This window comes from Cupriavidus sp. SK-4 (assembly GCF_000611125.1).
GTDB classification, from domain to species: Bacteria; Pseudomonadota; Gammaproteobacteria; order Burkholderiales; family Burkholderiaceae; genus Cupriavidus; species Cupriavidus necator.
In genome coordinates this window covers 1-44663 of the sequence record NZ_JFJW01000065.1, presented here as the reverse complement: position 1 = coordinate 44663, position 44663 = coordinate 1, and the positions used below count along the sequence as shown (strand labels likewise).

Genomic DNA, 44663 nt, shown 5'->3' with positions numbered 1-44663 from the left:
GGCAGGGCGGCGGCGTCCGCGCTATGCTAGGTGCATGCTCCGCTATTGCCGCTCGCCCCTGTGTCTGGTCGTCGAAACCCGCTGGCTGATACCGCGCGGGTTTGACGGCTTCACGCCCGGTCCGCTGATCCTGCTGCGCCCCGGCGCCAGCCAGGCGCTGATCGAGCATGAGAAGGTGCATGTGCGCCAGTTCTGGCGCAGCTGGGGCCTGATGGGCGTGCTCTACCTGGCCAGCCGGCGCTGGCGCCTGCGCTATGAAGTGGAGGCCTACCGCGAACAGCTGCGGCACAGCCCGCGGGGCGCGGCGCATGGCCTGGCGCGCGTGCTGGCGTGCAAGTACCGGCTCAGGATTTCAGAAGCCGAGGCGTACCGGCTGCTGACGCAAGACCTGCACGGCGATGCCGAATGAAAACGGCCCGCACCAGTCACTGGCGCGGGCCGTTTCTCTTGTCTGGCGGAAGCGGTGAGATTCGAACTCACGGATGGGTCACCCCATCGGCAGTTTTCAAGACTGCTGCCTTAAACCACTCGGCCACGCTTCCTGGAAGTGCGGGCATTGTAGCGCGAAAGGGCATGGGCCCCGCGCGCTGCCGCCTGCAGACCTGACGGTCAGGCCGCGCATTATACAAGGCCCGCGTGGATCGATGGTGGTCTTGTGCTGCGGCACGCAGGCGCGCGTAAACTTCCTGCCACATCCACTGCCGCGGATGTCGGCGTCTGTCTGACATTACGGAACCTTCACATGCCGGCATCGCTCATATTGTCGTGCCGGATGGCGCGGTGTGTGCCGCATCCCCGGCTTTCGCCTGGCAACAGAGGAGAACTCAAAATGCGAATCCATAGCAAGAAATGGCTGATCGTTCCGGTGGCCGCAGCGGCTGTGCTGGCCGGTTGTGCCGCGCCGTATGACAGCGGCTACAACACCGGCTACAACGCCCCGCCTCCGGGGTACCAGACTCCCAACACCTCGCAGGCTCCGGCTGGCGCGGTGTACTACGGCCGTGTGGAATCGATTGAACCGATCACCAGCACGCAAGGCAGCTCGGGCCTGCTCGGCACCGTGATCGGCGGTGCGGCCGGCGGCCTGCTGGGCCACCAGATCGGCGGCGGGCGCGGGCAGACCGCGGCGACCATCGGCGGTGCCGTGGTCGGCGCCGTGGCCGGCAACCAGATCGAGAAGCGCGCGGGCAGCAACACCCAGACCGCGTACCGCGTCAACGTGCGCCTGGATGATGGCCGCATCGCCACGGTGACGCAGTCGAGCCTGGGCAACCTGCAGGTGGGCATGCGCGCACGCGTGGCCAACGACATGGCAACGCCGTACTGATATGCCAGCCTGACGTTTGCCAGCATGTAAAAGGCCACGCATCGCGTGGCCTTTTTTTGTGCCGGTGCAAGGCGGCGCTCAGTCCTTCAGGAACATCTCCTGCAGGTCGTTGAGGAAGCGCCGGCCCAGCTCGGTGGGGCGGATGGTGGTCAGGTCCGCTTCCAGCAGCCCTTTCTTTTCTGCCTCGGCCAGCTGCTTGCTGATGGTGTGCAGCGGCAGCCCGGTGTAGTCGTGGAAGCTCGATGCCGGCACGCCATCGGTCAGGCGCAGGGCGTTGAGCATGAACTCGAACGGCAGTTCGTCGGCGCCGACATCGCGCGCTTCCTGCACGGCATTGCCGGCCAGCGCCCGCTCCATGTAGGTGGCCGGATGCTTGTGCCGCATCTGGCGCAGTATCCGATGCGGGAACGACAGCTTGCCGTGCGCGCCGGCGCCGATGCCGAGGTAGTCGCCGAAGCGCCAGTAGTTCAGGTTGTGGCGCGCCTCGCGATGCGGCTTTGCATAGGCCGAGGTTTCGTAGTGCCGGTAGCCGGCCTCGGCCGTTCGCGCTTCGATCCAGTCCTGCATCTCGTACGCGCTGTCGTCGTCCGGCAGCGCGGGCGGGAATTTGGCGAAGAGGGTGTTGGGCTCCAGCGTCAGGTGGTACAGCGACAGGTGCGTGGTGCCGTACGACAGCGCGGCTTCCACATCCTGCCGGCATTCCTCCAGCGTCTGGCCGGGCAGGGCGTACATCAGGTCCAGGTTGATGTTGTCGAAGCTGGCCTGGGCGATGTCGATCGCCTTGCGCGCCTCGGCACCGCCGTGGATGCGGCCGAGCGCCTGCAGGTGCCGGTCGTTGAAGCTCTGGATGCCGATCGACAGCCGGTTGATGCCGCTGGCGCGGTAGCTGGCGAACTTGTCGGCCTCGAAGGTGCCGGGGTTGGCCTCCATCGTGATCTCGGCGTCGGCATCCAGCGGCAGCAGCGCGCGGATATCCGACAGCAGCCGGTCCATGCCTGCCGCCGACAGCAGGCTGGGCGTGCCGCCGCCGATAAAGACCGTATGCACCGGCCGGCCCCACACCAGCGGCAGCGACTGCTCCAGGTCCGCGCGCAGCGCGTCCAGGTAGATATCTTCCGGGATCTCGTGGTAGTCGGCGCCGGGTGCGGCGTGCGAGTTGAAATCGCAATACGGGCACTTGCGCACGCACCACGGGATATGCACGTACAGCGACAGCGGCGGCGAGCCGGGCAGGCTGATCTGCCCGGGCTTGAGCCAGAGCTGCTTGCTGTCCACGGGCATGGACGCGGAGACCGGTACGATCGGGATCATCGGGTGGCGCTTTGCGCGGCATCGGCCTGCAGCCGTGCCACCAGCGCGCGCAGCGCCTGGGCCCGGTGGCTGACCGTGTTCTTCTCTTCGGGCGACAGCTCGGCGGCGGTCTTGCCCAGGCGCGGCAGCAGGAAGTGCGGGTCGTAGCCAAAGCCGCCCGCGCCGCGCGGCGCGTCGACGACCTCGCCGTGCCAGAGGCCTTCGGCAATGATCGGGCAGGGGTCTTCGGCGTGGCGCACGAATACCAGCACGCAGTAGTAGTGCGCGTGGCGGTTCAGCTTGCCGGCCAGTTGCGAGACCAGGTGCGCATTGTTGGCGGCATCCGACTTGGCCTGCCCGGCCATCTGCGCATAGCGCGCGGAATAGACGCCGGGCGCGCCGTCCAGCGCCTGCACGCAGATGCCGGAATCGTCCGCCAGCGCGGGCAGCCCGGCCAGCCGGCTGGCATGGCGGGCCTTGGCCAGCGCGTTCTCGACAAAGGTGGCAAAGGGCTCTTCGGCCTCGGGAATGCCCAGTTCGCCCTGGGGCACCACGTCAAAGCCAAGCGGAGCCAGCAGCGCGCCGAATTCGCGCAGCTTGCCGGCGTTGTTGGAAGCCAGTACCAGGCGTTGCATCGCGGGTCCCGCTGCTCAGGCCAGGCCGAGCGCTTCGCGCTGGTGCTGCACCAGGCGGGCGATGCCGGCTTCGGCCAGGCGCGTCATGGCGTCCAGGTCGGCGCGGCTGAACGGCGCGCCTTCGGCGGTGCCCTGCACCTCGACAAAGCCGCCGCTGCCGGTCATGACCACGTTCATGTCGGTGTCGCAGCTGCTGTCCTCGGCGTAGTCCAGGTCCAGCACCGGTACGCCGTCGACCATGCCGACCGAGACCGCGGCAACATGGTCGCGGATCGGGCTGGCGGCGATCAGGCCATCGCGCAGCATGGTAGAAACCGCGTCATGGGCGGCGACGAAGGCGCCGGTGATGGCCGCGGTGCGGGTGCCGCCGTCGGCCTGCAGCACGTCGCAGTCCAGGTGGATGGTGTATTCGCCCAGCGCCGCCAGGTCGAACACCGAGCGCATGGCGCGTCCGATCAGGCGCTGGATTTCCTGGGTGCGGCCGGTCTGCTTGCCGCGCGCGGCCTCGCGGTCAGAGCGGGTATGCGTGGCGCGCGGCAGCATGCCGTATTCGGCCGTGACCCAGCCTTCGCCGCTGCCCTTCTTGTGCGGCGGCACCTTGGCCAGCACGCTGGCGGTGCAAAGCACCTTGGTGTCGCCAAAGGCACACAGGACGGAGCCTTCGGCGTGGCGGGTGTAGTGGCGGGTAAGGCTGATGGAACGCAGCGCATCGGCTGCGCGGCCGCTGGGTCGCATGGGATGGTTTGTCCGAATCGGGGAGAGACCGCGATTCTAACGCCGCCAGCCCTGGAGCGCTGCACAGTTGCCCCGGCGCGCCGCCGGGGCAAGGCATTACCGCATCAGGTTGCTGGTCTTGTCGATGGCGGCGCGGATCTCGGCGATCGAGCGCTCGATCTCCTCTTCGGACAGCAGGTCGCTTTCCGAGCCGGTGCGCTCCAGGATCGAGGTGGTGAAGGCGTTCAGCGGCAGGGTGTCGGTCATGACCGAATCCTGCCCCGCCGCATTGCTGTCCAGTTCCCACATCATGGCGATGCCGGTGGTGTTGTCGGCACCTTCGCCGGCGTTCTGCAGCGCCTGCTCAATCAGCGCCGGCACCGCCTGCACCACCGACAGGCGCGACAGCTTGTCCACCAGCGCGGGCTCTTCCAGCGCGCCCCACAGGCCGTCGGAGCAGAGCAGGGCCACGTCGCCCGGCTCCAGCCGCACCGGGCCGCCCAGGTCGATCAGCGGCAGGTTGGGCGAGCCCAGGCAGTTGTAGAGCTTGTTGCGCTCCGGGTGGTTGGCCACGTGCATCGGCAGCACGCGCTCCTGCTGCAGCAGGTTCTCGATCTTGGAGTGGTCGCGCGTGCGCGTCAGCAGCCGGCCCTTGCGCAGCAGGTAATAGCGCGAGTCGCCGGCGTGGGCCCAGTAGATCTGGCCCTGCTGCACCAGGCAGCAGACCACCGTGGTGCGAGGCACGTCCGCCATCTGGTTGGCTTCGGCATAGCGGTGGATCTCGCGGTGGGCCAGCATGATGGTGTCCTGCAGGAACTCGGCCGGGTTGCGCACCGTGGGCCGCGCCTGCACCTGGAACTGGCGCGCCAGCGTCTGCAGCGCCTGCTGCGCGGCGACTTCGCCGTGCGCATGGCCGCCCAGGCCGTCGGCCAGCACCATCAGCAGCGCGTCGCGCGTGAAGCAATAGCCCATGCGGTCCTGGTTGACGCGGCGGCCGCCTTTCCTGCTTTCCTGGTAGACAGAGAATCGCATGTTGGCTTTCAGGGAATTCAGTGGACTGGCCGCAAGCGGGGCGCCAGATTTGTGATTCAGTCGACGCTCGCGCCGGGGACGGGTTCGTCACGCCGGCGCAGCAGGGTCAGGAAGCGCGATGTCGCCGCGGGCCGCTCCGCCGGTGCCATGGCCGGGGCTTGCGTCTGCGGCGCCAGCGTCTGCTCGCCCAGGGCGTTGGTTTGCTCGCGCAACTCCTTCTGCAACCGGAACACGCTCTGCGGGCGCTCGGCCGGCGTCAGCCGCAGGCACCATTCGACCAGGTCCACCAGCCCGTTGGTGTAGCTGCTGCGCAGCCGCGCCAGGGCTTCGCCCATGCGGTCTTCCTTTTCGCGCTGGTTGGCTTCCTGCGGCGGCATGCCGGCCATGCAGGCATAGAGCGTGGCGCCCAGGCTGTAGACATCGGTCCACGGGCCCAGGTCGGAATGCTTGCCATAGAGCTCGGGCGCGGCAAAGCCGGGGGTGTACATCGGCTGGAAGCGGGCCGCTTCCATGGTCAGGGTCTGCCGCGCGGCGCCGAAATCCAGCAGGATCGGGGATTCGTCCTCGCGCAGGTAGATGTTGCCGGGCTTGATGTCCAGGTGCAGCAGCTTGTGGATATGGACCTCGCGCAGGCCGCTCATCAGGTCGTGGAAGACCTTGCGCATGAAATGCTCGCGCAGCACCTTGGGGCCGCCTTGCTGCCGCGCGGCCAGCACGTGCTCCTGCAGCGTCTTGCCCAGCTCGTAGTTCATCACCATGTAGACGGTGGAATTCTCGCGGAAGAAATTCACCACGCGCACCACGCTGGGATGGGAGATGCGGGCCAGCGAGCGGCCCTCTTCAAAGAAGTACTTCAGGCCCAGCCGGAACGCCGCGGCGTTTTCCTCGGGCACCACGGGGATGAGTTCGCCCGGGTTGCGCCGCGCCAGCGAAGCTGGCAGGTATTCCTTGATGGCAACCGGTGCGCCGGTATCGTCGGTGGCCAGGTAGACGAAACTGAACCCCCCGCTGGCCAACTTCTTTACAATACGATAGTTGGACAACAGCGTGCCGACGGGCAGCGGTGCACTCTTCGGTTGTGTCGTGCCCTTTGGCTCTGTCATGGGAATAGGGACCTGATTTGCCTCCGGATTGTCCCGGCTAATCGGTCACTTGTAAAGAACACAAATAAGGGCATTGTTGCCCTCCTTTCAACGTATTGAGAGCGTCCCCGGGACCCCGTGCGGGGCGCTCGAGGCGGGCTCCGCGGGTCGCCAGCAGCCCGGGGCCGCCGCCATTCACGAGAACATCCAATGATCCACAGCATGACAGGCTATGGCCTGGCGACGCGCCAGGCGCCATTGACCAACGCGCAAGGCGAGCCCAGCGGGCGCTCCGCGTCCGTTTCGGTGGAATTCCGCACTGTCAATTCGCGTTTCCTCGACCTGTTGTTCCGGGCCCCGGAAGAGTGCCGCGCCTTCGAGCCGGCCCTGCGCGAGATGCTGATGGCCGAGCTGTCGCGCGGCAAGCTGGAATGCCGCATCAACCTGCAGCGCACCGACGCCGGCGGCGCCACCCTGGCCCTCAACGAAGGGCTGCTGGCGCAGATCCGCGCGCTGGAAACCACCGTCGCCGCCACCTTCGCCAGCGCCGGCACCCTGCGCATGGGCGAGATCCTGCGCTGGCCGGGCGTGCTGGTCGAGCCGGAACTGTCGCAGGAGGCACTGCGCGAGGCGGTGCTGGGCGCCGCGCGCGAGGCGCTGGACCAGTTGCTGGAAGCCCGCCGCCGCGAAGGCGACGCGCTCAAGGCGACGCTGGTGGAGCGCATCGACGCCATGCTGGCGATCGTCGAGCGCCTGACGCCGACCATTCCGCAGCTGATCGCCCATCACCAGGACAAGCTGACCGAGCGCCTGCAGGAAGCCTTCAACCTGGCCGCGCCCACCGGCATGCCGTCGATGAGCCGCGACGAGATCGCCGAGCGCATCCGCCAGGAAGCCACCGTCTACGGCATCCGCATCGACATCGCCGAAGAGCTGTCGCGGCTGCAGGCGCACCTGAACGAGACCCGGCATATCCTGAAGAAGGGCGGCCAGGCCGGCAAGCGCCTGGACTTCATGATGCAGGAGCTCAACCGCGAGGCCAACACGCTTGGCTCCAAGGCCGCCGCCAAGGAACTGGCCGATGCCTCGATGGAGCTCAAGCTGCTGATCGAGCAGATGCGCGAGCAGGTCCAGAATCTCGAATAAAGACAGCCCCAGGAATCACCAAAGAATCATCATGAGCCCAACGCCTCAATCCGTGCCTCACACTGCCATCGATACCGTCTACCCCGGCAACCTCTTCATGGTGGTGGCGCCGTCCGGAGCCGGCAAGTCGACGCTGGTCAACAAGCTGCTGTCGCAGGACCCGGCCATCCGCCTGTCGATCTCGCACACCACGCGCGCACCGCGCCCGGGCGAGCAGGACGGGCGCGAGTACCACTTCGTCACGGTCGACGCGTTCCGCACTGCGCGCGACCGCGGCGACTTCCTGGAATGGGCCGAGGTCCACGGCAACTACTACGCGACCTCGCGCGTGTGGATCGAGCAGCAGATGGCGCAGGGCAACGACGTGCTGCTGGAAATCGACTGGCAGGGCGCGCAGCAGGTGCACCAGCGCTTTTCCAACGCGGTCGAGATCTTCATCCTGCCGCCGTCGCTGACGGCGCTGGAAGAGCGCCTGAAAAAACGCGGCCAGGATGAGCCCAATGTGATCGTGCGCCGGCTGCTGGCGGCGGGCAGTGAAATGGCCCACGCCTCGGAGTCGGACTACGTCATCATCAACGAGGTCTTCGATGATGCCTTGGAGCAGCTGCGCAACGTGATCAGCGCCACGCGGCTGCGGTTTTCCTCGCAGAAAGCGCGGCATACGGAGCTGTTTATCGAGCTGGGCATCCACTGAGCCGATGCCTGCCGATGACAGCCGCGCGGGGCGCCGCCGGCGATTTCCGCCGCGTGCTGTAAAATAGCAACCCAACGTAAGGTTTTGTCCCAAGGTGGATTTGATATGGCGCGTATTACCGTCGAAGATTGTCTGAAACACATTCCGAATCGTTTCGAGCTCGCGCTGGCGGCCACGTATCGTGCCCGTCAGCTGGTGCAGGGCCACACGCCCAAAGTCGAAGCAAAGGACAAGCCGACTGTGGTGGCACTGCGCGAGATCGCGTCGGGCCAGGTCGGCATCGAGATGCTGAAGAAGGTCCCGACCTGATTGGTCAGGCGGCCCATGGCTTATCCTCGCATCGTGCCAGCACGTATCCAGCCGGATTCCAAGGGCCGCCGTCATGCCTTCGCCGCATTCGCCCTCCAAGCCTCCCTCCCAGCCGTCGCCGACTGCCGTGGCGCCGGCGCTTGGCGATGCGGCCCCGCCTACGGCGCGTAAGCGCACCATTCCGGGCCAGCCCTCCGTGAACGCGCGCACCGGCGCTCCCAATCTTCCCGATCCGCTCGGCGGCGATGTCGTCGGCGAACGTGCCGTCGCGCCCGCGCTGGCGCCAGGCAAGGCCAGGGGCGCGGCGCTGCAGGACGAGCTGGCAGCGATGCAGGATGTGGCGCCGGCGGCTGACAGCCTGTTTATCGACGCAGTGCTGGCGCAGTCATACCGGCACTTCTTCGGTCCGACCTCGCAGCCGGCGGTGCCGCCGCGCCAGCAGGTCATCTCCATCACCCGGCTGATGGAGAAACTCGCGTACCTGAAGGTGCCCGACCTGGCGCGCGTGCGCGAGGCCTTCCAGTTCTCCGACGAAGCCCACCTGGGCCAGTACCGCCAGAGCGGTGAGCCCTACATCACCCATCCGGTGGCGGTGGCCGAGCTGTGCGCGGACTGGAAGCTGGATGTGCAGTCCATCATGGCGGCGCTGCTGCACGACGTGATGGAAGACCAGGGCATCACCAAGAGCGAGCTGGCCGAGAAATTCGGCCCCAAGGTCGCCGAACTGGTCGATGGCCTGACCAAATTGGACAAGCTCGAATTCCAGAGCCGCGAGCAGGCGCAGGCGGAGAGCTTCCGCAAGATGCTGCTGGCGATGGCGCGCGACGTGCGCGTGATCCTGGTGAAGCTGGCCGACCGTACGCACAACATGCGCACGCTCGACTTCGTGCCGCCGGAGAAGCGCCGCCGCATCGCGCTGGAGACCATGGAGATCTATGCGCCGATCGCGCACCGTCTCGGTCTCAACACGATCTACCGCGAGCTGCAGGAGTTGTCCTTCAAGGTCGGCTCGCCGTTCCGCTACGCCACGCTGGAGAAAGCCGTCAAGGCCGCGCGCGGCAACCGCCGCGAGGTGGTCAAGCGTATCCTGGAAGCCGCGCAGAAAGGGCTGGCCGACGCCGGCATCGTGGCCGAACTGTCCGGGCGCGAGAAAACGCTCTACAGCATCTACCGCAAGATGCACGACAAGCAGCTGTCGTTCTCGCAGGTGCTGGATGTATATGGTTTCCGCGTGGTGGTGGAAACGCAGATGCACTGCTACATGGCGATGGGCGCGCTGCACGGGCTGTACAAGCCCATGCCGGGCAAGTTCAAGGACTACATCGCCATCCCCAAGATCAACGGCTACCAGTCGCTGCACACCACGCTGGTGGGCCCGTTCGGCACGCCGGTGGAGTTCCAGATCCGCACGCGCGACATGCACCAGATCGCCGAGGCCGGCGTGGCCGCGCACTGGATGTACAAGCACCAGGCCGATCACGCCAACGATATCCAGCAGCAGGCGCACCAGTGGCTGCAGTCGCTGCTGGACATCCAGAGCCAGACCGGCGATTCGCAGGAATTCCTCGAGCACGTCAAGATCGACCTGTTCCCGGATGCGGTCTACGTGTTCACGCCCAAGGGCCATATCCGCGCGCTGCCGCGCGGCGCCACCGCGCTGGACTTTGCCTACGCGGTGCACAGCGACCTGGGCAACCAGTGCGTGGCGGTCAAGATCAACAACGAGCTGCTGCCGCTGCGCACCGAGCTCAAGAGCGGCGATATCGTCGAGGTGGTGACGGCACCGTACTCCAAGCCCAATCCGGCGTGGCTGTCGTTCGTGCGCACCGGCAAGGCGCGCGCGGCGATCCGCCACTACCTGAAGACCACCAAGCTCGACGAAGCCATCCAGCTCGGCGAGCGCCTGCTGGAACAGTCGGCGCGCCAGCTCGGCTTCGAGCTCAAGGCGGTGCCGCAGTCGGTGTGGGACCGCATGGTCCAGTGGACCGGCAACAAGCAGCGCGAAGACATCTTTGCCGACCTGGCACTGGGTCGGCGCGTGCCGGCGGTGGTGGCCAAGCGCATGGAGATCCTGCTGCAGGAGCTGTCCGGCGATGTCGACAGCGCGCTGCTGGCGGCGGTGCAGACCTTTGCCGGCGAAGAAGCGCCCGCGGTGCCGATCACCGGCGACGAAGGCATGTCGATGATCTTCTCGGCGTGCTGCCGTCCGATCCCGGGCGATTCGATCGTCGGCTACCTGGGCAAGGGCGAAGGGCTGCAGATCCACGTGCAGGACTGCAAGATCGCCAAGCGCCTGCACAGCAAGGATCCTGAGCACTGGATCGACGTGATGTGGGCCAAGAAGACCACACGCGCCTTCGACGTGTCGATCAAGGTGATGGTGCGCAACGTCAAGGGCATCGTCGCGCGCGTGGCGGCCGACCTGACCGCCGCCGATGCCAACGTGGCCCACGTGGCGATGGAGCAGCAGGACGCCGGCCACCAGGAAGCCACCTATATGCAGTTCATCATCCAGGTGCAGAACCGCCTGCACCTGGCCAACGTGATGCGCGGGCTGCGCCGCAACCCCGACGTGATCCGCATCTTCCGCGACCGCAACGACGGCTGAGCGCCGCTCGGCGGCGCGTGATTACTCGGCGCCGCGCGGCGACGCGTGATTACTCGGCGCCGCGCGGCGACGGGTAGCGGACTTCCAGGATATCGATCTGCTCGACCCCGGCCGGCGTGCGCAACGCCACGGTGTCGCCCTCGCGCGCCTTGATCAGCGCCTTGGCGATCGGCGAGATCCAGCTCACGTGGTTGCTGTCCAGGTCGACTTCATCCATGCCGACGATGGTGATGGTGGTTTCTTCGCCGGCGCGATTGGCGTAGGTGACGGTGGCGCCGAAGAAGATCTGGTCGTTGTCGCCCTGCAGGGACGCGTCGACCACTTCCGCCTTGTCCAGGCGGCGCGTCAGGAAGCGGATGCGGCGGTCGATCTCGCGCAGGCGCTTCTTGCCATAGAGATAGTCGCCATTCTCCGAGCGGTCGCCATTGGAGGCCGCCCACGACACGATCTGCACCACATCGGGCCGGTCGACGTCGATCAGCTGCATCAGCTCATTGCGCAGGCGGTTGTAGCCTTCGGCGGTGATGTAGTTCTTGGTGCCGGGAGGTAGCGGCGTTGCGCCTTCGGGGAGATCGTCGTCCTCGTCGCCGGACGACTCTTTGACAAATGCCTTGTTCATGTTCCGGATCACTTCTTGGGTCTGTCATTATAGGAAAACGCCACAGGCGAACCTCGCCGGCGGGCATCTGCTGCGCCCCTTCCAGAGAAAGATCACAAAAAAGTTGCGAAGGGGCTTCCCAAAAATAAAAACTGGGTTATAATCTTTTTCTCGCGTGCGGCTGTAGCTCAGTTGGATAGAGTACTTGGCTACGAACCAAGGGGTCGTGGGTTCGAATCCTGCCAGCCGCGCCACCTATGCAGAAAGAAAAGGGCTTCCGGAAACGGAAGCCCTTTTTCGTTTCCGTCCTCTCGCCGTCGTGCCGTTCGGCCTGCGCGCTGCGGCCACCGTTCCCGCTTTCCACCTGCACCCACGCATCGCCTGCGATTGCTGCGTCACGCCTTGCGGTCGCCCGTGCGGCCTCCTAGGCTCGAATCAGGCACAACCTCGACCCTGGGAGCTGAGCGCATGGAAAACGCAGAGTGGCGCGTTGAAGAGTACCGCGGCATGGATGTCTATGTCCTGGTATCGCCGCAAGGGCAGGACAGCATCGGCCGTTGGGGCTATGAAGTCCGCGTGTCGCAGGAGGGCGCCGACCCGGCCGACGCGGGCGATACCGAGTTGCTTGCCAGCGGCCCGCAGCAGTTCGCCACGCGCCATGCGGCGGAGGTGGCTGCCTTCGGCGCGGGCTATGCCCTGGTGGACCGACTGCTGGGGCCCGCCGAATAAGGGCTGCGCGTCATTGTGATTGGCGCAACGGCTTATATCATGCTGTGATCTATTGCTATTGACGCGGATCATTCTTGATCCGGCCCGGTACTCCTACGCTGGAAATGAAGCGAGCGAAGTCTCGCTCGCCATTGCAGCAGAAAGGAGTGCCCCCGCCATGCCGGAATATGCAGGCTACAAGATCGTCTATGAAGTGATTGCGCTGCCCAGGTCCAAGTGGGCCATCCTGATCGAGATCATGCGTCGCGCCGACGGCGAGATTCTCGCGGGGCGGCACAATCCGTTTCCCAACCAGCCGTTCGACACCAAGCTCGAAGCGCTCGACCACGTCAACCGCTACGTCGAAGGCGTGCTTGCAACGCATGAACCGGGGGCGGTAAAGCCAGGCGCATTGCATGACGGCGCGGATGCACGAATGAACGATTTCATGTGCACGGCAAAATAGCGCTTGCCATGCGCGGATGAATCGCCCATAATCCGTCTCCTTCAGACGCGGGGTGGAGCAGTTGGCAGCTCGTCGGGCTCATAACCCGAAGGTCGCAGGTTCAAGTCCTGCCCCCGCAACCAACGCCTTATATCAGTATCCAGCGGCATTCGTCGCAGTCCTTCAAGGCGTTGTTCTCAAGGCCGTCCGGCCTGACTCACTCACTGCTCCGATGTAATTCCGCGCAACCCAAAGGCATGCCTTGCAGCGTTCGTGCGCTTGCACCACTAGGTGCGCACCAGTTCCGCCGCACGCCTGAAGGTATCGCGCACCAGCGGCTGGTCTTCACGCTCCGCGGCGTCGGCATGCTCACGCAGCCGCGTGGCCAGCACCGTCAGTGTTCCTTGCGCCTGCGGCCCGCCCGCGGCCTGGCACTTGGTTACCGCTTCGCGCATCACCGCATCGAGCTCGCCGCTGACATCGGCACCATCGAAGGCGCTCACCGAGAGAGCCGAGATGCGTTCCAGGTAGAGATTGACCAGCGCTTCATCGTGTAGCGGTTCGGACATGTCGGCTCCTTGTCAGTGACGGGGATTCAAGACCCATTGTAGTGAAGCCGCCGCCTGCACAGGATCAAACAGTAATGATTCTTGTTCGGGTCCCTGCCGCGATTCCCATACAATGTGCACCTGCCCGATTTATCCCGACATTATTGCCATCATGATGCTGCAGATTCCCGACGTACTGTCCAAGGGCCAGGTGGCGCAAGTCCGGCAGGTCATCGACGCGGCGGCGTGGGCCGACGGCAATGAGACCTCGGGTTACCAGTCGGCGCTGGCCAAGCGCAACCTGCAGTTGCCGGAGGGCTCGCCGGCGGCGCGCCAGGTGGGCGACCTGATCCAGGACGCGCTTGGCAACAATGCGCTGTTCTTCTCGGCGGCGCTGCCGCTGAAGGTCTATCCGCCGCTGTTCAACCGCTATGAGGGCGGGCATACCTTTGCCAACCACGTCGACAACGCGATCCGCTACCTGCGCGGCACCAGCTTCCGCATCCGCAGCGACCTGTCGGCGACGCTGTTCCTGACCGAGCCGGAGGAATACGACGGCGGCGAACTGGTGATCGAGGACACCTACGGCCAGCAGCGCGTGAAGCTGCCGGCTGGGCATATGGTGCTGTACCCGGCCACCAGCATCCACCACGTGACGCCGGTCACGCGCGGGGCGCGGGTGTCATCGTTCTTCTGGATCCAGAGCATGGTGCGCGACGATGGCCAGCGCGCGCTGCTGTTCGAGCTGGACGCACGTATCCGCCAGGTGGCGCAGGGGCTCGGCCAGGCGCATGAATCGGCGATCGGCCTGACCGGGGTCTATCACAACCTGCTGCGCCGCTGGGCGGACGCCTGAACGCCGGCGGCGCCCGCTGCGGGGCGCTGCATCACGTCAGCCAGCAAGCAGGCGCGGCTATTCGTCGCGCCGTCGCTGCATCTGCAACAGTTCGATCGGAGAAGGCTGGATGCGCCGCCGCGCCGGGCGCAGCGCGCGGTTGGGCCACAGCACGTAGTTGGTGTGCGGATCCAGCGGCTTGCCGAAGTACGAGACCCAGACCTGTACGCCGTGCTCGGTTTCGGCAACGATGGCCGCGACGGCGCGCGCCGCGGCGGAAGGGGACTTGAGCAGTTCCGCCAGGGCTTCGACGCCCTGCACGACATGGTGCTTCACCCCGGCAAACCATGCGTACTGACGCATGGCGGACAACAAACGCTTGGTCATGAACGCGACTCTGGTTGTGTGGAAAGTGCGAATGAGACCCGCACGCTTCCGATTTGTTCACGTCGGTTTGCGAAATACCAGCATGACTGCGGCGCCATGTCGCTGTGATCGCATGCGCGGCATGTGTCACCTGGTATCGCTCCTGTGCGGCCCGCATCACGTGGCGTGCGGCGGCTCAGGTACCAGTGCAGAGAGTACCATTGCCAGCCGGTCCAGGGCAGGATCGATATCCAGCAGGTCGATGGCGCCGAAGCCCAGCAGCAGCCCCGCGCAGGTGGCAGGGGGCGTGGCATAGCAGGGATCGAGCGTGGCAAGTGCCAGGTCGGCCAGACGTGCCATCGAGACCAGTGTCTCGGACGCCACCGGCACGCGCAGCCGCGCCGCCAGGTGGAAGCCCGCCATCGCCGGCAGTGGCTCCAGCCACGGCGACAGGTCGCCGTGCAGCCGCGCCAACAGGCGGGCGCGGCGCTGGGCGTGGCGCGCGTGCGAGCGCCGGATATGGCGCAGCAGGTGCCCCTCGGACAGGAAGCGCGCCAGCGCCTGCTGGATCAGCGTCGGCGTGTACCAGTCCATCAGGTGCTTGACCTTGCGCGCGGCCGGCATCAGCCAGGGCGGCACCACCAGGTAGCCGCCGCGCAGGTTGGCCATCAACGTCTTCGAGAACGTGCCGAGGTAGACCACGCGGCCATGCCGGTCCAGCGTCTGCAGAGCATCCAGCGCCTGGCCGCCGTAGCGGAATTCGCTGTCGTAGTCGTCTTCCAGGATCACCGCGTGGCGGCGTGCCGCCCAGTCCAGCAGCGCCTGGCGCCGCGCCAGGCTCATCGGCACGCCCAGCGGCGACTGGTGCGAGGGGGTGACATAGACCAGCGTGGCATCGTTCGGCAGCGCCTCCACCACCAGCCCTTCGCCATCGACCGGCACTGGCACCACGCGTGCGCCCAGCCCCTGGAACAACGAACGCGCCATCGGGTAGCCGGGATCCTCCATCGCCACCACGGCGCCGGGCCCGAGCACCAGCCGGGCCAGCAGGTCGATGCCCTGTTGCGCGCCGCCCGTGACCAGGATGTCAGTCGGCATGCTCTGCACGCCGCGCGTGAATGCAATATGGCGGGCAATGGCCTGGCGCAGCGCCATCTCACCTGCCGGATCGGCGGCGCCGGGCGGGCGCTGGCGCTCGGCGGCCAGCGCCGCGCGCACGCAGCGCGACCAGGCTTCATGTGGAAAGCGCGTGGTATCGGCCTGCCCCGGCTGGAACGCATAGCGCGCGCCGCCGCCGGAGTCCAGGAAGGGCGTCGGCACCGCCATCCAGCGCTGCACGGCGGGAGGCAGCACCGGCGCCGCCGCCATGCGCACGGCCGGGCGGGCCAGCCCCTCGGCCACATAGGTGCCGTCGCCGACGCGCGCGTGCAGCCAGCCTTCGGCCACCAGCCGTTCATACGCGGTGGTCACCGTCTTGCGCGCCACGCCCAGCTGGGTGCCAAGCAGGCGCGTAGGCGGCATGCGTGCGCCGGCCTCGATCCGGCCGCCCTGGATCGCGTCGCGGATCTGGTGGACGATCTGCGCGGTCAGGTCGCTGGCTTGGTCCAGGGCGAGATGCAGTTCCATGATGGTACGCGTCGGTCGGAATTGGCCTACTGATTCTGACGGAAATTGGCGGTGTACGGGGCCAATCGATGGGTCTATCTTTCATTCCAACGGGCGCGACAACAATGCCCGCCGAATCCAACCTGTCAAAATCGGAGATCGATCATGGAAGAACGGATGAACTGGCAAGACGTGGCCCCTGACGCGTACAAGGCAATGATTGGCCTGGAGGTCTACCTGGCGCGCTGCTCGCTGGAGACCACGCTCAAGGAACTGGTGAAGATCCGCGCCTCGCAGATCAACGGCTGCGCGTTCTGCCTGGACATGCACATCACCGATGCGCGCAAGCATGGCGAAAGCGAGCGCCGCCTGAACCTGCTGCCGGCCTGGCGTGAAGTGAGCTGGTTCACCCCGCGCGAGCGCGCCGCGCTGGCGTGGACCGAGGCGCTGACGCTGCTGCCGCAAAGCCAGGCGCCTGACGCGGACTACCAGGACTTGTGCGAGCAATTTTCGGAAAAGGAAATGGCCGACCTGACGCTGCTGATCTCGGCCATCAATGCATGGAACCGCTTTGGCGTCGGTTTCCGTCGCCAGCCGCCGGCGCTCTGAGCCGCGGCGCACATCCGCCCGACCCAAGCCTGACCCGCGCCGTGGCCTGCCGATTGACAAGCCGCGGCGCAGTGCATTAGCTTCTGTTGCAGATGCTGCACAAATGGCAACCGCCGGCGGCGCCGGCATTGGGGGCATGGTGGCGACACGTCAGGAGGGCGGGCAAGCCGGGGCCGAGGGTACGGTCGAGGCCCGGCGCGAGCGTGGCAGGACCGCACGCCAGAAGGTGCCGCGCGGTGCGCATGAAGCCATTGGCAGCGTCGACCGCGACCCCGTCGAACTGCTGGAAATCAGCAGCCAGGGCCGGGTTGAGCGGCTGGTGTCGCTGCGCTACGGCCGCATGGTCCAGTCGCCGTTCGCCTTCTACCGCGGCAGCGCCATCATCCAGGCCCACGACCTGGCCGGCACCGCGGATTCCGGGCTGCATATGCAGATCTGCGGCGACTGCCACCTGGCCAACTTCGGCGGCTTTGCCACGCCCGAGCGCGCGCTGCTGTTCGACCTCAACGATTTCGACGAAACCAGCCCCGGTCCGTGGGAATGGGACCTCAAGCGCCTGTGCGCAAGCTTCGTGGTGGCGGCACGCCACCTGCGGCACAAGGCCGGCGTGGCCGAAGACGTGGTGCGCGAAGCGGTGGGCAGCTACCAGCGCCGCATGCTCGCCTATGGCGAAATGGGCATGCTCGACACCTGGTACGACCGCATTACCTTCGAGCGGCTGATCGAAGAAGAAACCTTGCCCGAAGTCCAGAAACGCATCCGGCGCGGCATGGAGCGCGCCGCCGACCGCACCCACGAGTCGCTGCTGCCCAAGCTGGCCGAGCGCATCGGCGACCGCTGGTCGATACTCGATGCGCCGCCGGCCATCTTCCACGTGCGCGGCGAGCAGACGCTGTTCGGGCCGGGCGACGACTGGCTGGCCGCCAGCGACGCGGACCTGGCGCTGGACCAGGCCTACCACGACTACCTGTCCACGCTGGCCCCCGACCGGCGCCGGCTGCTCGGCCATTTCACGCGCCATGACGTGGCCTTCAAGGTGGTCGGGGTGGGCAGCGTGGGCACGCGCTGCCTGGTGCAGCTGATGGTGGACCAGCATGACAAGCCGCTGTTCCTGCAGGCCAAGGAGGCCACCAGGTCGGTGGTGGCGCGTTACTTCAAGAGCGCGCCGACCGCGCACGAGGGCCGCCGCGTGGTCGAGGGCCAGCGCCTGATGCAGGCCGCGAGCGACCTGTTCCTGGGCTGGACCAAGGGGCCTTTCGGGCGGCACTTCTATCTGCGGCAACTGCGCGACATGAAGCTGTCGGCACAGATCGAGCTGATGGATGCCGAACTGTTCGGCCGCTATGCCTCGCTGTGTGGCTGGGTGCTGGCGCGCGTGCCACGCCAAGGCCAGCGGCCTGGCCGCCGAGGTCAGCGGTTACCTGGGCCGCAGCGACCGCATGGCCGACGTGATGGTAGGCTATGCCAATGGCTATGCCGACCAGGTCGAGCGCGATTACGATCAGTTTGTCGCCGCGTGCCGTTCGGGGCGCCTCGAGGCGCGCACCGATGCCGACATGGCTGCTGATTTCCGCGTGTAGCCCACGCGTCTTTGCCTGGCCAGGAGTCTGCCCCATGACAGAAGACACCCTGCTGCAACTGATGACGGAAGTCGAGAAGGAAGACCCCATCGACTACGCCGACCTGCCGTTCGACGACGCCGCGCTGCGCCGGCTGGCGTGCCGGCTGATCGCCGAGCGCTCCAGCGAGATGGAGGCGTCCGGCCTGCCGGTGGAAGCGCTGCTGGCAACGATGTGGGCCTCGACCGCCAAGCTGGTGCTGGAAAACCTGGTGCTCAACGCGCGCCTGCTGAGGCTGCAGGGCCTGCCCGACGACGCCCAGGCGCTGATCGAGCGCATCGCGCGGCAGTCGCGCGGCGGGGCCTGAACGCGCCAGCCTGACTTCCCGGCCCGCACCGCGGGCCATGTGCCGCAATCGTCTCAAGCTGCGGCAGCTCTGCCGTTTCGCTAAAATACGCGTTTTCACCCAGCCGGTCCGCGCTGTGACTGACACGCGGCGGAGGCGGCTGACCAGGAGGATTTCGGTGATCAAGTGGATTATCGTCGCGGGCTACCTCGGTGCCGTCCTGTATGTGCACTTCCGCGGCAAGGTGCGCCTGCGCATCTGGCGCCAGCTGCTGGACCATTCGGCCCTGGTGGCCCCGATCAACTGCTTCATGTATGCGTTCTCGGGCGTGCCCCGCACGCCGTACATCCCGGTCGACAACTTCCCCGACCTGGAAAAGCTGCGTGCCGCCTGGCCCGAGATCCGCGACGAAGGGCTGGCCCTGGCCGCGATGCGCAAGATCAAGGCCGCGGACAAGAACGACGACGCCGGCTTCAATTCCTTCTTCAAGTACGGCTGGAAGCGCTTCTACCTGAAGTGGTACGAGGCCCAGCACCCGTCGGCCGAGCAGCTCTGCCCCAAGACCGTGGCGCTGCTGCGCGAGCTGCCCACGGTGAAGGCGGCGATGTTTGCCGAGCTGCCGCCGGGCGGCAAGCTCAACCCACACCGCGACCCGTTTGCCGGCTCGCTGCGCTACCACCTGGGCCTGGCCACGCCTAACGACGACCGCTGCTTTATCGAGGTCGACGGCGAGCGCCACAGCTGGCGCGACGGTGAGGGCGTGGTCTTCGACGAAACCTATCTGCACTGGGCCGAGAACCGCAGCGATGCCAACCGGCTGATCCTGTTCTGCGATATCGAGCGTCCGATGCGCTACGGCTGGGCTGCGAAGTTCAACCACTGGATGGGCCGCAAGGTCATGACCGCGGCCAGCTCGCCCAATGACGAGCACGACCAGACCGGCATGATCAACCGGCTGTTCCGCTTTGTCTGGCTGGGCGGCCAGTATCGCCGCCGCTTCAAGGCCTGGAACCGCCAGCTTTACTACGTCACCAAGTTCGGCCTGATCGTGCTGGGCGTGGGGCTGATCGTCTTCCTGTAAGAAGCAAAAACCGACGGTTTGCTCCCTCTCCCGCTTGCGGGAGAGGGAGCACCCACTTGGGAGCTTCCTTTGCCCACGGAGATCCTGGTGCGCGTCCGTACCGCAGCACTGTGGCTGGCCGCCGCCCTTGGCGCCGCCGCATGCACCACGACACCTGCAGAACGTGCCGCCGGCAGCGCCGCTGCCGTCGGCATGCCGAACCCCGCCTCCGTCAACTGCACGCAGCGCGGCGGCAAGCTGGAGATCGTGTCGACACCGGCCGGCCAGTCCGGCATCTGCTCCCTCCCGTCAGGCAAGCAATGCGAGGAGTGGGCGCTGATGCGCGGCCAATGCACGCCGGGCTGAGCCGCTAGGCTTCAATCGCGGCGGCGTTCGTTGGCCAGCGTGGTGTAGTAGTCGCGCTTGGCCTGATACATACGGCTGTCGGCCAGCTTGACGATCTCGTTCAGCCGGTCGCCTTGCAGGCAGGTGGCGTGGCCGATGGAAAGGCTCAGGCGTGCGCCCGGGTAGAACTGGTTGTTCAGCTCCACCACCTTGCCGATTTGCTCGACCACCGTGGCGGCCCCGCGCTCGTCGCGCCCGGGCAGCAGGATCATGAACTCGTCGCCGCCGATGCGCGCCACGCAGGCCTGCTCGCCCACCGCCTTCTTCAATACCTCGCCGGTGCGGCGCAGCAGCCCGTCGCCGTCGGCATGGCCGAACTGGTCGTTGACCACCTTGAGGCCGTTCAGGTCCACCGCCACCACGCTGACCGGCCACGGGCCCTTGCGGCCCAGCCGCGCCAGCTCGTCCTCATAGTAGGCGCGGTTGTAGAGCTTGGTCAGCACGTCGTGCTTGCCCAGGAACTCGACATAGGCCTCGGCCTTCTTGCGCGCCGTGATATCGGTCAGCGACACCAGCACCTGGTCCCAGTCCGCTTCCCGCCCGGGGAATACCGACCACTGCATGAAGACGTCCACGGCGCGGCCATCCAGCGCGTAGTTGATGACTTCTCGCTGCTGCCACAGCTTCTCGTGCCAGAGGTCGATCAGCTGCTCGGCAAAATGGATGCGCATGTCGTCGCGGAACACATCGCCCAGCCGCGACAGCAGGGCCTGCTTGCTGTCCGCGCCGAACATCTGCAGCGTCTGCTGGTTGACATCAAGCACGCGGATCTCCTGCATGCAGCGCGAGACAAAGTCCGGATGCACGTTGAGGAAGGTGCGGAAGTCGGTGATGCCGGCGCCGCGCACTTCATCGAGCAGCACCTTGACCGCGCTGAAGTCCTCCACCCACAGCGACACCGGCGAATGCTCGAACAGTCCCAGCGCATACTGCTCGCTGCGGCGCAGTTCGCGCTCGGTGCGCATGCGCGCGGTGATGTCCTTGATCGACAGCAGCACGCGCTCCCAGGTGTGTTCGTGGCCCGGCATCACCGTGGCCTCCAGCTGGATGTCGAGCCGCTCGCCATCCAGCGTGTAGTTGACGGTCTGGCTGGCGAAGCGATTGCCGCCGTCCCACAGCTGGCCGAGCTCCTCGACATGCTGGTCGAGCATGTCGTCGCGGAAGACGGTGTCGAGGTTGGCCACCAGGTCGTCGAGATCGGCTGCGCGGAACAGCTCCAGCGTGCGCCGGTTCACGTCGATCACGCGGATCAGCGCCGAGCACTGCGCCGCTTGCTGCGGGTTCGTGCGCAGGTGGGCGCGCAGGTCGGTGACTCCTTCCTTGCGCAGTTGCGCAAAATACTCGCGCACGGCGCTGAAGTCTTCCAGCCACAGCGAGACAGGTGCCAGTTGGAACAGGGTTTGATAATCGTCCAGGTTGTTGCCGGCAGGGTTGCCGACACCCTTGCCGACGGACGGTGCCGCGGATGCACTGCTCAAGGCTTTTCTCCTTTTTCTTTTTCCCGTGGTGCACAGCACCCGTGGTCGGTCTTCGCCCCCGGAGACCAGCCGGGCCGCCCCTGTGCACCAGCGCATTAGGATAGGCGAGGCGCGAGTAAAAGGGGAGGGATATTGCAGGCAGGCGCCAGGGCTAGCCTGCCAGCCGCTGCACGATGGCGGCCAGCGTGCCCAGTGCCCGCTCGATCTGCGCCGAGCGCGGCGTGCCGCAGTTGACGCGCAGGCAGTGGTCGAAGCGGCCGGCGTTGGAGAACATCACGCCCGGCATCACGCGGATGCCGGCCTGCAGCGCCTGGTCGAACACCGCTTCGGACGATACCTGGGCGGGCAGTTCCACCCACAGGTGCATGCCGCCGCGCGGGGACCCCAGCCGCGTGCCGGCGGGAAAGCTGGCGGCGATGGCCTGCGCGAACCATTCGCGCTGCGCGCGCAGCCGGGTGCGCAGCCGGCGCAGGTGGCGGTCGTGCGCGCCGGAAGCCAGGAAGTCAGCGGCCGCCATCTGTGACAGCATCTCGTTGGGCCGCGACAGGCCGAACTTGAGCATTTCCACCCGCGCCTGCCATTTGCCGGCGGCGATCCAGCCCAGGCGCATGCCGGGCGCCAGCACCTTGTGCAGCGAGGCGCAGTGGATCACGTTGCCGCTGCCATCCCAGGCCTTGGCCGCGGCCGGCGGCGCGTCGCTGTCGGCGGTGGCCGAGAAGCAGTCGTCCTCGATCAGCGCGATGCCGCGCGCCTCGCACCACTGCACCAGCCGCGCCTTGTGCGCGTCCGGCATGATGCAGCCGAGCGGGTTCTGCAGGTTGGGTACCACCGCCACTGCGCGGATGTTGTCGTAGTGCTGCGCGGCCAGCTCCAGCGCCTCCAGCGAGATGCCGGTCTGGGGGCTGCACGGGATCTCCAGCGCGCGCATGCCCAGGCTTTCCAGGATCTGCAGCAGGCCGTAGTAGGTCGGAGACTCCACCGCAATCACGTCGCCCGGGCCTGCCACCGCGCGCAGCGCGAGGTTGAGCGCCTCGGTGCAGCCGTGCGTGATGACGATCTCTTCCGGTGCCAGCTGCACGCGGTTGCGCAGCGCCTGGCGCGCAATCGCGGCGCGCAGCGGCTGGTAGCCATCGGACTCGACCGCCTCGCCGAACAGCTGCGGATGCCGGCGCAGCGCACGCGCCGCGGCACTGCGCAGGGCCTCGGTCGGGTAGAGCGACGGCGCGCAATAGGCGCCGCCCAGATCGGTATGCACGTGCTCATGCTGGCTGCGTGCCAGCAAGCCTGAAATGCGCTGGTGGATGCCGACGTACTGGGCCGGGTCCGGCAGCGCGGCGGCGGGCTCTGACAGTTCGGCCAGCGGCCCGCGCAGCGGCGCGGCAACGAAATAGCCCGAGCGCGGCCGCGCTTCCAGCAAGCCGTCGCTCTCGAGCTGCCTGCATGCCTGCAGCGCGGTGGACAGGCTCACGCTGTGCAACGCCATCAGCGCACGCACCGACGGCATGCGGTCGCCGGCGGCGAGCGTGCCGGATTCAATGGCGCGGCGGTAGTGGCCGGCAACCTGGCGGTAGAGCGGGGTGGTGTCCATGGGGGGATCGTGGCGTGGTCGGGCGCATCGGTACAGATACAGACGCGGGGCCCCTGTATCGTAACAGTGCGAAATCCTGGTTGCTGTTCCGGTCCAGGCGCTACACCGGTGTGCCTGCCGCATGCGCTGGCCGGTCGATAGTCTGGAGTCCTGTGCCTGTTACCGGAGTCCTGTCATGCAAAGCGATCTCAACGACACTTCAACCGTGGTGCCGCTTTCGGCCGGCCAGTGCCTGCGCCTGCGCGTGGCGGCGGGCACCGTGCTGCATGCCGGCGCGGGGGAACTGGAGCTAGCCGGGCCGCCGCAATGGCTGGCCGATACCTGCTACGTGCCGCGGCGGCGCCTGCGCGCGGGCGACACGTGGATCGTGCCCGCGCGCGGCTGGCTGACGCTGTCGGCCAGCCGCGCCGGCGCATTGTCAATCACGGCCCCGCCGGGTTGGCTGCCCCGGCTGCAAGCCTGGCTGGCGTTGTCCTGGCGCCGCACCGGCCCGGCCCGCCAGCCCGTATCCCGCCAGATTCCCGACTCCGCGCCCGAAAGCCTATAAAATTGCGCTCCGGCCGGCCTGGCACATTGGTGTGCCCAACCCCCCGGCCGCAGTTCTCGGGTTCCCCATGCTACGTCTAAGTGAAGTCAAACTCCCGCTCGACCATACCGAAAGCGACCTGGACGCCGCCGTGCGCACCAGCGCCGCGCAGATCGGCGTCAAGGGAGACGGCCTGATCGGCTATACCGTGTTCCGCCGTGCCCACGATGCGCGCAAGCGCTCGGATATCAAGCTGACCTACATCATCGATATCGAGGTCGGCGACGAGGCCGCGGCAATCAAACGCATGGCCGGCAAGCCGCACTGGAGCGTGACGCCCGACATGGCGTACCACTTCGTCGCGCGCGCGCAGGCGGGCAGCACGCATCCGCGCCCGGTGGTGATCGGCATGGGCCCGTGCGGCCTGCTGGCCGGGCTGATCCTGGCGCAGTCGGGCTTCCGCCCCATCATCCTGGAGCGCGGCAAGGCAGTGCGCGAGCGCACCAGGGACACCTTCGGCCTGTGGCGCAAGAGCGTGCTCAACCCCGAGTCGAACGTGCAGTTTGGCGAAGGCGGCGCGGGCACGTTCTCGGACGGCAAGCTGTACAGCCAGATCAAGGACCCGAAGCATTATGGCCGCAAGGTGCTCAACGAGTTCGTGCGCGCCGGCGCGCCCGAAGACATCCTGTACAAGGCACGCCCGCATATCGGCACCTTCCGCCTGGTGAGCATGGTCGAGAAGATGCGCGCCGAGATCACCGAGCTGGGTGGCGAGATCCGCTTCGAGACGCGCGTGGACGATATCGACATCGATGGCGGCCAGGTGCGCGGCCTGAAGCTGTCCACCGGCGAATACCTGGAAGCCGACCACGTCATCATGGCGGTGGGCCACAGCGCGCGCGATACCTTCGAGATGCTGCATGAGCGCGGCGTGTTCATGGAGGCCAAGCCGTTCTCGCTGGGCTTCCGCATCGAGCATCCGCAGGGGCTGATCAACCGCAGCCGTTTCGGCAAGTTCGCCGGCAACAAGCTGCTGGGCGCGGCCGACTACAAGGTGGTGCATCACTGCAGCAACGGGCGGTCGGTGTACAGCTTCTGCATGTGCCCGGGCGGCACGGTGGTGGCGGCAGCGTCGGAGCCGGGCCGCGTGGTCACCAACGGCATGAGCCAGTACAAGCGCGCCGAGCGCAACGCCAATGCCGGCATCGTGGTCGGCATCACGCCGGAGGACTATCCCGGCGGGCCGCTCGCCGGCATCGAATTCCAGCGCAAGTGGGAAGAGCGCGCGTTCGAACTTGGCGGCAGCAACTACTGCGCGCCGGGCCAGCTGGTGGGCGATTTCATCGCGGGCCGGGCATCGACCTCGCTGGGTTCGGTCGAGCCTTCGTACAAGCCCGGCGTGACGCCGACCGACCTGAGCACGTCGCTGCCTGACTACGTGATCGCGGCGATCCGCGAGGGCATTCCCGAGATCGATAAGAAGCTGCCTGGATTTGCCCTGCATGATGCCGTGCTGACCGGGGTGGAGACGCGCACCTCGTCGCCGCTGCGCATCCGCCGCAACAACGATGACTACCAGAGCATCAATGTGAAGGGCCTGTACCCGGCGGGCGAAGGCGCGGGTTATGCCGGCGGCATCTACTCCGCGGCGATCGACGGCATCGAAGTGGCCGAGGCCGTGGCGCTTAGCATCGTCGGCGGCAAGCCCGCCTAAGCCTGCTGCAGGTAAGCCGCGGCGCCGAGCGCCGCGGTGCGCCCGCTGGCAAAGCACGCCGTCAGCAGGTAGCCGCCGGTGGGCGCTTCCCAGTCCAGCATCTCGCCCGCGCAGAACACGCCCGGCAGCGCGCGCAGCATCAACCCTTCATCCATCGCTTCGAATCGCACGCCGCCAGCGCTGCTGATGACTTCGTCGATGGGCCGCGGGCGCAGCAGCTGCAGCGGCAGCGCCTTGATCGATGCGGCCAGCGTGTCGGCATCGTGCATCGCTTCCTTCGACAGGCATTCACGCAGCAGCCCGGCCTTGACGCCGGTGAGGCCAAGCCGGCTTTGCAGGTGGCTCGACAGCGAGCGCGCGCCTCGCGGATGCTTTACCTGCGCGCTGACGTGTTCGGCGCTGTGCGCCGGCAGCAGGTCAAGGTGGATGGTGGCGTCGCCATCGGCTTCGATGCGGTCGCGGATCGGTGCGGACAGCGCGTAGACCAGGCTGCCTTCCATGCCGGTGGCGCTGATGACGAACTCGCCCTGGCGGTAGTGCGCTTGTCCGTCGCGGTCAGTCAGGGCGATGGCGACGGGCTTGACCGGCTCGCCGGCAAAGCGCTCGGCAAACGCCTCGCTCCACGCTACATCAAAGCCGCAGTTGGCAGGCCGCAGCGGCGCAATCTCGACGCCGCGCTCGGCCAGCCGCGGCACCCACGCACCATCCGATCCCAGCCTTGCCCAGCTGGCACCGCCCAGCGCCAGCACCACCGCGCGCGCCTGCACGACCGTTTCACCGTGCGGCGTGGCAAAGCGCAGCGCATGCGGCGCGCCCTCGTCCCAGCCCAGCCAGCGGTGGCGCATATGGAACTGCACCCCGGACTCGCGCAGGCGGTGCAGCCACGCGCGCAGCATCGGCGCGGCCTTCATGTCGGTCGGGAAGACGCGGCCGGAACTGCCGATGAAGGTTTCGATGCCAAGCCCGTGCACCCAGTCGCGCAGGGCCTGCGGGCCGAAGCCCGCCAGCATCGGCGCGATCTGTGCGGTGCGGGCGCCATAGCGGCCCAGGAAGGCCGGCTCCGGCTCCGCATGGGTCAGGTTCATGCCGCCCTTGCCGGCCATCAGGAACTTGCGCCCGACCGACGGCATCGCGTCGTAGACGGCCACGCTGGCACCTTGCGCCGCCAGCACTTCGGCCGCCATCAGGCCGGCCGGTCCACCGCCGATGACGGCAACGTCGAGACCGGCTTGGGAAGGGGAGGAAGTGGCGGAAGAGGGCATCAGGAGGCTCGGCAGGGGGCGGGGTGTTTCCGCCGCGGATTATAGAGCCTGCGGCAGCGCTAGAATGACGGTTTGCCGCGCCTTGCCATCATGACCTCCGCCACTCACTCCGCAGACACCGTCATCGCCGCTACCCGCCACTGGCTGGAGCGCGCCGTGATCGGGCTCAACCTGTGCCCGTTCGCCAAGAGCGTGTATGTGAAGGAGCAGGTGCGCTACGTGGTCAGCACCGTCACCGAGGCGCCGGACGTGATGGACGACCTGGAGCGCGAACTGCGCCTGCTGGCAGACGCCGACCCCGATCAGATCGACACCACGCTGTTGATCCTGCCGGATGCCGTGGCCGATTTTCTCGACTTCAACGACCTGCTGTATTTTGCCGAGCGCCTGCTCCGCAGCCTCGGCCTGGAAGGCACGCTGCAGATCGCCAGCTTCCATCCGCAGTACCAGTTTGCCGGGACCGAGCCGGACGATATCGAGAACTACACCAACCGTGCGCCGTATCCGATCCTGCACCTGCTGCGCGAGGATTCCATCGCCCGCGCGGCGGCGGCGTTCCCGGATGCGGCGGATATCTACGAGCGCAACCAGGCCACCATGCGCCGCCTGGGCCACGAGGGCTGGCAGCGCTGGATGGCGGGCGAGGACGAGCCCGGGGAAGCGTGATTACACGGCCGACGCCGGCGCGGTGAAGAAGCGCTCGCGCATTTCTTCCAGCCCCAGTCTTTCCAGCACCTCTTCCAGCCGCTCGGCCGGGCGGCGGCGCGGCAGGTCCTTGTACTGCGCGATGATCAGCTCGTTCTTCATCGAGTGTTCCCAGCCCACCAGCTCGGTCACGTTGACCTGGTAGCCGTGCGCCTCCAGCTGCAGGCAGCGCAGCACATTAGTCACCTGGCTGCCGAATTCGCGCGTATGCAGCGGATGGCGCCAGATCTCCGTCAGCGGATTGCCTGCCAGCAGCTTGCCCTTGTGCTTGCGCAGCACGCTGGCCACCTCGGCCTGGCAGCAGGGCACCAGCACGATATGGCGGGCCTGCTTGGCCAGCGCAAAGCGGATCGCGTCGTCGGTCGCGGTATTGCACGCATGCAGCGCGGTGACGACGTCGACGGTGGGCGGCAACTGCGGCGACGTGATCGAATCCGCCACCGACAGGTTCAGGAACGACATCCCCGGAAAGCCCAGCCGCGCGGCCAGCGCCTGCGAGGTCTTCACCAGTTCTTCACGGGTTTCGATGCCGAAGATGTGTGAGTCGTCCTGCAGCGCCTTGAAGAACAGGTCGTAGAGGATAAAGCCCAGGTACGACTTGCCGGCGCCGTGGTCCACCAGCGTGACGCGGCCGCGCTCTGCCTTGACCTCCTGCAGCAGCGGTTCGATGAACTGGAACAGGTGGTAGACCTGCTTGAGCTTGCGCCGGCTGTCCTGGTTCATCTTGCCGTCGCGCGTCAGGATATGGAGTTCCTTGAGCAGTTCGATGGACTGGCCGGGGCGGATTTCGTGGGTATTTGACATGAGGGGGACTGCGCAGGCTGCGGGACGCGGCGCGTCCCGGAATGCCGACAGTTTACCGAAAAGTCCGGCGGGTTCCCCTGAAGTCGAGTGGCGATGACGCCGTCGGGGCGTGTTGTGCGCTAAAGTTCTCAGCGCTCCTGCCGTTGCTTATGGATCGATAACAAGCGGAGCGCCGGCACCCGCCGCGCGGCTGCACAAGACGATTCAGGGGACGCATGACGCATGAGTCGGGTTTGCGCCTGGAACTTGCCGAGCCAGGCGAGCAGGTGCATGCGCGCTACACGCCGCAGCCAGGCAGGCTGCCGCCGGACCAGGCCAGCCTGCGCCAATGCCTGGACAGCCTGGGCTGGGCCGGGGCGCGGCTGGATTTGCGCGCAGTGGCGCAGTTCCTGGCGCAATGCCAGCGCGCCGAGCATGAGATCGATGCCACCATCGGTACGCTGATCGACGGCGCCTTCGAGCTCGACATCACCGCCGACGGCCTGGGCGTGCGGCTGACGCTGCTGCCAGCCGAGGGCGGCCGCCCGGTCAGCGCCGAGGACATCCGCCGCGCCGTGGCGGAACGCGGCGTGGCGGCACCGATCCAGACCCTGGCACTGGACGCCGCGCTGGCCGAAGGCCGTTGCGAGCTGCGCACCATTGCCGCCGGCGTCGCGCCGCGCCAGGGTGAGCCGGCGCGCTTCATCAACCTGCTCGAACCGCGCAAGCCGGCGCAGCCTGACGACGAGGCCGGCAAGGTCGACCTGCGCGACCTGGGCAACCTGCTGCTGGTCAGCCCCGGCACGCCGCTGATGCGGCGTATCCCGGCGGTGCAGGGCAATGCCGGGGTGGACGTATTTGGCAAGCCCGTCGCCGCCGATCCGGTCGACGATCCGCCCTTTGCCGAAGGCCTGACCGGCGCTGCCGCCGATGCCGACGATGCGGAGCTGCTGCGCGCAGTGATCGCAGGATCGCCGATGGTGGGCGTGCACGGCATCTCGGTCAGCCCCGTGGTGCAGGTGGAATCGGTCGACCTGCACTCAGGCAACGTGGCGTTCGACGGCACGCTGCGCGTGTCGGGCGACATCCGCACCGGCATGTCGGTCAATGTCAGCGGCGACGTTGTGGTCGAGGGCACCATCGAAGCCGCCAATGTCGAGGCCGGCGGCAATGTGATCGTCAAGGGCGGCATCATCGGCAAGGCCGACACCGGCCGCGCCGAAGGCGGCATCAGCCGCGCCAGCGTGCGCTGCAAGGGCGCGGTGAAGGCGCGCTTTATCGAGAACGCCGTGGTCGAGGCCGGCACCGAGGTCACCGTCGAAAGCGGCATCCGGCAGAGCGATGTTGCTGCCGGCGAGCGCATCGTGGTGGGCGGCACCGGCGCGCAGGGCAGCATCAGCGGCGGCCGCAGCCGTGCCTTGCTGGCGGTGCGCGCCGCGGTGCTGGGCGCTCCGGCCGGCACCGCCACCAGCATCCAGGTCGGCCTGAATCCCTTTGCCGACGCACAGCGCGCCGCGCTGGAAGCCGAGCGCCGCCGCATGCTGGCAGAGCAGAACAAGGTCAAGCAGCTGGTGGATTTCTTTGCCAAGCACCCCGAGAAGGCCGTGGGCGACCTGCGCGAGAAGGCGCGCGCGACCCTGTTCAAGCTGTCGCGCGACCTGTTCGAGCTTGAGGCACGCCTGACCGAGCTGGGGCAGCAGATGCAGCCGGCCGCCGATGCCGTGATCGACGCCGCGCGCCGCATCCATGGCGGCGTCACGCTGCAGGTAGGCAGCCGCGTGCTCAAAGTGATGGAAGACAAGCCTGGCGGCCAGATCCGCCTGGTCGACGACCGCATCATCGTCGGCTGAACGCGCGCTGTCATCCGCGGGGATTTGTACTATGCTGCAGTTATGTCCTGGGGTGCCGCAGGATGGGCGAGAGAGCTAGAGTCGGGCAGTGAATGAAGAAGCGGATCAGCACTCTGCGGAAGCGTTACACGGAACCAACTCACGTGGCACTGGAATAACCGGAAGGCCAGCCATCAAGGCTGGCCTTTCTGCTTTTTGTGACGGCTGCCAGGCGAACTACACTGAAGGTGCAACCATTAGCCAAAGGAGGTTGCGATGGCCGCCACCTTGATTACCGTGCTGGTCCTGATCACCCTTGTTGCGTGCGCCGCATTTGCCATCTGGATGTTGCGGGAAAAGAACCCGACGCTGCAGCAGCAGGAGCAGTCGGTGCGCACATGGCTTGACCACATGATCCATCGCCACTGACGCGTGGCGATTGGCTTTCGGGCAGCCCGCCGCAACGGCGGGCTTTTTCATGGGCTGAGGCTCAAGCCGCCCACAAGCGCAGTTCATGCAATCCGCTGCGCTCCACCCGTGTGCCGAGTGCCCGTCCCTCGTCTTCAAACATGGACTGCAGCCACGCCATATCCACTTCGCGCGCATAGGCCAGCCGGAAATGGCTGCGCCGCAACGGCACCAGCCGCAGGTCGGCGCTGCCGCCGGCATCGAAGCTGACGAAGGCCATCAGCGCCAGGTCCGGCCGGTATTCGTCGTAGCCACCAATGCCTTCGTAGTCGTTGATGAAATCGCCGCAGCCATACAGGATTGGCTTGCCGGCATGCAGCTCAATCCCCAGCGGATGATGCGAGGAATGCCCGTGCACGATGTCGATTTCGCCGCCCTCCACCAGCGCGCGGGCGAAGGCGCGTTGCGCGGGGTCGATGTGGTAGCCCCAGTTCGGGCCCCAGTGGATCGATACCACCACGACGTCGCCGGCACGCCTGAACTTGCGCACCTGCGCGGCAATGCGTTCGCGCGATGCAGCCGACCAGTCTTCCAGGAGGTTCACGCCGGAATGTCCGGCGCTGGCGCGCCAGGCCGCCGGAGTGCCGGCATTTTCCATGGCGAGGGCCAGCACCAGCACGCGGCCGCCGCCGGGCCGCGGCAGCAGTGCGGCGTGCGCCGCGCTTGCCTCGTCGGGGCCGGCGCCGGCATGCGCTATATGCGCGCCGTCGAGCGCTGCCAGCGTATCCGTCAGGCCCGCGCGTCCCCAGTCCATCACGTGGTTGTTGGCCAGCACCGCGCAGTCGATGCCGGCGGCCTGCAGGCAGGCGATGTTGCCCGGATGCATGCGATAGTGCACCGCCTTCCCGGGCCAGACATCGTCGCTGGTGGTGATGGCGGTTTCCAGGTTGACGATGCGCGGCCGCGCAGCGCGGCTTTCCAGTTCCGCCAGGGCATCGCCCCAGGGGTATTCCGGCGCGGCGGGGCGCGCGATCGGGCCGGTCTTGTGCTCGGCCAGGCGCACGTAGTCGAGCGCGGAATGCACATACGATTCATGCAGCAGCGGCTGGCTGGGATGCGCCAGGATCTGGTCGATGCCGCGCCCGGTCATCACGTCGCCGCACAGGAACAGGGGAGGGTGGCTGGCTGTGTCCATGGTGCAGACGGACGGCGCGAGGGCGCCGTGCCGGCTGTTCATTCATGATAGGCCGGCAGGGTGGCGGGGCGGCATGATCGCGTTGCGGCACTTGCCATGGGGATTGTGCGCGTGGGGCCAAAGCCCCATTTACATTCAAGCGGTGACTGCCTTAAATGATCTAGTCATCGGTCCTCGTGGCCATTTCCCTGCACCCAGACGCCGCGCGCCGTCCGATGTTTCCAACCAGCATCGGGAGGCACACTATGGCCCAGCCATCGCAGGAACACATTGAGGCACTCAAGGCGCAGCTGCGCGGGCGCCTGCTGCAGCCGGACGACAGCGGCTACGACGAAGCGCGCCGCATCTGGAACGCGATGATCGACCGCCGTCCGCCACTGATCGTGCAGGCCGCGGGTGCTGCCGACGTGATCGCCGCGGTCAACTTCGCGCGCGACCATGGCGTGCTGCTGTCGATACGCGGCGGCGGCCACAATATCGGCGGGCTGGCGATCTGCGAGGACGGCATGGTGCTGGACCTGTCGCAAATGAAATCCGTACGCATCGATCCCCACGCGCAACGCGGCTATGTGGAGCCCGGCGCCACGCTGCGCGATTTCGACCACGAGGCGCAGGCCTTTGGCCTCGCCACGCCACTGGGCATCAACTCCACCACCGGCGTGGCCGGGCTGACGCTCGGCGGCGGCTTCGGCTGGCTCAGCCGCAAGTTCGGCACCACCGTCGACAACCTGGTGTCGGCACAGGTCGTGACCGCCGACGGCAAGCTGGTGCGCGCCAGCGCCGACGAGAACGCCGACCTGTTCTGGGCGCTGCGCGGCGGCGGCGGCAACTTCGGCGTGGTGACGATGTTCGAGTTCCGGCTGCACCCGGTCGGCCCCGAGGTCTATGGCGGGCTGATCGTCTATCCGCTGGAACAGGCCGCCGCGGTGTTGCCGGCCTACCGTGAACTGTTCAAGTCGATGCCTGACGAGCTGACCGTCTGGGTGGTGCTGCGCCAGGCGCCGCCGCTGCCGTTCCTGCCGCCCGAGACGCACGGCAAGCCGGTTGCGGCACTGGCGATCTGCTATATCGGCCCGCCTGACAAAGGCCCCGAACTGGTCGAGCCGTTGCGCAAGCTCGGCACGCCCTATGGCGAGCATCTCGGGCCGATGCCGCTTACGGCATGGCAGCAGGCCTTCGATCCATTGCTGACGCCGGGAGCGCGCAACTACTGGAAATCGCACAACTTCGCCGGGCTGGACGACGGCCTGATCACGATGCTGATCGAGCAGATCGGCAAGCTGCCCTCGCCGCAATGCGAGGTCTTTATCGGCGCCATGGGCGGGCAGACCAACCGCGTCGCGCCCGATGCCACTGCTTACGCCAGCCGCGACGCCAACTTCATCATGAACCTGCACGGGCGCTGGGATGCGCCCGCTGATGACGACAAGTGCATCAGCTGGGCCCGTGAAGTGTTCCGTGCGGCAGCGCCCTTCGCACTGGGCAGCGTCTATGTGAACTTCCTGACGCAGGAAGAAACCGACCGCATCGGCGCGGCCTACGGGCCCAACTACGAGCGGCTGGTCGAGGTGAAGCGGCGCTATGATCCGGGCAACCTGTTCCGCCACAACCACAACATCAATCCAGCGGCGTAACTGGCGTAATCTGCAGGGACAGGCAGGAAGGCGGGGCAGGGCGGGTTGCCTGCCCCGTTTTCACGCGGCTGCAATACGGGCATGCGAGTATCGCCGCACCGCGTTGTATCCACAGGGAGCAGATCAGATGAGACCGGGCGAAGCAGAATTGGTGCGGCGCATCCACAACGAGGTGGCCGACTACTACGACGAAGAGATCGAACTGGAACTGGACGACCGCGAAGCCAGCGAGGCCTTCGGCGATCCGGTGCACCTGGACGACGAGGGCGAGCAGGACAGCCGCCGGCATTATTTCCGCGAGCTGTTCCGCCTGCAGGGCGAACTGGTGCGGCTGCAGAGCTGGGTGGCCGCCACCGGGCACAAGATCGTCATCATCTTCGAAGGACGCGACGCCGCCGGCAAGGGCGGCGTGATCAAGCGCATCACGCAGCGCCTGAACCCGCGCGTCTGCCGCGTGGCGGCGCTGCCCGCGCCCAACGACCGCGAACGCACCCAGTGGTACTTCCAGCGCTACGTGGCGCACTTGCCCGCCGCCGGCGAGATCGTGCTGTTCGACCGCAGCTGGTACAACCGCGCCGGCGTCGAGCGCGTGATGGGCTTCTGCTCCGACGACCAGTACGAAGAGTTCTTCCGCTCCGTGCCCGAGTTCGAAAAGATGCTGGTGCGCTCCGGCATCCAGGTGATCAAGTACTGGTTTTCGATCACGCACGACGAACAGCGTTTGCGCTTCCTCAGCCGCATCCACGATCCGCTCAAGCAGTGGAAGCTGAGCCCGATGGACCTGGAATCACAGCGCCGCTGGGAGGACTACACCAAGGCCAAGGAAATCATGCTCGAGCGCACGCATATTGCCGAGGCGCCGTGGTGGGTGGTGCAGGCCGACGACAAGAAGCGCGCGCGGCTGAACTGCATCCATCACCTGCTGAGCCAGGTCCCCTATGCGGAAGTGGAGGCGCCCAGCGTGGTGCTGCCGGGGCGCGAACGGCATGAGGACTATGTGCGGCAGCCGGTGCCGAAGGAGATGATCGTTCCGGATGTGTATTGAGGGAACACACCCTAGGGTTTGCACGGGTGCGTCATCGTCCCCCTGGGGTAGACGGCTACCTATAATGAAAACAGCCACCTGTAAATCCAAGGGTGGCCGTTATCGTGGAACTGCTAGTTTTTTGGGCGGCCATGCTTGCTGCCTACCTTCTGATGAAGCGTGCCGGCTGCTTCAGCCAGCCGGTGCTTTATCCCGACTTCGATCATCCCTTCCGCTACTGGTGGGCGCAACGGCTGGGGCGCCAGCTGCTACCGCCGGCTTTGCCGGATCACAGGCAACAAAAAACCCGGAGAGCGTGACGCTGTCCGGGTTTGCTTGTGTGGGCGATGCCCTGGAATTCTTTGGTGCCGAAGAGAGGAATCGAACCCCCGACCTTCTCATTACGAATGAGCTGCTCTACCGACTGAGCTACTTCGGCAACATGTTCCGGTGAACTGGAACAGCCCGCAATAGTAGCAGCGTTTTTCCGCCTTGTGAACCCCTTTTGTGTCGCCCGTGCCATCCGGCCGGGGCCAAAAGAAAACGGGGCGCCACCTGGGCGCCCCGTCTTATTGCCGCGTGGCCGGAATCAGGCCTTGCCTTCGGCTTCCAGGTGGTAGCGGGTGACGCGTTCCACTTCGTTCTTGGAGCCCAGGATCACGGAGACGCGCTGGTGCAGTTTTTCGGGCTGCACGTCCATGATGCGCTGGTGGCCGTTGGTGGCGGCGCCGCCGGCCTGTTCGACCAGCATGGCCATCGGGTTGGCTTCGTACATCAGGCGCAGCTTGCCCGGTTTTTCCGGCTCGCGCTTGTCCCACGGGTACATGAAGACGCCGCCGCGGGTCAGGATGCGGTGCACATCGGCGACCATCGAGGCGACCCAGCGCATGTTGAAGTTCTTGCCGCGCGGGCCTTCTTCGCCAGCCAGGCATTCGTCGATATAGCGGCGCACGGGCGGGGCCCAGTGGCGCATGTTCGACATGTTGATGGCGAATTCCTTGGTGTCGTCCGGGATCGTCACGTTGGAGTGCGTCAGCACGAAGCTGCCTGCCTCGCGGTCCAGCGTGAACATGTGCACGCCGTTGCCGACGGTCAGCACCAGGGTGGTCTGCGGGCCGTAGACGGCGTAGCCGGCGGCGACCTGGTGGGTGCCGGGCTGCATGAAGTCGGCCTCGGTCACGGTCTGGCCCGGCTTGGGCATGTGCAGCACCGAGAAGATGGTGCCGATCGAGACGTTGACGTCAATGTTCGACGAGCCGTCCAGCGGGTCGAACATCAGCAGGTATTCGCCCTTCGGGTAGCGGTTGGGAATCTCGTAGAACGATTCCATTTCTTCGGACGCCATGGCGGCGAGGTGGCCGCCCCATTCGTTGGCGTCGAGCAGCACTTCATTGGCGATCACGTCCAGCTTCTGCTGGGTTTCGCCCTGGACGTTGCCGGTGCCGGCCGAGCCCAGCACGCCGGCGAGGGCGCCCTTGCTGACGGCGTTGGAAATGGCCTTGCAGGCGCGCGCGACCACTTCGATCAGCAGCCGCAGTTCGGGCTGGATCGTGTTGTGCTTGCGCTGCTCCTCGACCAGGTAGCGGGTGAGGCTGATGCGAGTCATGGTTGGTTCTCCTTGGATGGCCGCAATTCTACATGCCCGGCCGCGCCGGGCCGGGCAAAGGGGGCGTTGGCGGGCCTCCTTGTGTCGTTCCCGCCGCTCAGGCGGCCAGCGCCTTGCCGACGATCTCGCGCACGTCGCGCGACAGCGTACTGCTGGCGGCGACGCGTTCCAGTTCGGCGCGCATGCGGTCGCGCAGCGCCAGTTCGTACTTCTGCCAGCGGTCCATCACGCGTGCCAGGCGCGCCGCCACTTGCGGGTTGATGGCGTCGAGCGCCAGCACCTGGTCGGCCCAGAAGCGGTAGCCCGAGCCGTCCTGGGCGTGGAACTGGGCCGGGTTGCCGGAGCAGAAGCTGAAGATCAGCGAACGCGCGCGGTTGGGGTTGCGCAGGTTGAAGGCGGGGTGCTCCATCAGCGCGCGCACGGTGTCGATGGTGCGCTTGCCGGCGTGCGGGCCGACTTCACCGCGCTGCATACCTTGCAGCGAGAACCATTTGTCGATCACCAGCGGGTCGTCCTCGAAGCGCTCGTAGAAGTCCGCCAGCGCATGCTCGCGCCCGGGGGCGAAGCTGTTGACCAGCGCCGACAGCGCGGCGAAGCGATCGGTCATGTTGTCGGCGTTCTGGTACTGCTGCTCGGCCAGCGCCTGCATCGCGGCATCGCCGCTGTCGGCCAGGTAGCCGAGCGCAAGGTTGCGCAGTGCGCGCCTGGCGGCGGAAGTGGCATCGGGCGAGTAGGCGCCCGGCGTGGCGTTGCCCTCGTAGGCGGCGAGCCAGTCGGCCTGCAGCGCGCGCGCCAGGCCTTCGCGCATGAACTGGCGCGCGCGGTGGATGGCGGCGGGATCGGCCACGCCCATGCGCTCGGCCAGGTAGGCCTCGGCGGGCAGCACCAGCGCCTGTTCGCGGAAGGCGGGATTGAGCGTGTCGTCGGTCAGCACGGCGCGCATGGCCTGCACCAGCGCGGGCTCGAGCTTGAGCTCGCGCCCGGCCTGGACGTCGGCCACCAGCTGCAGCAGCGCGCGCGTGGCCAGGCGCTGGCCGGCTTCCCAGCGGTTGAAGGCATCGCTGTCGTGCGACAGCTGGAAGGTCAGCTGCGCGTCGGTGTACTCGGCATCGACGATCACCGGCGCCGAGAAGTTGCGCAGCAGCGAGGGCAGCGGGGCACTGGCGCCGCGCGGCAGGTTGATGAAGCGGAAGCTCTGCTCGGCCTGCGTGAAGTCGAGCACGCGCGTGGTCGCTCCGGGCGTGCTTTCGCCTTCGAGCTGCAGCGGCAGGTCCTTGCCGTCTGCGCCAAGCAGGCCGAGCGCGAACGGGATATGGAAGGGCTGCTTCTCGGGCGTGCCGGCGCGGGTCTCGATGCCGACCTTGGGGCAGCGCTGCGACAGCGTCAGCGTCAGGCTGCCGTCGTCGCCGTTCCAGTCCGTGCGCGCCGTCACCACCGGGGTGCCGGCCTGGCTGTACCACAGGCCGAACTGGCTCAGGTCGCGGCCGTTGGCATCGGCCATCGCCGCGCGGAAGTCGTCGCAGGTGACGGCCTGGCCGTCATGGCGCTGGAAGTACAGGTCCATGCCCTTGCGGAAGCCGTCGCGGCCGAGCAGGGTCTGGTACATGCGCACGACTTCGGCGCCTTTCTCGTACACGGTGACCGTGTAGAAGTTGTTGATCTCTTCGTAGCTGTCGGGGCGCACCGGGTGTGCCATCGGGCCGGCATCTTCGGGGAACTGCACCTGGCGCAGCACGCGCACGTCCTCGATGCGCTTGACCGCGCGGCCGGATTCCGAGCCCATCATGTCGGCCGAGAACTCCTGGTCGCGGAACACCGTCAGGCCTTCCTTGAGCGAAAGCTGGAACCAGTCGCGGCAGGTCACGCGGTTGCCGGTCCAGTTGTGGAAGTACTCATGGCCGACCACCGCCTCGATATTGGCGAAGTCGGTGTCGGTGGCGGTCTGCGCGTTGGCCAGCACGTACTTGGTGTTGAAGATGTTCAGGCCCTTGTTTTCCATCGCGCCCATGTTGAAGTCGCCCACGGCGACGATCATGAAGCGGTCAAGGTCCAGTTCCAGCCCGAAGCGGCGCTCGTCCCAGCGGATCGAATGGATCAGCGAATCCATGGCGTGGCGGGTCTTGTCGAGGTCGCGCGCCTCGACCCAGACCTGCAGCAGCTTGTCCTTGCCGGAGGCGGACTGGATCCGTTCCTCGATGCGTTCGAGCTTGCCCGCGACCAGCGCGAACAGGTAGGCCGGCTTGCGGAACGGGTCTTCCCATACGGCTGCGTGGCGGCCGTCGGGCAGTTCGCGCTGGCTCACCAGGTTGCCGTTGGACAGCAGCACCGGATAGGCGGCGCGGTCGGCGCGCAGCGTGACGCGGTAGGTCGCCATCACGTCGGGGCGGTCCAGGAAGTAGGTGATGCGGCGAAAGCCCTCGGCTTCGCACTGGGTGAAGAAGTTGCCGTTGGACACGTACAGGCCCGACAGCGTGGTATTGGCCGCGGGCTGGCAGGCGGTGGTGATCTCCAGCGTGCCCTGCGCCGGCAGGCCGGGGATGGTCAGCGTGCCGGCATCCTGGGTCGCGTTGGCGACCGGCTTGCCGTCCAGGCTGACGCCGATCAGTTCGAGCTCCTCGCCGGCCAGCACCAGCGGTGCATCGGGCGCGCCGGCCTGGCGCGCGAAGCGCAGCGTGCTGGTGACCACGGTGCGCTGGGGATCGAGGTCCAGCACCAGCTCGGCGTGGTCGATGGCGAACGGCGGCGGGGTATAGTCCTTGCGATAGACGGTAACGGGCGTGTCGGTGCGCAGCATGGAAAGATCCTGTCTTCGGAAGACCGTTAGGAAAGGGGGCGGGCCATGCGCGCGGCAGCGAAGCATGGCGCTGAAGTCCTCATTGTAGCCAAGGGGTCGGGGCGCGGCCCGGCGCAGCACGGCATCGGCAAGCTGCGGGGAATTCCGCGCCGGCGGCGTGGTCTCAGAGACACGTGGGTATTCAGAGGAAAGCGAGGTAGCACTATGTGGCAGCGCGCAGGCGGTGTCGGCAATGCAGGAGCGGCGGGGCCGCGCAGGTGGTGGGGGGCGATGGCGTTGCTGGCGGCGCTGCTGCTGTCGGGGTGCGCCAGCACGGTGGTGACCGATGTCACGGCGTTCAGCCAGCCCGGCTGGCAGAACGATGCGCCGCGCACCTACAGCTTCGAGCGCAGCGCCGAGCAGGCCGCGCAGCTGGACCGCCAGACCTATGAGCAGTGGCTGGCCGCGGCGCTGGCGGGGATCGGCTTCGAGCAGGTGCCGGCGAAACAGGCGCGCTATCGCGTCAGCATGGACTTCGATGCCGCGCCCGGCATCGTGCGCGTGGCCGAGACCGTCTACCCGGACCCATGGTACGGCCCGTGGGGCCCGTACTGGGGGCCTGGCTATTACCGCCCGTACGGGCCCTGGGGTCCGTGGGGCCCATGGGGGCCGGGCTACTGGCCGCCGCAGACCGTGGTGCGCGACGTGTCGGTGACGTTCTCCAGCCTGCGCGTGTATTTCAGGGATGCGGCCAGCGGCAAGCGGATCTACCAGGTCACCGCGCAGAACCAGACCGAGAACGGCAGCCTGCCGGCGGTCATGCCCTACCTGATCCGCAGCGCCTTTACCGACTTCCCGGCCGAGAGCGGCCGTCCGCGCCGGGTGACGCTGGAGGTCGAGAAGAACGCAAAGTAGGGCGGCCAGGGCCGGCCACGTCGTCCCGGACAGGCGATGCGTGCGGATGCATGCAGGGGCATGCGTCTGCACCTGCATTGCATACGCAATGGTAAAAGCTGTTTAACTGGAATAATCCACCCAAAAAACGGCCTGCAGGCGGGCCCTGGTGGTACTTTGCGCGGACACGTGGGCTAGAATGGTTGCTCGATTTTTCCGGCCTGTCTGCCGGAATCGTCAGTTTCGCTGCCAGGCGTTGTCCTTCGCTGCCGGCCCGTATCCTGAGATTTCTCGATCGGGGCCGAGCCGGATCTTGGCGGGAGAGGGGCGCTTCCGGTCCGGGCCATTTTCCGGACGAGCCAATGAGCAGCAAGAATAGCGGTGATGCACCGCAACATGCCCCGAACAGTCCTGAAGCGCAACTGCGCCTCGCTGCGCTGGAATACCACCGCAGCCCGACCAAGGGAAAGATCCAGGTAACCGCGACCAAGGCGCTGTCCAACCAGCGCGACCTGTCGCTGGCCTACTCGCCGGGCGTGGCCTATGCCTGCGAGGAAATCGCCAAGGACCCCGCCACCGCCGCCGAGTACACCTCGCGCGCCAACCTGGTGGCCGTGGTCACCAATGGCACCGCCGTGCTGGGCCTGGGCGATATCGGCCCGCTGGCCGGCAAGCCGGTGATGGAGGGCAAGGGCTGCCTGTTCAAGAAGTTCGCCGGCATCGACGTGTTCGACATCGAACTCGATGCGCGCGACCCGGACAAGATCGTCGAGATCGTTGCCGCGCTCGAGCCCACGCTGGGCGGCGTGAACCTGGAAGACATCAAGGCACCGGAATGCTTCTACATCGAGCAGAAGCTGCGCGAGCGCATGAACATCCCCGTCTTCCACGACGACCAGCACGGCACCGCCATTATTTCGACCGCGGCGCTGCTGAACGGCCTGAAGATCGTGGGCAAGGACATTGCCAAGGTGAAGATGGCCGTATCGGGCGCCGGCGCGGCTGCGATTGCGTGCCTCGATACGATGGTGAGCCTCGGCGTGACGCGCGAGAACATCTCGGTGGTGGACTCGAAGGGCGTGATCTATGTGGGCCGCGATGCCAGCATGGAGGCCAACAAGGCCCGCTACGCGCAGGACACGTCGGCCCGCACGCTGGCGGATATCGTCAACGGCGCCGACGTCTTCCTGGGTTGCTCGACCGCCGGCGTGCTGACCGCCGAGATGGTCAAGACCATGGCCGACAAGCCCATCATCCTGGCGCTGGCCAACCCCGAGCCGGAAATCCGCCCGGAAGTGGCCAAGGCCGCGCGCCCGGACTGCATCATCGCCACCGGCCGTTCGGACTACCCGAACCAGGTCAACAACGTGCTGTGCTTCCCGTACATCTTCCGCGGCGCACTGGATTGCGGCGCGACCAAGATCACGGAAGCGATGAAGCTGGCCTGCGTCAAGGCCATCGCCGAGCTGGCCGAGGCCGAGCTGAACGACGCCGTTGCCGCCGCCTACGGCGGCCGTGAGCTGAAGTTCGGCCCGGACTACATCATCCCGACCCCGTTCGACCAGCGCCTGATCGAGAAGATCGCGCCGGCGGTGGCCAAGGCCGCGGAAGAATCCGGCGTGGCCACGCGCCCGATCAAGGACCTCGAAGCGTATCGCCAGCAGCTGTCCACCTATGTCTATCACACCGGCCTGATCATGAAGCCGGTGTTCTCGGCCGCCAAGGCCGCGCCCAAGCGCGTCGCCTACGCCGAGGGCGAGGAAGAGCGCGTGCTGCGTGCCGTGCAGACCGTGGTGGACGAAGGGCTGGCCCGCCCCACCCTGATCGGCCGCCCGCACGTGATCCAGATGCGCATCGAGAAGGCCGGCCTGCGCCTCAAGGCCGGGGTGGACTTCGATCTGGTCAATCCGGAAGAAGACCCGCGCTATCGCGCCTACCACGAGGCCTACCAGGCCCTGCGCGGCCGCGACGGCGTGACGCCGGACATGGCCAAGGTGGCACTGCGCCGCTCCAACACGCTGATCGGCGCCATGCTGATTCACATGGGCGATGCCGATGCGCTGCTGTGCGGCACGGTGGGCCGCTTCGAGGCACACCTCGAGCACGTGCGCGACGTGATCGGCCTGGCGCCGGGCGCCAAGGTGTTCGCTGCGATGAATGCGCTGATGCTGGAAAAGCATACGCTGTTCATCACCGACACCTTCGTCAATGACGATCCCACCGCCGACGAACTGGCCGCGATCACGCAACTGGCCGCTGAGGAAATCGCGCGCTTCGGCCTCGTTCCCAAGGTCGCGCTGATGTCGCACTCGATGTTCGGCTCCTCTACCCGTCCGTCGGCGCGCAAGATGCGCGAGGCTGCGGGAATCCTGGCCAAGCTGGCACCGCACCTGGAAGTGGAAGGCGAGATGCAGGGCGACGCTGCCCTGGACGAAGACGTGCGCCGCCACTTCCTGCCGTCGACCAAGCTGGCCGGCAGCGCCAACCTGCTGGTGATGCCGACGCTGGATGCCGCCAATATCGCCTTCAACCTGCTCAAGATCACGGGCGGGCAGGGCGTCACGGTGGGCCCGATCCTGCTGGGCGCGGCCAAGCCGGTGCACATCCTGAACCCGCAGGCCACTACGCGCCGGATCGTCAACATGACGGCCGTGGCGGTGGCGGAGAGCAACGCGGTGCGCTGATGCGCTGACAGGCGTGAGCCAATGTAAAAAGCCGGGTCTGATGACCCGGCTTTTTCTTTGATGCTGCTCCGCGGCAAGCGCACAGGGCGCGCGGCGGGATCGGTGGCTATTGCAGCACGTTGTACTGCTCGCGCATCACGACAATGATCGACTTGGCCGCGGCGAGCTGCGTGCCCAGGTTGTCGACGGATTCTTGCGGGAAATCGACCTCGGCGCTCCAGTTGCATCCGGTATGGTCAGGCTGGTGCATTCGCACCGCGTGCAGTTCGCATTCGCCGCACTCGGGGTTGTTGTCGAGGCACTGGTTCAGGATGGCCATCAGTTCGGAACGGGTCTTCGGATATCGCCGCATGTATCACCTCGCTCAATGTCGTTTTTGAGGTCCGGATCACCAATCTAGGAAGCGGGAAGGAGGCCTTCCAATTGAATCCACCTATGAAATGCCGGCTTTCGATCCGTGTTCCCTGGCGGCATGCGATGGCGCGGCGCAGCATTTCGGCGGCAGATTTCCGCGCTGTGTGATGCGCACGCGGCAATGAAAAAGCCCGCCGGAAGGGCGGGCTCCAGGGCTGCCGGTGAGGCGGTTACGTCATCAGAACTTGTGACGCATGCCCACGCCGAAGGTATCGCCGTGCTCGATGCCGGTGATCTTGTCGTAGTAGTAGGCGGCGTAGACGTCGGTGCGCTTGGACAGGTTGTAGTCGTAGGCGACGGCAAACGTGTTGCGCTTGAAGTCACCGATCGCGTTCTCGGTCTTGCCATAGGCGTAGGACGCCAGCACGTTGCCGGCACCGACCGGCACCGAGGCCCCGACCTGACCGTTGGTGTGCTTGATGTCGCCGCTGGCGGCCGTGCTGGCCTTGGTCTTGATGTACTGGCCCTGGGCGAACAGCTTGACCACCTTGAAGTCGTACGTGATGCCGCCCAGCACAGCGTCCTGGCGGCTCAGGCCTGCTACCGACAGGTCGTCGGGAACCGCGTTGAAGCGGACCTGCTGGAACGCTACGGTCGCGGCGAACGGCCCGTTGAAGTACATCAGGTTGCCGCCCCACTTGTTCTGGCCCGCGGCACCTGCCTTCTCGCCTGCCGAGTAGATCAGGTTCGCGCTCAGGCCGCCGAAGTTCGGGGTGGAGTACAGCACCGAGTTGCTCCAGCCCGAGTCGCCGATGATGCCCGGATCCACCACGCCATTGCTGGCGGAACCGAAGTAGGTGTGGAAGATGGTCGGCGAGAACACATACGAGTCGACCAGCGGGTTGAACAGGATGGTCGAGATGAAGTACGGGGTGGTGTTGCGGCCCAGCTTCAACGTACCCAGCTTGTCATTCTGCAGGCCGACGTACGCGTTGCGGCTGAACATCGAGTCGCCGTTGAAGCGGCCGCTGTTGCCGCTGTCCGTGCGGAAGAACCCGTTCAGGTCGAAGATGGCCTTGGTGCCGCCGCCCAGGTCTTCGGTGCCCTTGATGCCCCAGTAGGACGTCTGCATACCGCCCGAGTTGGCCACCCATGCGCGCTCGCCCGAGCCCGGGCTCTTGACGCCGCCGACGAACATGTCAGCCTGGCCGTACAGCGTGACGCTGGACTGGGCCATGGCCGCGCCGGAAAAAAGGGTAGCCGCTACCGCCGCCAGCTTTAGTGCCGGCTTGTACTGCTTCTGCATTGTTAGACCTCCGTGGTTTGATCGATCCTGCTTGGAACGTTGTGTACTGGGTCCCTGTCGGGTTCTTCTAATGTCTTGGTGCTTTTATTCGTGCCGCCTGGCTTGGCTCGGTGATGGGTGGTGCATGGGGTGCCGGCGGCATCGGGTACAGCGTTTTTTGTTATACAGGTGACGCTTTTTTGCTCAGGCGGATACTAAGTCGTCAAGCCGGAACTGCGCAATGCGATGGATCTGGTTGATGCATGTTTGCAACTCTTGCTGCGGCGTGTTTTCCAGGCGGCGCGCGAACTCAGCGATGATCCCGTGGCGGTCGTAGCCGCGCACGGCGAGGATGAACGGGAAGCCGAACTTCTGGTTGTAGGCCGCGTTAAGCGCCTGCAGGCGGTCGAACTCCTCGGGCGTGCACAGGTTCAGGCCGGCACCGCTTTGCTCGCGCGTGGATTCGGCGGTCAGCTCGCCGCGCACGGCGGCCTTGCCGGCCAGCTCCGGGTGGGCGCGCACCAGCTTGAGTTGGGCCGCCTCGCCGGCTTCATCGACGGCCTTGCGCAGTGCCAGTGCCAGCGCGGCACCGTCGGCGAAGGGCCGTTGCGTGGCAGCGGTTTCGGCAAACCACGGCGAATGTTCGTAGATGCCGCCCAGCACCTGCACGAACTCCGCGACAGGCATGGTGTTGAGTTGGGCGATGGTGTAGGTCTGGCTCATGCTTGGTTCCGGGGGGTGTAGGGGTGGGTATCGGCCCAGTGGCGGGCGATGTCGACACGGCGGCAGATCCACACCTTGTCGTGACCCTGCACATAGTCGAGGAAGCGCTGCAGCGCGCGGAAGCGGCCCGGGCGGCCGAGCAGGCGGCAGTGCATGCCGATCGACAGCATCTTGGGGCTGTCCTGTCCGCTGGGGTCGCCTTCCTCGTACAGCACGTCGAACGCGTCCTTCAGGTACTGGAAGAATTGTTCGCCGGTATTGAAGCCCTGCGGCGTGG

41 protein-coding genes, 4 tRNA genes and 2 pseudogenes are annotated in these 44663 nt (G+C 66.7%); 25 read left to right on the top strand and 22 right to left on the bottom strand.

From position 1 onward, the window contains the following. Positions 1-34: 34 nt before the first annotated feature. On the top strand, positions 35-409 hold the full coding sequence (locus CF68_RS13665; protein ID WP_035819601.1) for a hypothetical protein: 375 nt from the start codon (positions 35-37) through the stop codon (positions 407-409). A 43-nt stretch (positions 410-452) separates the two neighbouring features. Here CF68_RS13665 and CF68_RS13660 read toward each other — a convergent pair. After that, a tRNA-Ser gene (locus CF68_RS13660) sits at positions 453-542 on the bottom strand. A gap of 287 nt (positions 543-829) precedes the next feature. On the opposite strand from CF68_RS13660, the gene CF68_RS13655 reads away from it, so the two are divergent. Further along, positions 830-1327, top strand: a complete 498-nt coding sequence (locus CF68_RS13655) for a glycine zipper 2TM domain-containing protein (RefSeq protein ID WP_010809232.1) — start codon at positions 830-832, stop codon at positions 1325-1327. Between the two features lie 78 nt (positions 1328-1405). Here the strand turns inward: CF68_RS13655 and hemW are convergent, their stop codons facing one another. The 5 genes from hemW to CF68_RS13630 all read right to left on the bottom strand — a co-directional run bounded on the left by hemW (position 1406) and on the right by CF68_RS13630 (position 6101). Beyond that, positions 1406-2638 (bottom strand): radical SAM family heme chaperone HemW, encoded by a 1233-nt coding sequence (hemW, locus tag CF68_RS13650; RefSeq protein ID WP_035819599.1) that lies wholly within the window; start codon positions 2636-2638, stop codon positions 1406-1408. After that, entirely contained in the window at positions 2635-3252 is a 618-nt protein-coding gene (rdgB, locus tag CF68_RS13645) for an RdgB/HAM1 family non-canonical purine NTP pyrophosphatase (RefSeq protein WP_035819597.1), read from the bottom strand. The genes hemW and rdgB overlap by 4 nt, the downstream gene beginning before the upstream one ends. Positions 3253-3267: 15 nt before the next feature. Beyond that, positions 3268-3987, bottom strand: coding sequence for a ribonuclease PH (rph, locus tag CF68_RS13640; RefSeq protein WP_018312358.1), 720 nt, complete (start codon positions 3985-3987; stop codon positions 3268-3270). A 96-nt stretch (positions 3988-4083) separates the two neighbouring features. Continuing rightward, positions 4084-4998, bottom strand: coding sequence for a PP2C family serine/threonine-protein phosphatase (locus CF68_RS13635; protein ID WP_010809228.1), 915 nt, complete (start codon positions 4996-4998; stop codon positions 4084-4086). Positions 4999-5054: 56 nt separating this feature from the next. Continuing rightward, positions 5055-6101, bottom strand: coding sequence for a serine/threonine-protein kinase (locus CF68_RS13630; protein WP_035819595.1), 1047 nt, complete (start codon positions 6099-6101; stop codon positions 5055-5057). A 189-nt stretch (positions 6102-6290) separates the two neighbouring features. Between CF68_RS13630 and CF68_RS13625 the strand changes: the two genes are divergently transcribed. The 4 genes from CF68_RS13625 (at position 6291) to CF68_RS13610 (ending at position 10837) form a co-directional block, all read left to right on the top strand. Further along, on the top strand, positions 6291-7226 hold the full coding sequence (locus CF68_RS13625) for a YicC/YloC family endoribonuclease (protein ID WP_018312355.1): 936 nt from the start codon (positions 6291-6293) through the stop codon (positions 7224-7226). Between the two features lie 31 nt (positions 7227-7257). Beyond that, entirely contained in the window at positions 7258-7920 is a 663-nt protein-coding gene (gene gmk / locus CF68_RS13620) for a guanylate kinase (protein ID WP_035819593.1), read from the top strand. A gap of 105 nt (positions 7921-8025) precedes the next feature. Then, positions 8026-8229, top strand: coding sequence for a DNA-directed RNA polymerase subunit omega (rpoZ, locus tag CF68_RS13615; protein WP_006578656.1), 204 nt, complete (start codon positions 8026-8028; stop codon positions 8227-8229). Positions 8230-8425: 196 nt separating this feature from the next. Next, positions 8426-10837 (top strand): bifunctional (p)ppGpp synthetase/guanosine-3',5'-bis(diphosphate) 3'-pyrophosphohydrolase, encoded by a 2412-nt coding sequence (locus CF68_RS13610; protein WP_035819638.1) that lies wholly within the window; start codon positions 8426-8428, stop codon positions 10835-10837. A 49-nt stretch (positions 10838-10886) separates the two neighbouring features. Here the strand turns inward: CF68_RS13610 and greB are convergent, their stop codons facing one another. Next, positions 10887-11456: a transcription elongation factor GreB gene (gene greB, locus CF68_RS13605; protein ID WP_035819591.1), complete on the bottom strand. Its 570-nt coding sequence runs from the start codon at positions 11454-11456 to the stop codon at positions 10887-10889. A gap of 156 nt (positions 11457-11612) precedes the next feature. On the opposite strand from greB, the gene CF68_RS13600 reads away from it, so the two are divergent. The 4 genes from CF68_RS13600 (at position 11613) to CF68_RS13585 (ending at position 12731) form a co-directional block, all read left to right on the top strand. Next, positions 11613-11689, top strand: a tRNA-Arg gene (locus CF68_RS13600). A 214-nt stretch (positions 11690-11903) separates the two neighbouring features. Next, on the top strand, positions 11904-12164 hold the full coding sequence (locus tag CF68_RS13595; protein WP_013955938.1) for a hypothetical protein: 261 nt from the start codon (positions 11904-11906) through the stop codon (positions 12162-12164). 58 nt (positions 12165-12222) lie between these two features. Then, positions 12223-12609: a hypothetical protein gene (locus CF68_RS13590; RefSeq protein ID WP_235205764.1), complete on the top strand. Its 387-nt coding sequence runs from the start codon at positions 12223-12225 to the stop codon at positions 12607-12609. A gap of 46 nt (positions 12610-12655) precedes the next feature. Next, positions 12656-12731: transfer RNA gene (locus CF68_RS13585), tRNA-Met, on the top strand. 144 nt (positions 12732-12875) lie between these two features. Here CF68_RS13585 and CF68_RS13580 read toward each other — a convergent pair. Continuing rightward, a complete protein-coding gene (locus CF68_RS13580; protein WP_035819589.1) occupies positions 12876-13157 on the bottom strand; it encodes a hypothetical protein in 282 nt (93 codons plus the stop codon). A gap of 151 nt (positions 13158-13308) precedes the next feature. On the opposite strand from CF68_RS13580, the gene CF68_RS13575 reads away from it, so the two are divergent. Next, the gene (locus CF68_RS13575; RefSeq protein ID WP_035819634.1) at positions 13309-13992 is read left to right on the top strand and encodes a Fe2+-dependent dioxygenase; all 684 of its coding nucleotides are present in this window, start codon (positions 13309-13311) and stop codon (positions 13990-13992) included. A gap of 57 nt (positions 13993-14049) precedes the next feature. On the opposite strand, the gene CF68_RS13570 is transcribed toward CF68_RS13575, so the two are convergent. Together CF68_RS13570 and CF68_RS13565 are read right to left on the bottom strand one after the other, a co-directional pair. Beyond that, on the bottom strand, positions 14050-14358 hold the full coding sequence (locus CF68_RS13570) for a hypothetical protein (RefSeq protein WP_035819587.1): 309 nt from the start codon (positions 14356-14358) through the stop codon (positions 14050-14052). Positions 14359-14514: 156 nt separating this feature from the next. Next, the gene (locus tag CF68_RS13565; RefSeq protein WP_035819585.1) at positions 14515-15963 is read right to left on the bottom strand and encodes a PLP-dependent aminotransferase family protein; all 1449 of its coding nucleotides are present in this window, start codon (positions 15961-15963) and stop codon (positions 14515-14517) included. A 144-nt stretch (positions 15964-16107) separates the two neighbouring features. Between CF68_RS13565 and CF68_RS13560 the strand changes: the two genes are divergently transcribed. The 5 genes and pseudogenes from CF68_RS13560 to CF68_RS13540 all read left to right on the top strand — a co-directional run bounded on the left by CF68_RS13560 (position 16108) and on the right by CF68_RS13540 (position 19882). Then, complete coding sequence (locus tag CF68_RS13560) at positions 16108-16551, top strand: carboxymuconolactone decarboxylase family protein (protein ID WP_035819583.1); 444 nt, start codon at positions 16108-16110, stop codon at positions 16549-16551. Positions 16552-16687: 136 nt separating this feature from the next. Further along, positions 16688-18131, top strand: a pseudogene (locus CF68_RS13555) (DUF2252 domain-containing protein). Between the two features lie 34 nt (positions 18132-18165). Beyond that, positions 18166-18477, top strand: coding sequence for a hypothetical protein (locus tag CF68_RS13550; RefSeq protein WP_010809215.1), 312 nt, complete (start codon positions 18166-18168; stop codon positions 18475-18477). Positions 18478-18634: 157 nt separating this feature from the next. Further along, on the top strand, positions 18635-19537 hold the full coding sequence (gene lpxO, locus CF68_RS13545; RefSeq protein ID WP_013955948.1) for a lipid A hydroxylase LpxO: 903 nt from the start codon (positions 18635-18637) through the stop codon (positions 19535-19537). An 87-nt stretch (positions 19538-19624) separates the two neighbouring features. Next, positions 19625-19882, top strand: coding sequence for a DUF333 domain-containing protein (locus tag CF68_RS13540; RefSeq protein WP_035819632.1), 258 nt, complete (start codon positions 19625-19627; stop codon positions 19880-19882). Positions 19883-19893: 11 nt separating this feature from the next. On the opposite strand, the gene CF68_RS13535 is transcribed toward CF68_RS13540, so the two are convergent. Next, positions 19894-21399 carry a sensor domain-containing diguanylate cyclase gene (locus tag CF68_RS13535; RefSeq protein WP_051591528.1) on the bottom strand — a complete coding sequence of 502 codons (1506 nt, stop codon included), beginning with the start codon at positions 21397-21399 and terminating at the stop codon, positions 19894-19896. 151 nt (positions 21400-21550) lie between these two features. Beyond that, on the bottom strand, positions 21551-22987 hold the full coding sequence (locus tag CF68_RS13530; protein WP_035819580.1) for a PLP-dependent aminotransferase family protein: 1437 nt from the start codon (positions 22985-22987) through the stop codon (positions 21551-21553). 175 nt (positions 22988-23162) lie between these two features. Between CF68_RS13530 and CF68_RS13525 the strand changes: the two genes are divergently transcribed. Then, on the top strand, positions 23163-23534 hold the full coding sequence (locus tag CF68_RS13525) for a hypothetical protein (protein ID WP_035819578.1): 372 nt from the start codon (positions 23163-23165) through the stop codon (positions 23532-23534). Between the two features lie 67 nt (positions 23535-23601). After that, complete coding sequence (locus CF68_RS13520; RefSeq protein WP_035819576.1) at positions 23602-25227, top strand: NAD(P)/FAD-dependent oxidoreductase; 1626 nt, start codon at positions 23602-23604, stop codon at positions 25225-25227. On the opposite strand, the gene CF68_RS13515 is transcribed toward CF68_RS13520, so the two are convergent. Further along, positions 25224-26489 carry a TIGR03862 family flavoprotein gene (locus CF68_RS13515; protein ID WP_035819574.1) on the bottom strand — a complete coding sequence of 422 codons (1266 nt, stop codon included), beginning with the start codon at positions 26487-26489 and terminating at the stop codon, positions 25224-25226. The two genes, CF68_RS13520 and CF68_RS13515, sit on opposite strands and share 4 nt — an antisense overlap. A 90-nt stretch (positions 26490-26579) precedes the next feature. Here CF68_RS13515 and CF68_RS13510 point away from each other — a divergent pair, with 90 nt between their 5' ends. Continuing rightward, on the top strand, positions 26580-27155 hold the full coding sequence (locus CF68_RS13510; RefSeq protein WP_035819628.1) for a DUF1415 domain-containing protein: 576 nt from the start codon (positions 26580-26582) through the stop codon (positions 27153-27155). Here CF68_RS13510 and CF68_RS13505 read toward each other — a convergent pair whose 3' ends face one another. After that, entirely contained in the window at positions 27156-27998 is an 843-nt protein-coding gene (locus tag CF68_RS13505; RefSeq protein WP_035819572.1) for an SAM-dependent methyltransferase, read from the bottom strand. Positions 27999-28213: 215 nt separating this feature from the next. Here CF68_RS13505 and CF68_RS13500 point away from each other — a divergent pair, with 215 nt between their 5' ends. Together CF68_RS13500 and CF68_RS37720 are read left to right on the top strand one after the other, a co-directional pair. Next, on the top strand, positions 28214-29827 hold the full coding sequence (locus CF68_RS13500) for a DUF342 domain-containing protein (protein WP_035819570.1): 1614 nt from the start codon (positions 28214-28216) through the stop codon (positions 29825-29827). 255 nt (positions 29828-30082) lie between these two features. Then, positions 30083-30235: a hypothetical protein gene (locus CF68_RS37720; RefSeq protein ID WP_200872560.1), complete on the top strand. Its 153-nt coding sequence runs from the start codon at positions 30083-30085 to the stop codon at positions 30233-30235. A gap of 61 nt (positions 30236-30296) precedes the next feature. Here the strand turns inward: CF68_RS37720 and CF68_RS13495 are convergent, their stop codons facing one another. Continuing rightward, a complete protein-coding gene (locus CF68_RS13495; RefSeq protein WP_369798870.1) occupies positions 30297-31409 on the bottom strand; it encodes a CapA family protein in 1113 nt (370 codons plus the stop codon). Between the two features lie 245 nt (positions 31410-31654). Here CF68_RS13495 and CF68_RS13490 point away from each other — a divergent pair, with 245 nt between their 5' ends. Together CF68_RS13490 and ppk2 are read left to right on the top strand one after the other, a co-directional pair. After that, positions 31655-33043, top strand: a complete 1389-nt coding sequence (locus CF68_RS13490) for an FAD-binding oxidoreductase (protein ID WP_035819566.1) — start codon at positions 31655-31657, stop codon at positions 33041-33043. Positions 33044-33170: 127 nt separating this feature from the next. Beyond that, entirely contained in the window at positions 33171-34088 is a 918-nt protein-coding gene (gene ppk2 / locus CF68_RS13485; protein WP_035819564.1) for a polyphosphate kinase 2, read from the top strand. Positions 34089-34430: 342 nt separating this feature from the next. Here the strand turns inward: ppk2 and CF68_RS13475 are convergent. The 3 genes from CF68_RS13475 to pepN form a co-directional block, all read right to left on the bottom strand. Next, positions 34431-34506, bottom strand: a tRNA-Thr gene (locus CF68_RS13475). A gap of 150 nt (positions 34507-34656) precedes the next feature. Continuing rightward, positions 34657-35673, bottom strand: a complete 1017-nt coding sequence (locus CF68_RS13470; RefSeq protein ID WP_013955968.1) for a class 1 fructose-bisphosphatase — start codon at positions 35671-35673, stop codon at positions 34657-34659. Between the two features lie 97 nt (positions 35674-35770). Beyond that, complete coding sequence (pepN, locus tag CF68_RS13465; protein ID WP_035819560.1) at positions 35771-38467, bottom strand: aminopeptidase N; 2697 nt, start codon at positions 38465-38467, stop codon at positions 35771-35773. A 270-nt stretch (positions 38468-38737) separates the two neighbouring features. Here pepN and CF68_RS13460 point away from each other — a divergent pair, with 270 nt between their 5' ends. Both CF68_RS13460 and CF68_RS13455 read left to right on the top strand, forming a co-directional pair. Beyond that, on the top strand, positions 38738-39361 hold the full coding sequence (locus tag CF68_RS13460) for a DUF4136 domain-containing protein (protein WP_035819558.1): 624 nt from the start codon (positions 38738-38740) through the stop codon (positions 39359-39361). A gap of 341 nt (positions 39362-39702) precedes the next feature. After that, complete coding sequence (locus tag CF68_RS13455; protein ID WP_035819556.1) at positions 39703-42024, top strand: NADP-dependent malic enzyme; 2322 nt, start codon at positions 39703-39705, stop codon at positions 42022-42024. Positions 42025-42130: 106 nt separating this feature from the next. Here the strand turns inward: CF68_RS13455 and CF68_RS13450 are convergent, their stop codons facing one another. The 4 genes and pseudogenes from CF68_RS13450 to CF68_RS13435 all read right to left on the bottom strand — a co-directional run. Then, positions 42131-42376, bottom strand: a complete 246-nt coding sequence (locus CF68_RS13450; protein ID WP_010809178.1) for a hypothetical protein — start codon at positions 42374-42376, stop codon at positions 42131-42133. A gap of 240 nt (positions 42377-42616) precedes the next feature. Continuing rightward, a complete protein-coding gene (locus tag CF68_RS13445) occupies positions 42617-43684 on the bottom strand; it encodes a porin (RefSeq protein WP_035819554.1) in 1068 nt (355 codons plus the stop codon). Between the two features lie 183 nt (positions 43685-43867). Beyond that, positions 43868-44386, bottom strand: a complete 519-nt coding sequence (gene uraD, locus CF68_RS13440) for a 2-oxo-4-hydroxy-4-carboxy-5-ureidoimidazoline decarboxylase (RefSeq protein WP_035819552.1) — start codon at positions 44384-44386, stop codon at positions 43868-43870. Beyond that, a pseudogene (locus CF68_RS13435) lies at positions 44383-44663 on the bottom strand (allantoinase); the annotation flags it as partial. The pseudogene CF68_RS13435 and the gene uraD, both read right to left, overlap by 4 nt.

Excerpts from the sequence above, each read along its gene's own strand:
- CF68_RS13575 (WP_035819634.1), top strand. The coding sequence starts at position 13,309 with ATGATGCTGCAGATTCCCGACGTACTGTCCAAGGGCCAGGTGGCGCAA.
- hemW (WP_035819599.1), bottom strand. The coding sequence starts at position 2,638 with ATGATCCCGATCGTACCGGTCTCCGCGTCCATGCCCGTGGACAGCAAG.
- uraD (WP_035819552.1), bottom strand. The coding sequence starts at position 44,386 with ATGAGCCAGACCTACACCATCGCCCAACTCAACACCATGCCTGTCGCG.
- CF68_RS13565 (WP_035819585.1), bottom strand. The coding sequence starts at position 15,963 with ATGGAACTGCATCTCGCCCTGGACCAAGCCAGCGACCTGACCGCGCAG.
- CF68_RS13500 (WP_035819570.1), top strand. The coding sequence starts at position 28,214 with ATGACGCATGAGTCGGGTTTGCGCCTGGAACTTGCCGAGCCAGGCGAG.
- CF68_RS13525 (WP_035819578.1), top strand. The coding sequence starts at position 23,163 with ATGCAAAGCGATCTCAACGACACTTCAACCGTGGTGCCGCTTTCGGCC.
- CF68_RS13630 (WP_035819595.1), bottom strand. The coding sequence starts at position 6,101 with ATGACAGAGCCAAAGGGCACGACACAACCGAAGAGTGCACCGCTGCCC.
- gmk (WP_035819593.1), top strand. The coding sequence starts at position 7,258 with ATGAGCCCAACGCCTCAATCCGTGCCTCACACTGCCATCGATACCGTC.
- CF68_RS13520 (WP_035819576.1), top strand. The coding sequence starts at position 23,602 with ATGCTACGTCTAAGTGAAGTCAAACTCCCGCTCGACCATACCGAAAGC.
- CF68_RS13595 (WP_013955938.1), top strand. The coding sequence starts at position 11,904 with ATGGAAAACGCAGAGTGGCGCGTTGAAGAGTACCGCGGCATGGATGTC.
- CF68_RS13470 (WP_013955968.1), bottom strand. The coding sequence starts at position 35,673 with ATGACTCGCATCAGCCTCACCCGCTACCTGGTCGAGGAGCAGCGCAAG.
- CF68_RS13550 (WP_010809215.1), top strand. The coding sequence starts at position 18,166 with ATGACAGAAGACACCCTGCTGCAACTGATGACGGAAGTCGAGAAGGAA.
- pepN (WP_035819560.1), bottom strand. The coding sequence starts at position 38,467 with ATGCTGCGCACCGACACGCCCGTTACCGTCTATCGCAAGGACTATACC.
- CF68_RS13460 (WP_035819558.1), top strand. The coding sequence starts at position 38,738 with ATGGCGTTGCTGGCGGCGCTGCTGCTGTCGGGGTGCGCCAGCACGGTG.
- CF68_RS13570 (WP_035819587.1), bottom strand. The coding sequence starts at position 14,358 with ATGACCAAGCGTTTGTTGTCCGCCATGCGTCAGTACGCATGGTTTGCC.
- CF68_RS13510 (WP_035819628.1), top strand. The coding sequence starts at position 26,580 with ATGACCTCCGCCACTCACTCCGCAGACACCGTCATCGCCGCTACCCGC.
- rdgB (WP_035819597.1), bottom strand. The coding sequence starts at position 3,252 with ATGCAACGCCTGGTACTGGCTTCCAACAACGCCGGCAAGCTGCGCGAA.
- ppk2 (WP_035819564.1), top strand. The coding sequence starts at position 33,171 with ATGAGACCGGGCGAAGCAGAATTGGTGCGGCGCATCCACAACGAGGTG.
- CF68_RS13560 (WP_035819583.1), top strand. The coding sequence starts at position 16,108 with ATGGAAGAACGGATGAACTGGCAAGACGTGGCCCCTGACGCGTACAAG.
- rph (WP_018312358.1), bottom strand. The coding sequence starts at position 3,987 with ATGCGACCCAGCGGCCGCGCAGCCGATGCGCTGCGTTCCATCAGCCTT.
- CF68_RS13665 (WP_035819601.1), top strand. The coding sequence starts at position 35 with ATGCTCCGCTATTGCCGCTCGCCCCTGTGTCTGGTCGTCGAAACCCGC.
- CF68_RS13515 (WP_035819574.1), bottom strand. The coding sequence starts at position 26,489 with ATGCCCTCTTCCGCCACTTCCTCCCCTTCCCAAGCCGGTCTCGACGTT.
- CF68_RS13655 (WP_010809232.1), top strand. The coding sequence starts at position 830 with ATGCGAATCCATAGCAAGAAATGGCTGATCGTTCCGGTGGCCGCAGCG.
- CF68_RS13625 (WP_018312355.1), top strand. The coding sequence starts at position 6,291 with ATGATCCACAGCATGACAGGCTATGGCCTGGCGACGCGCCAGGCGCCA.
- CF68_RS13445 (WP_035819554.1), bottom strand. The coding sequence starts at position 43,684 with ATGCAGAAGCAGTACAAGCCGGCACTAAAGCTGGCGGCGGTAGCGGCT.
- CF68_RS13635 (WP_010809228.1), bottom strand. The coding sequence starts at position 4,998 with ATGCGATTCTCTGTCTACCAGGAAAGCAGGAAAGGCGGCCGCCGCGTC.
- CF68_RS13450 (WP_010809178.1), bottom strand. The coding sequence starts at position 42,376 with ATGCGGCGATATCCGAAGACCCGTTCCGAACTGATGGCCATCCTGAAC.
- CF68_RS13455 (WP_035819556.1), top strand. The coding sequence starts at position 39,703 with ATGAGCAGCAAGAATAGCGGTGATGCACCGCAACATGCCCCGAACAGT.
- CF68_RS13490 (WP_035819566.1), top strand. The coding sequence starts at position 31,655 with ATGGCCCAGCCATCGCAGGAACACATTGAGGCACTCAAGGCGCAGCTG.
- CF68_RS13495 (WP_369798870.1), bottom strand. The coding sequence starts at position 31,409 with ATGGACACAGCCAGCCACCCTCCCCTGTTCCTGTGCGGCGACGTGATG.
- CF68_RS13505 (WP_035819572.1), bottom strand. The coding sequence starts at position 27,998 with ATGTCAAATACCCACGAAATCCGCCCCGGCCAGTCCATCGAACTGCTC.
- rpoZ (WP_006578656.1), top strand. The coding sequence starts at position 8,026 with ATGGCGCGTATTACCGTCGAAGATTGTCTGAAACACATTCCGAATCGT.
- CF68_RS13580 (WP_035819589.1), bottom strand. The coding sequence starts at position 13,157 with ATGTCCGAACCGCTACACGATGAAGCGCTGGTCAATCTCTACCTGGAA.
- greB (WP_035819591.1), bottom strand. The coding sequence starts at position 11,456 with ATGAACAAGGCATTTGTCAAAGAGTCGTCCGGCGACGAGGACGACGAT.
- CF68_RS37720 (WP_200872560.1), top strand. The coding sequence starts at position 30,083 with ATGGCCGCCACCTTGATTACCGTGCTGGTCCTGATCACCCTTGTTGCG.
- CF68_RS13530 (WP_035819580.1), bottom strand. The coding sequence starts at position 22,987 with ATGGACACCACCCCGCTCTACCGCCAGGTTGCCGGCCACTACCGCCGC.